We start from the raw sequence: 57,197 nt of genomic DNA, 5'->3' as shown, positions 1-57,197 counted from the left end.
CCATCGAAGATTCGGTTCGGTGGCTGTTTTAAGAATAATTTGCGTGGACTTCCCTATGGCAAGGATGGAACAATTTGATGTCAGAAGTGGACCAAAAACATGGCAAGAGTGGAACAATCGCATGGCTGTAGTCACCTTAAGTGGTACTTCTTACGTAAGTAAAATCCATCGTACAATCAATCTCCAAATGAATTAGTAAATACTTGTATACTTTTTGAAGAAAAGCTCTATATGAGGAGTAAGTGATAGTAAGCAATGCGAATCAACACAGGATGCTGTGAAACGAATAGATCAATGCTACATTTTATTCGAACCTGGATTCTAAAAAGTTATAAAGAAGCGTTTATGAACATACAATGTATAAAGTATTTGCATAGCACTTTGTTGAAATTCTCTCTATTCCAATAACTAACTTGATTGTACAATCTGTCCTGATATAATTAATTTCTATTCAGAAATTTAGAAGTAGAACAATAATTACGATAGTACAAAAGTAGAGGTGCAAAAAATGTATCTAATCGAAAATCTAAAATACATCAAAAGACTAGGCGGTCTCACCAACCTAAACTTCCTCGTCGAACACAAAGGACAAAAATACGTCCTACGATTCCCAGCACACGAGTTTGAAGACATAATCAACCGCCAGCATGAAAAAGAAAACCAGCGAATTGCAGCTGAAATTGGGGTAACGGTCGATAATGTGGTATTTACCGATGAAGGGATTAAAATGACGCCGTATTACGACGCGACGGCTAATTTAACACGAGAGTTGATTGTCACGGACGAGTATTTGAAGAAGATCGCAGACGTGTTATCTACGCTTCATTCTTCGAAAAATGAATTTATCAATCGTTTTGATTATTGGGGAGAAGTTGAGAAATATAAAGCTGCGTTAACTGAACTCCCATCACTTTATGTGTTGTTGGAGGAGCGGATGAGGAATTTGATGCAAGGGGAGCGGCAGGAGTATGTGGCGTGTCATATGGATTCGGTGACGGGTAATTTTATTCAGAATGACGCGGGGCAGGTGCTGTTGATCGACTGGGAGTACAGTGCGAATTATTTGCCGGAGTGGGATTTGGCGGCGTTTATTTTGGAACGTGAGTTAAGCGAACAGCAAGAGCAAATGTTGCTCGATCATTACGGTTTGCCAGCTTCTTCGAAAGAGTCGCTTGATCTACAGAAATTGAAATCAGACTTTCTGTGGTCGTTATGGTCGCTCGTTAAAGAAATCGAAGATCCTTCGTTTGAGGAATATACAGCGAAGCGGACAGAGCGCCTGATCGAGGGGTTAGAGCAGTTTTATCGTTTATATCGGAATGAGTAACGCTAGTACTATCTATGTGGCGAACTCATTTGAATAGTGGTGTAAACTCTCCTAATTGGGGTATAAGACGTAGGGTATACATAAGCTTGGCATGACAATACGTAATTAGGAGAGTGGCCTAGATGAAACCATTAATCGGTGTGACATCAGATATAGATCAGAACGGAGATACACTAGTTCAGACTCGATACATACAAGCAGTTCGACGGGCAGGTGGCGTGCCTGTCATATTGCCGGTAGGACTCGAAGCGATTGAAGAAGTTTGCGATCGGTTAGACGGTGTATTGCTAATCGGTGGGGAAGATGTGGATCCTTATTTGTATGGCGAGGAACCGCATCGGCAACTTGGGAAAGTATTGCCTGAGCGTGATGAGTCGGAGCTTGCGCTAATTAAATATATGGCGGATCAGGATAAGCCGATGTTTGGAATTTGTCGAGGGTATCAGTTGATGAATGTGGCGTTTGGTGGAACGATTTATCAGGATGTATATGCTCAGCTATCTGAAGATTTATTGCAGCACCATCAGATTACGGACTTAGACTTTGCTTTTCATTCAATAGATATCGTAGGTGATAGTAAGTTGGCTGAATGGGCAGGGACTTCTGAAGTTCGCGTGAATTCATTGCATCATCAAGCGGTGAAGGAAGTGAAAGCTCCGCTTGTCGTAACAGCGGTTGCGAAGGATGGTGTCATTGAAGCGCTCGAAAGTACTGCGCATCGATTTTTGGTAGGTGTTCAGTGGCATCCTGAAGCAATGGTGAAGCGGAATGATGCTTTGTCGTTGATGTTGTTTGAGAAGTTTATTGAGGCAGCGAGTGAGAAAAGGTAATAGAGTTTTATAGGTGTAGATAGAACAAACCCTCCAATGAAATGTATTGGAGGGTTTTCTTGTGGTTGATATAAAATTAATTGCTTTTTACTGTCTTGCGTTCCAAGCTGAACTCTGACCACGAATGAATTTCATACGTAGGCTGTATTCCCGAGTTATTTTCGTTGTAGTCAGGATTGAACCAGCACGTGTCAATACCCGCGTTAATTCCACCTTGTATATCCGATGTCAGCGAGTCGCCAATCATCAGTACACGGGAAGGGTCCGTGACACCTAGTTTCTTAAATGCATATTCAAAAATCTCAGGCTGGGGCTTCTTATAGCCAGTTTCCTCGGAAGCAATGATCGCCTCGAACGTATTACGTAATGGAGAACCCGCTATACGTGCGTGTTGAGCGAGTGTGAAGCCGTTTGTTAAGATAGCTAATCGGTAATCAGACAGCTGTGAAATCATCTTTTCGACACCGTCGATCAAATGTGATTCATAGCCTAGATTTTCGATGTATAACTCACCGAAACGAGTAGCGTTTAGTTGTAGTTCATGATGTGCAAATAACCGACGGAAACGCTCCACTTTTAATTCCTCAAGTGAGATGCGTCCTTGTTCGAGATCGTCCCAGATGACTGAGCTGATCGCGCGGTAAGTATCACGGTACGCTTCTAATCCATTGGGTAGGCCGAATGTAGCAAATGTATTGCCGAGTGCGTGCTTTTCCGTTTCGGCAAAGTCGAATAATGTATCGTCTAAATCGAATAATAGTAAATCGTATGACATGTAGAAGGACTCCTTTTTGTGCAATTACTGATAGTATAACACGGGAAATCAGGTGAAGGGGGGATATATTACTAATAACGACTGAATATAAAGACTTACTAATTTATTAGTTGGAAACTGCGGAACGAAGCTGGAATACTAGAGAATGTGACGGATGATATATGAATTCTTGATTTATATATAAGTGTTATTCGTATCTATGATGAAGTATTTCACAGTAGATAAATTGTTTCCCCATTATTTTCCCAACTTATTTTATCATTATCATTTTACGTAAGTATTTTAGAATTGAAAGTTGCTATCATTCTTTGAAGATGATCTCGAAAGAAAACCCTTAAATAAAAATGTTATTTTATTCATTATATGTGATACTATTAGATTACTAAATAGGACATGCCATTTTAGCTATTGAACTATTAATTGGGGTATTAAAATTATTTAACATTGACCTATATATTTTGGGGTTGTCTAAAAAATCATTTGGTGGAGCTGAATATATTGATTATAAATCATAATTTATCTGCAATTAATACATACAGAAACCAACAGCAAAACAATATAGGAGTAGCTAATTCTATCAATAAATTATCTTCAGGACTAAGGATCAATCAAGCGGGGGACGATTCTGCAGGGTTAGCTATTTCTGAAAAGATGAGGGGACAAATTAGAGGACTGGAGCAAGCTAAACAAAATATCGAAAACGGAATTTCATTAGTTCAGGTTGCAGAGTCAGGTTTAGGAGAAATAGCTAACCCAAATCTAATTCGTTTACGAGAATTAACCATTCAAGCAGCAAATGATACTTTGACATATGATGATAGAGTTCTTATACAAAATGAAATGAATGAGGTTGTAAAGGGAATTGATCAGATAGCAAACAATACAGAGTTTAATACTATTCCCTTGTTGAATGGCGCTAGTTTTAGTTCTACTAATATTACACCAAGTACGCCAAGTTATAACTTTGAAAATGTCTTAAAGGAAAACGCAATCAGTGCCAATGGTTCATTTATGTTTGGAACCCAAAATGGCTATCCCACTACAGCTGCAGATAATAATCAGACTTTAGTATTCGGAAATGGTGGGACTTCTAAACCGTCAGTCCGAATTGGTAATGCTAGTTTTCCTTTAATAGCCTCATCCACAAATACAACTCAAACTACTATAATTGATGGGTATCTAACTACAAAATACGTTATCAATAATGATGTGGAAGTAACGCAATCTGTAAAAGTTGTTAAAGATAAATATGAAATAAAATACGAAATAAAAAATTTAGGTGGTGATAATAAGGATGTAGGTTTTCAGTTTCATCTTGATACAATGTTAGGAGAAGATGATCGTGCTCCGTTTATTGTAAATAAAGTGAAAGTGGAAACTAAAACAGTTTATGAAGGTACTGATATTCCTAATGAGTTCATTGTCTATAATCAATCTACCGGAAGTCATGTAAACGCTGAATTTCAAGCTGGCGGAAAAGTTAAGGGAGAAGGGATTTTGCTTGAACCAGATAAAATGGCCATTGGAAATTACATCAGTGTGAATTCATGGGATGTTAAAACAGATAAAGAAGATGTAGGAGATAGTGGGTATAGTCTAATATGGAATACTAGAGAATTGACAGCGGGCGCATCTTTTGTTGTCAATACATTTTACGGTCAATCTATTCCACCTACAATCGATAATCCGGTTGATACTTTTGGTAAACAAGCTTCAGATCTTTTAATTCAGGTAGGACCTAATACAGGACAAAACTTGAAGTTACAATTATCTGATGTTAGAACTAACAAATTAGGAATAGCTAATCTAAATGTACTATCACATGAAAATGCCAATGCTTCATTAGCTAAGATTGATAAAGCAATGGAAACTGTAACTTCTGAGAGAACTAAATTTGGAGCATATCAAAATGCTTTAGAGCATATTGGAAAGAATGTATCCAACTATCAAGAAAACTTAACTGCCTCTGAATCAAGAATCAGAGACCTAGATATGGCAAGTGAAATAACCAAGTTATCTAACAATCAAATCATCTTACAAGCCTCACAAGCAATGATGTCGCAAGCAAATCAAGTTACGCAAGGCGTCTTGCAATTATTAAAGTGAGTCCATTTAAACGTACCATTCATAAGAAGCGGTACCATCTAGGCAACAATTCACTTCAATGCTATACTCAACCATACAAGTTTTTATACAAACTATAACAATTGAAGTGAATTATCCACTAGAAAGGAGCCCACATGAGCACAAACAACAAAACAGTAGTCCGTTCCCTAGACATACTCAACCTATTCGTCGATCACCCAGCCCTCACATTCCAAGAAATCATCGACCTATCGGGCATTCCGAAATCCTCCGTTTACCGCATGCTGTCTTCACTCGAAGAAATGAGATTCTTAGAGAAAGGCGCAGATTCACAATATCGTCTCGGGTTGTTGCTACTCAAATACGGTAGCCTCGTTTCGAAGCGGTTGGATATCCGGAAGATTGCGTATCCGATTATGGAAGAGCTTCACAATGACGTGAAGGAAGCGATCAACTTGATTGTGAGGCAAGGGGATCAGGCGATTTACGTGGAGAAGATTGATACATATCAGAAGGTTCGTTTATATACTGCGGTTGGCAGAAGCAGTCCGCTTTACGCGGGAGCATGTTCGCGGATTATTTTATCGAATCTTTCGGATAGCTATATTGCGGAGTATTTGGATAAGACGGAGTTGCAGCAGTTTGCGAATGGTACGTTTACGGATCGGGAATCATTGCTTGTGTCTATCGAAGAGACTCGCCGCAATGGCTATACGCTCAGTAATTCGGAGCTTGAGAATTTCACTTCGGCTGTGGCGGCACCGATCTATGATTTTAGTGGTGAAGTGATCGCGGGGATCAGTATCGCGGGGATTGAAGCGAATTATCAAGAAGAGAATTTGAAGACGTTGGTTCCTAAAGTGAAAGAAGCCGCCTCAGAAATATCTAGGCAGCTTGGGTATATTGGATAAAGTAGACCTTTGTGTTTCAGTGATGCTGAAGCACAAAGGTTTTTTAGTAGTGTAGTTTATGCTGAATGCCGATTTTGATTTGATTGATCAATTCTTCTTTCGCGATCAGTTCGCACTCGGCTTCTGCATGTGTAATGAGTTTGAAATAAAGTTTCGCATTCGGTTTCACTTGCGACAAGCTGCCTAAGTCAGCAGTGATCACTTGGCCAATTTTCGGATAGCCGCCAGCGGTTTGTCTGTCCGCCATTAAAATAATCGGCTTGCCGTTAGGAGGGAGTTGAATCGTTCCGAACGTTACACCTTCCGATAGCATTTCAATTTTCTCTCTTAACGAAAGAGCCTGACCTTCAAGTCGTAATCCCATTCGGTTGGATTGCGGCGTCACGACATACGGTTCATGTACAAGTAGTTGTTTACTCGCTTCATCGAAGTGCTTATACTCCGTCCCTTCAATGATCCGAACGGTTTGCGTAGATTCTAGGCTAATTAACGGATGATGCGGTACAGCCCAGTCTGGCGTACCTTCACGTTCAATCAACTTAAAAACTTTCTCATTCGATTCCGTCATCTTGCCGAATGAAAGCTGATCATTTTGTTGCAACGCACGCCCTTTAAAACCGCCAATGCCCGCCACCATATACGTACTTTTGCTATCCATCACGACCGGTATATCAAGCCCTCCCGCAATCGCCAAATACGCGCGGCATCCTTCAATCGCAAAGCCAAATTTAAGCACAGCCCCTTTTTTGACTAGAACCGGCCGCCAATTCGCAACCGGTATACCGTCAATTGTCGTTTGAAGATCGCCGCCCGTAATCGCAATTAACGTATCTTCCTCAAACTGCAGCTTCGTTCCGAACAACGTAATCTCCAAAACACCTTCACGTTCCGCATTCCCTACAAGCAAGTTTGCAATCCGCATTGAATAGCTATCCATGGCACCGCTTACAAGAACGCCAAACTTTTGTGAGCCGGTGCGGCCGATATCTTGTACGGTAGTTAAAAGTCCTGCATTCAATACGTTTACTGACATGTCTTCACCTTCTTTTGTTCATCATATTCTTCTTGCGTCATCGGACAAAACTTGATTTTATCGCCCGACTGCAACAAGGAAGGAGGAGACATATCCGGCATGAATAGATCAGTTGGAGTACGCCCGATAATTTGCCAGCCGCCCGGCGTTTCGAGTGGATAGACCCCTGTTTGTTTACCCGCAATGCCGACAGAGCCAGGAGGAATCGATGTCCGTGGTGTTAATTTTCTTGGTGTCGCAATGCGTTCATCAAGCCCACCGAGAAATGGAAATCCAGGTGCAAAACCGATCATATAAACGAGATATTCAGGTGTCGTATGAATTTCAATGACTTCTTCAATAGTCATGCCGTGAGTTTCTGCGACAATATGCAAATCAGGGCCAAATTCGCCACCGTAAAGCACAGGAATCTCGACTAATCTCCCTTCCGTAACAGGAAGTTCGGATATTTGGGCAGCTAGTGTCTGTATATAATCGGTTACTTTTTCAAGAGGAGTCCCGTCTAGTTGAAATCCGTTCTTTGATTGATGGACAAGATACGGAGAGTAGTACACCGCCAAACTATTATAGGCAGGAACCGACTCGATGAAGCCGTCAAACGGATATTCTTCTAAAAGATACGAGAGATTTTTCACTTGCTGGTGGATGGAAGGATGGATGCCTTCACCCAGTTGTATAATGATGGCGGAATCGCCGAGTACTTTTATATCGAGAGATTTTGGAACAGTCATCGTAACATCTCCTTCAAATTCCGAAATTCGAAACTGTCATTCTGAAAAATGAATCGTAGTTCTATTATAGATTCCTAAAGAGAAAATACAAGCCTATATTTCATTTAATAAAAATACTCACCATATTTCGACAATGGTCTATTCAACACAATAATTTTATGATAGACTAAGTTTCAAGTTCAAAACCGAAGTTTCGGATTTCGGAACTGAATAGTTTGCAAACGCTTACTTATCGTAGGTAACTTGAGTGTGCTTTCTGTTTTTAAAAACAAAGGAGGTCATGAACATGGCGAAAGTAGATTTGAATAGTGATCTAGGAGAAAGTTTCGGTCGCTATACATTAGGAGAACAAAAGGAAATATTGAAATATGTAACATCCGCGAACGTAGCGTGTGGATTCCACGCAGGAGATCCTTCCGTGATGCGTGAAACTGTACAACTCGCGATCGATAATGGCGTACGAATCGGGGCACATCCTGGATTGCCGGATTTAGTCGGATTCGGACGTAGAGATATGGATATCACGCCGCAAGAAGCGTATGACATGGTCGTCTATCAAATTGGTGCACTGCAAGCGTTTCTCGCTGTACATAACGAACCGATGCAGCATGTGAAACCGCATGGCGCGCTGTATCAAATGGCGTCAAGAGATCAGGGGATTGCACAAGCTATCGCGCAGGCAGTGTACGATGTGTCACCGTCCCTTGTGTTATTTGCGCTTGCCGATAGTGAGTTATCCAAAGCAGGGGAAGCGATTGGACTCGTAACCGCACATGAAGTGTTTGCTGATCGTACGTATCAATCAAACGGTATGTTGACGTCGCGTTCACAGGGCGATGCGATGATTACCGATCAAGAGAAGTCTGCGGAGCAAGTGATCCGAATGGTGAAAGAAGGCAAAGTCCGTTCGCAGCAACAGACCGATGTCGCTTTACGTGCGGATACGATCTGCATTCATGGAGATGGTGAGCACGCAGTGGAGTTTGCGAAGTATATTACAGACCGGCTGAACGATGAAGAAATTACGGTGACGGCTATTTCCACTAAGGAGGACTCTCTATGAATAAGGAGAAGCTAGGACTTACTCATGAGCAGGAGCAGAAAAAAGTAACCCGTGGCGTCTTACTTGGTGCAGCTTTCTTAATGGCTACGTCATCTGTCGGACCGGGATTCTTAACGCAAACAACTGTATTTACTGAGCAACTCGCAGCAAGTTTTGGTTTCGTTATTTTAATTTCATTAATATTAGACGTCTTCGCTCAAATGAATATTTGGCGTGTCATTGCAGTTTCGGGTCTACGTGGACAAGAAATTGCCAATAAAGTGTTACCAGGTTTAGGTTTCGTACTAGCCTTCCTCATCGTAGCAGGCGGTCTTGCGTTTAATATCGGGAACGTCGCAGGTGCAGGACTCGGACTGAACGCGATGATTGGAATCGATCCGATCATGGGCGCGATCATCAGTGCGGTCTTTGCGATTTTGATATTCATGGTAAAAGAAGCAGGTAAAGTGATGGACAAAGTTGTTGCTGTTGCCGGTGTGTTGATGATTATTTTAGTTGTATTTGTCGCGTTTAAAACATCTCCACCAGTTGGAGAGGCAATCATCAGAACGTTTAATCCTTCTGAAATTAGCTTCTTCGCAATCGTTACATTAGTCGGCGGTACAGTGGGCGGATACATCACATTTGCAGGTGGACACCGTTTGCTAGATGCCGGAGTTAAAGGAATTGAATCGGTTCCATACGTCACAAAGAGTTCCGTTACAGGAATTGTCGTCACGGGCATTATCCGCGTCGCATTATTCCTAGCCGTGCTTGGTGTCGTTTCACAAGGATTGCAAATCGATCCAGACAATCCACCAGCTTCTGTGTTCCAGCTCGGAGCAGGGGAACTTGGGTTGAGATTATTCGGTGTCATCATGTGGGTAGCTGCGATTACATCTGTCGTAGGGGCGGCGTATACATCGGTTTCGTTTATTCGTTCATTCCACCCATTCATCGAAAAGTATCATAACTGGATTATCATTTTATTCATCATCGTATCGACTTCGACTTTCGCATTCGTAGGAAAGCCCGTCACGATTCTTTTATTAGTAGGGGCATTGAATGCATTGATCTTGCCACTAGCACTAGGTACTTTACTCGTTGCGGCTTATAAGAAGACGATTGTCGGAGAGTACAAGCATCCGTTGTGGCTCACAATTGGCGGCGCAATCGTCGTTGTCGTGATGGGTGTATTAGGTGTTATGACGTTAATCGAGCAGATTCCATTGCTGTTTGACTAATTCTTGAGGAGGTCATGTATTGAAAAATTATAGCACTATGAGGCCACAAGAAATTCGGACACTCATTCGCGAGCAACAAATCACAGGTCAGACTTCAGGTATGGCAAAAGGATTCACACAGGCTAATCTAGTCATATTGAAACAAGAACACGCTCTCGATTTCCTGTTGTTCTGTCAGCGAAATCCGAAGTCTTGTCCGCTACTGGATGTGACAGGACCAGGTTCCTATCGTCCGGCTAAAATGGCAGAAGGCGCAGACCTTCGCAGTGAAGTACCGAGCTATCGCATCTACAAAGATGGCGTGTTGACTGAAGAAGTACACGATATTACAGATTACTGGGAAGACGACATGGTCGGCTTTTTAATCGGATGCAGCTTCACATTCGAAGCCCCGCTACTCGCTGGCGGCATTCCGATTCGACATATCGAAGAAAATCGCAACGTGCCGATGTACAAGACCAATATTCCTTGTACACCGGCCGGCATTTTCGAAGGACCTACTGTCGTCAGCATGCGACCGATGAAAGCCGCAGACGCCATTCGCGCCATTCAAATCACTACTCGTTATCCTGATGTACACGGTGCACCGATTCATTTAGGTGATCCGAGCTTGATTGGAATTAAGGATATTTCCGCACCTGATTTCGGCGATAGCGTGACAATCAACGAAGATGAAATCCCCGTATTCTGGGCGTGTGGGGTTACACCTCAAGCCGTAGCAATGGAAAGTAAACCGTCTATCATGATTACGCACTCTCCAGGTTGTATGTTTATTAGTGATATGAAAGATTCAGAGTTAAGTGTTATGTAATATCGTTTGAAGACAATAAAAAGTTCTCAACTCGACAAGTAGTCGGTTTGAGAACTTTTTTTAATTTAGTAATTGAACTAAAGTAGTGAAGGGATACTCAGTTGATTGTAGTGGAAGCCGTGCCCGCGGAACGCGTCCGTCTGGAACGGAAATCAACGGTTTTTAGGTTACTGAACCGTATACCCACCATCCAGCACAACAGCCTGCCCAGTAATCCCTTTCGCACTCTCACCCGAAAGATACAACGCTAAATCCGCCACTTCCTTCACATCCAATAAACGCTTCTGCGGCACCAAAGGATAAATAACATCCTCCAAAACAGACTCCAACGGCACACCACGAACTTCAGCTAAGTCCTCAAACTGATTGCGCACAAGCGGAGTGTCCACATACCCAGGACAGATCGCGTTCACTGTAATGCCGTCAGCTGCCGTCTCCAGCGCAGCGACTTTCGTCAAACCAATCACACCATGCTTCGAAGAATTGTACGCCGCTTTACCCGCAAACCCAACCAATCCGTTGATCGATGCCATATTCAAAATACGGCCGAATTGCTGTTTCTTCATATGCGGCAATACGAGCTTCGTTGCGATGAACGGAGCCGTTAGCATCACTTTCACCATCAACTCGAACTTTGCCGTTGGGAAATCTTCTAGATTCGAGACATGCTGCAGTCCTGCGTTGTTAATGAGAATATCAATTCTGCCAAATTGAGAAATCGCTTCATCAATGACTGCTTGAATATCTTCTTCTTTCGTAACGTCACATTTTAAGCCGATCGCGCTGCCACCTAACGTGACAGCCGCTTCTTTTACTTTTTCTTCATTCAAATCCGTCAACACGACGATTGCGCCCGCATCTGAGAAGGCTTTGGATACTTCGAAACCTATACCTTGCGCTGCGCCTGTGATGAGCAATACTTTATCTTTTACCATACTACTTTCCTCCTTGAACGATTAAATACCGAAACCTAGTGAGAATAGGACGATCGCGATGACGACACCTATGGTCGGCACAATGACGGTGACTGCTGCCATGGCGCCATATGCTGCACGATGCGTTTCGCCTGCAATAGACTGGATCGTCGTGACGACATAGCCATTATGTGGCAATGAATCGAGAGCACCGGATGAAATCGCCACCACGCGGTGAAGGGCTTCCGGATCGACACCCATATCCATATAATGAGGTGCGAGTAGCGGGAGAGCGATAGCCTGACCGCCTGAAGCGGAACCTGTCATACCTGCGATCACGGATACCGCAATGGCTGCACCGATTAATGGTGATCCTGGGATATTCGTCATGATAGCTACTGCGTCCTGGAATGCGGGGACTGCTTTCGCTACGCCACCGAATCCAACTACTGCTGCCGTGTTTCCGATTGCGACCATTGCGCCAAGTGTACCCGCTGAAATGGCTGCTCCGTAGTTCTGTGAATATTTTCTACCTACGAAGTACGTAGAGATGATTCCGCCGAGTAACGCTAGGATTAAAGCGGATTGTGCTAGTTTATCATGGAATAGGAATGAAATGATTAATACAATAGCCAATGGAATCATAGAAAGGAATGGATTTGGCAATGAACGTGTCGTATCAAATGTAGGATCGGATGAACGATCCACGAAACGTTCGCCTTTATTGACTGCCTTCGTAATGATTCGTTTCAGCCACCAGTAACCGAACAGTGCCATGAACAATGCCACCACGAGACTGACTTCCCATCCAGCGTATGCATTCGTTCCTAAGAACTCAATCGGAATCCAGTTCTGAATTTCAGGGGATCCCGCGGATGTCATCGTAAACGTCACCGATCCAAGTCCGAGTGTCGCTGGAATGAAACGTCTCGGTAGATCTGCTTGCTTGAATAATGAAATAGCCATCGGATACACGGAAAATGCTACTACGAACAAGCTCACTCCGCCATACGTTAGAATCGCACACGCCATAACAATCGCAAGGACCGCGAATTTCATGCCGAGCTTTTCAACGAACCATTTCGCCACAGCATCTGCTGCTCCGCTGTCTTCCATTACTTTACCGAAGATCGCACCGAGTAGGAACATCAAGTACCAAGACATGATGAAACTCGTGAATCCAGTCATATAACTCGTGACGAAGTTGTCTTCGCCTTCACCTGCTAATTGAGGAAATAACGTCATGCCGCTCATTAATGCTACAAATAATGCCGAAATCGGTCCAGCGATTAATATGTTGACTCCTCTCATCGTCAACACAATGAGTAAAGCCAAACCTCCAATAAGCCCAATCATCCCTAATATACCCATCCGTCTACCTCCATATAATAGAATATTTTTGTAACGTACTAGTAAAGATTTGTCTAAAATGTTACAAGTGAAGCGCTTTCATTTATTAAAGCAGAAAATAAAAGAACATGCAAACCGCTTAAGTACAGGGTTTGCATGTTCTTTACACATAAAATTTCCGAGAAAGCGGAATATTTCTAATAGAATGATAGGTTTTAAGTTCGAAATTCAGGAATTCTTTCCGGAAAACCGGAAAATAGTTCAAATATCATATTTTTTTAATTTCTCGTAAAACGTGGATTTGCTAATTCCAAGTATAAGTGCGGCTTCTTTTTTATTTGGAAATTGAGCTAATGTATCGAGTAAAATGGTTCGCTCGACTTCTTCGAGTGATTCAGCAAGCGTCCGGGAACTAGGGGCGTACTGAACCTTTCGCTGTTTGACTTGTGGTGGCAAGGCATCGGGTGTGATCACGTCTCCGCTCGTTAAATAAACCGCAGCTTGAATCACGTTTTGCAATTCTCGTATATTGCCTGGCCAGTGGTACGTGTTCAAATACGTAAAGGTCTCTTTCGAAAACTCCATACTTCTTTTGCCGGTTTGACCGATCGTCTTATGGAATATGAAGCTAATGATTTCCGCAAAGTCTTCCATGCGCTCTCGTAGTGGCGGTACGTTCAATGTAATGGCTTGTATGCGATAGTACAGATCGGTGCGGAATTGATTGGCTTCGATAAGTTCCGTTAATGGTTGGCTACTTGAAGCAATCACTCGTACATTGACCGATTCCACTTGATGAGAGTTCGGTGATTCTACGACCCCGTCATTCAATAATCGAAGTAACTTCACTTGAACAGGTAAGGGGAGGCTGCCGATATCATCTAAAAACAATGTACCTTTATCCGCTAGCTGAATACGTCCTTTTCGTCCGCTACGATCTCCTTTTCCGAACAGTTCGGTTTCCAATAAATTGGGCGGGATGGCTGCACAGTTGACCGTAATCAACGGATGATCTGACCGGTTGGATAATTGATGGATGCTGTGCGCGAATAATGTTTTGCCTGTACCGCTTTCCCCTTGAATTAAAACGGGCAAGTCACTCGGAGCAATCATATGAATCGTATCTTTAATGGACAGAATAGCAGCAGAAGACCCTTTGATATCGGTCATTTGATACGTGCTTTCTTCCATAGCAGGAGCACCCATATTGATTTTCTCCAACGTTTGTTTAACATGTGAACTTAGATGATGCCAGTCATGAAGGTCACGGAATACGACGCTTCCGAATGCGCCGACCACTTTATTGTCTACTCGAATGGGAATACGATTTGCCAGCATATACGTTCCTTTAATGTAATGAGGGGACGCAATATGTTCTTCTCCAGTCTTCACCACTTCGTGCATACGCGTATTTTCGATCACTTCATTAACAGGGCGACCGATCGTATCTTTCTGTTCGATATGAAGAAACTTGCAATAATCTTGGTTCATATACAGAATCCGTGCGTCCTGGTCCACCACGACGAACCATTGAAACGCATTTTCTAATATTTGATTCAATACATATTCCGGAAGATTCGTTATTAAGCGATCCATTGTGATTCACCTTCTTGTCCGTAAGTTTTATTTAAATATAGGTTAGGTTAATAAACTCCTAAATAAATACATAAAATCAATATGTTCTACAATGTTTCCTAATTATCTACAATAAAATCAGAATAATGGAAAACGACAGTAGACGGAAACATCATAGTACTATATACTAGTCGTTAAGACAGGTACTTTGTGTTCAATTCATTATGTAAACGCTTACTCTCATGAAAAAATGAATGATTGCAGGTCAATAACTGAAGCACTATTTATTGGCCTGTTTTTTGTGCGTGTTCGTATTTGTCTGAAAGGAGGTGAAAAGCATTGTGTCACCTAGTGGAAACAGAAAACCCCCGAGTGCTTATGTCATGCGAGACACACTCGAGGATCAACAGCTGGTGTATACCAACCTAGTGTTAGTATACCCCTTAATTCCACTTATCGAAAGGTATTTATATAAAAAAGGGGGATAATGGGAAATGAATGAGGAAACGAAGTCAATAATTACACCCGGTACAAGTCTGGTTTATCCGTATTATAATGATGAGGGAAAGTTATGTGCTGTGTTGCTGAAAGATAGTGATTTTGTTTTAGTAGACACTAGTCCAACTGCGGTAGTGGACTTAAGTATGCAATATTTTGGTACGAGTTTGCGTGGTGGCATTGAAGGTGGCAAAGCATTGATGGGTAGAATCCATATGACGCCTGTGATGGTCAGTGAGAGTTTGGATATGTATTGGTTTCCGAGTCATTCCCCGTCAAGTAATGATTGTGTGTGGTTTTCGCTAGCGCATGTCTTGACGTTCTTGCCAATCGACAAAAACCACACGAAAGTGATATTCCGCGATGGCAATGTGTTTACGGTGAACTGTAGTTATTCATCGTTTCAGAGCAGGTACCAGCGGACGTGTATGTTGAAAAATGGTTTGGTAGCTAGATTCACGCAGATGGCGCTCGGTGTGAAGAAAGGGCATAAGACGTTCTTGATTCGTAAGAAACATCAGCGCGGGAATTATGAGATTACGGATGAGTAAATAGGTTGATACATAGCGTTCCTCTTCGGGGGAGCGCTTTTTCTGTATGCTCATTTATTGAAATGTTTACTGTTTTTCTTGGAGGGGTGGTATACTCAAGGTAATTATGAATGGTTTCGTGAGGTCGTTTGTTTATGAGTGGTCAGGAGGGGAACGATATGTTGTTTGATTTTTTGAAGCCGAAGTGTGAATATTGCAAGAAGCGGACTTCTGTTTATCAGGGGTATTATTTGCCGAATGATAAGAAGATTAAGGTGTGTTCGTCTTGTGCGCGTTTTGCACAGCGTCGTGGGTTTAAGAAGTGGAAAGGGTAAGGTGGTAAGGCAACGTTGATCGACGTTCCAGGTGGACGCTTTCCCGAGGGCGTGGCTTGAGCCTCCTCGTACGCTGCGCTCCCTGCGGGGTCTCAAGGCGCACGCTGATCCTCCGGGAGTCGCCACCTTCCACTTACGATCAACTGGTGTTGTCTTTCAACTTTTATTGTGTAGGGATTTTTAAGACCTAAGATCAAAAGCTGGAAATATAAAAGCAAGAGCTATCCTGTTGGGACTGCTCTTGCTTATTTTTATTTAAGTTAAAAGTTAGTTCTCGAATCAACGGTTTAAATGGGCTCTCATCTTATATTTAACTACTCGTTAGTTTTCCTTTTAGTCGTTTCAGTATACGCTCTCTTCGTTTTTTGATGCCTGGGACGGTGAGGCCGAAGTGGGTAGCGCATTCGGCTTGGGTTTTGTTTTCTACGTATAGTTTGATGAGCAGCTCACGTTCTTCTTTTCTAAGAGCGGTGATGGCTTCGTGTAGTTGGCTGTTTGGATCTTCGGCAAAGTCGCATTGTGCTAGGTGTTCGAGTGTTTCGGTTTCTACCGATGTGTTGACTTCGCTGAATCGGTTTTCCTTTTTTAAGTCGTCTAACATCGCACCGTAGATGGAGCGGTAGGCGAAGGGGGTGAAGTTTCCTTTGGTTGCGTCAAAGCGTGACCATGCCTGGTACAGAGCGAAGCGTCCGGTTTGGCGGAAGCTGTCATAGTCACGATAGATATTTAGTTTTCGTATAATGGCTGAAATCATTGGTTCGTACTGTTGCATCACTTCTTCAAAATTTTCATTCCTCTGGTTCTCCATAAAGCGACCTCTTCAGGTCGTGCACGACACTTTGTATTCCCTGGGTATCTACATAATAGAAAGTCTGGCAAAGGAATACGAATCGGTATTTCATCGTTTTGCCTAGGGGAAAGACATGCTTTTGCGCTAAGGAAAGTAAGTAGTTTGCTTAGATAGTTTTGGTGGAAGGAATGTATTTTAAAAAGTGAAGTGACAGTGAAAGGTTGTGATGTCTATAGAGCCGTTGATTTCCGATCCAGGCGGACGCTTTCCTGCGGGCATGGCTTGAGCCTCCTCGTCACTGCGTTCCTGTGGGGTCTCAAGGCTCATGCTTTTCCCGCGGGAGTCGCCGCCTTCCTCTCCAATCAACTAAGTGTTTCTTCGAAAACGTATGATTGACTTATAAAAGAGGGAAAGTAGAAGTAGATTTATTACTTTGACTAGACTTTTAAAGAAATCCCTAACTAATACCACAACACTCAGTTGATTTTCGTTTTAGGCGGCGACTCCCCGATGGATCAGCCCGATCAGGTGAGACAACCAAAAGAGAGCGCAGCGAACTGGTTGGCTCACCGCGGGCCCATGGGAAAGCGTCCGCCTAAAACGGAAATCAACGTTCCAAAGCGTCACCCTTGCCTTAATAATGTCTTATCACCCCAAAAAAGAAGGACCCGTCTAGTGACGGATCCTCCTTACGGTTACACCTTAAACTGCTCAATAACCTCTGATAACTTCTCGCTCAGCTCAGTCAACGTTTCCGCAGCCTCTGTCACCGACTGAATCGCACGTAACTGCTCTTCCGAAGACGCGCTAACTTCCTCACATGCTGCTGCCGTCTCTTGCGACGTAGCCGACATCGTTTGGATCGTCATCGCGACCTCATCTTTATGCGTCGCGACCAATCGAATTTCATTGGACACGGTATGGATCGACTCTTGCATTGTGTCCATGAGAGAAGATAACTCTCCGAACGTATTCTCCGTATCACCCACAACGACGCCTTGATCGCGGAATGTGCTGATCGTTTCCTGCATCTGTTGCGACACGATCTGTGATTCTTTTTGTAACTCTTCTATCGTTACTTTGACATCGTCTGTTGCACGTGCCGATTGTTCTGCGAGTGTGCGAACTTCTTCAGCTACGACGGCGAATCCTTTGCCGTGTTCTCCTGCTCTAGCCGCCTCAATGCTTGCGTTTAGCGCTAAAAGATTCGTTTGCTTGGAAATGTTCATGATCGTTTCCATGACACTACCGATCGCTTGTACTTTTCCGCCAAGTGAATGAATGTCGCTTGACATCTCTTCTAGTTTTTCGCTCGTTGTCGTAAACGAAGACTTCAGTGCGCCCATTTGTTGTTGGCCGTTATCGTTTTGGATGCCGGTTTGCGTGGCAATGTCCAGCATTGCTTCTGCTTTTTCGCGAATTTCATTGATTTCTTGACCGAGAAGCTCCGTACGCTCTGTCGCAGTCTCGGAATCTTCCGCTGATTGTGCAGCACCTTGCGCAATTTCACCGACCGCCGTGGCGACTTCGTTACTTGCGGCACTTGTTTCTTCGGACACCGCACTCAAACTTTCTGAGTTCGATCGGACGTGATCGGCTGATGTTTGGACGACGCTGATAATGTCGTTCATGTTTTGCACCATATGATTGAAATCACGGCTCAGTTCACCGATTTCATCTGTGCTTTGATTATCTGACCGGACTGTTAGATCTCCACCTGATACTTGCGCCATCAAATCTTTGACAGTATCGAGAGGCTTCAGTAAACGGCTAATCGTAATGAATAGACCGACGAATGTGAGAAGCAATGTAACCAACGCAATGATTAGCATGGAGTTGCGCAATGAATGTGCCATCGCATTTAGCTTAGGTTCTTCGTAGACTGCACCGACCTTCCAATTAAACTCGGGAATCGTTGTATAAATATTGCGCTTGTCGATACCTTGATCATCGGTGTATTCGATGACGCCACTGTCCGCATCATACATTTTTTTGAAATGTGCTTCGTTTGTTACATCCGTTCCTGATTTGGACGGGTGAACGATAGCTAGTCCTTGATCATCGAGCAATACGGGATAGCCGTTAAATCCGATATCGCGGCTCGCTATTTCGTCTGTTAATGCGCTCAGTTCAATATCCATTCCAAGAGCCCCGACAAACGTACCGTTGATCAGAATGGCTTTGGAAGCAGTAATGACAAACTGATTGGTTGTATCATCCAAATACGGCTCTGTCCATTGCACTTCGTCTGGATGTTCTTGCGCTAATTGATACCAGTTTCGCGTCGTCGGATCATAATCCGTTAAATCATCATCCGGCTTAATGACCGTATATTTGGAAGTCAATGAATAATAAACGGCATCTGCACTTGAGTACATAGACAAGAAAGTTTGTAAACGATCCTCTATTTCTTTGACAGTTACCTCTTTTCCATTTTCTCCAGTAAACTCTGTTATGGTGTCAGTCGTTGCCAACAACGCTAGTCCTTGTTCATACTTGTCCATAAAGTGATATACTCCGAAACCCATTTCACTAATGATGGCATTACTTGAATCAATGGCATTGGCCATGGACTGTTTCTTCGCTTGATCATTGGTCATCCAAGTCATTAAGGCGATACCTAAAATGAATAAAATGATAGCGGTTAAGATAATCTTCGTTTTTATTGACCGTAACAAATGGTGTTCAGCTCCTTCTTAGATGTGTGATGCTATATTGTACCTAACTTGTTATCGGCTAAATTTCCTATGTATTGATGGTTTTATAAAGAAAAATGAAGAAACCTGTCGAAAAATCGACAGGTTTCTTTTTAAAGGCTTATAGGCAAGCGGCGCCTACAATAATGAGTAAGATAAATAATACGACAATCAATGCGAATCCGCTACCGCATGAGCCGTAAGATCCACCAGACCCACCCGTTTCACAACCAGATCCACCGTAACCGCCACCACCGTGTCCATATCCACCGAATCCAAACATGTCTCCACCTCCATTTTTTAAGTAATTAACAGCCGTAACCCATAAATCCTGCACCGACAATGATCAATAAGATAAACAGAACAACGATCATTGAAAAGCCGAAGCCACCATCATAACCGCCACCGTACCCAGATCCTTTAACTGATTCTCCCATATTGATTTCACCTCCAAATGTGGAACTACCCTTATTCTATGCAGAGATTCTCAGAGTGCCTTGGCTTTTATAAAAAAATCCGCCAATCCTTTAAAAAGGAGAGGCGGATGTTGTTAGATTTTGAAGCGTTCCACTGCATCACTAAGGTCTTCGCTCAATTGCGTCAAGGCTTCAGCCGCTTCTGCAACGGAGCCGATCGCGTAGAGTTGTTCATCTGAAGAAGCACTTACTTCTTCACAAGCCGCTGCAGATTGTTCTGTAGTCGACAATAACACTTGAATTTGCTCAGAGACATCGTTTTTATGAACGTCCATTTCTTGAAGAGCGGTAGTAACTTGATTAATTCGAGATTGCATATCACCGATAAAGCTAGAAATTCTTTCGAAAATTCCTTCTGTATCTGTTACGACCGTACTTTGACGCTCGAATGTATCGCGTGTGCTGTTCATTTGTTCGATCACATGTTGCGTCCCGTTTTGCAGTTCATGAATTGTCGAACGCACTTGTTCAGCCGATCTTGCAGATTGTTCCGCGAGTTGACGCACTTCGTCTGCGACCACTGCGAAGCCTTTGCCATGTTCACCGGCTCTGGCTGCTTCAATACTTGCATTTAACGCGAGTAAATTGGTCTGAGAAGAGATCGCGGTAATCGCGTCGATGACGGAACTGATCGCCTTCACTTTATCTTCCAAAGAGCCAATCATGCCGCCCATTTGCTGTAAGTCTTGATTCCAGTTATTGAATGAAGAGCTTAAAATACTCATTTGCGCTCGACCGTCCGTATTGAAAGATACAGCTTCCGTTGCCAGGCCTGCCATTTCACTAGCGGTTGTATTGGCAAAATGAATTTGTTGATTCAATAAATCCGCGCGTGTCGTGACCGTTTCCGCGTTTTCCGCGGACTTCACAACCCCTCGAGTAATTTCCGCCAAAGCACTAGCAATTTCTTCGCTTGTCGCATTCGTTTCTTCTGATACTGCACTTAAATTTTGTGAACTCGCAAGCACATTGGAAGCGGAATGCGTCACGGTTGTAATCAGGCCGTTCATTTGGTCAAGCATCTTATCGAAGCCTTTGCCAAGTTCTCCAATTTCATCGTTCGAATGAATGTTGGCACGAACCGTTAGATCACCATCGGCTACTTGTTGCACCGTATCTTGCAGTCGGAAAATAGGTTTCAATACGCGGCTGATGAAAATGAAAAGAATGATTGCGAGTATAGCGAGTGTGACGATGGCCGCAACGATCATCACATTTCGTAAGCCAGCTGCAAGGGATTGCATGTTTTTCTGGTCGTAGATCACACCAAGCTTCCAGTCGAAATTCGGAATCGTCGTGAACATATCGACTTTTTTAACTCCGTCTTGCTCGAATGTGTGATGTCCTGCTGCTTCTTTATACATTTTGGCCACGTACGCGCGATCCATGACATTTTCCCCAATGAGCGACGGGTGGGCGATAGCTGTCCCTTCAGAATCGAGAATGAATGCATAACCGCCATGGGGAATATTCGTTGCGGAAATATCTTTAGACATCGTCGACAGTTGAATATCGATTCCAGCTACACCGACGAATTCATTTCCATTCATGACGGCTTTTGCAGCACTTATTACGAAATTGCCCGTTGCTTCATCAATGTAAGGCTTGGTCCAATGTACTACTTTCGTGTCCGCTACTGCTTTTTGATACCATTCTCGTGGAGTGGGATCGAAGCCCGTCAAATCCACGTAAGGACGAATTATCGTTTCTTTTGTCGCGAATGACAGATAAGTACTTGAAACATCTGGATAAGTATCCAACGTGTTACTGAGTGCTTTGATAACTTCGGCTTTACCGGTAGTGGCGGATGCGTTCGTGTAGTCCGATGAATCCGTCAGCAACTCCAGTCCTTTGCTGTATTGACGCAAATCCGCTTCAATGGATTCGCTCATTTCGGAAAGTAACGTACTGCTTGATTCGATGATGTTTTTCTCTGTCCGTTCCTTAACTAACCAGCTACTGATTCCAGTCATTGTCAGGATGCCTCCAGCAACTAGGACGAGGACAAGAAGGATCATTTTCGTTTTGATGGAATGAATCATGGATGTATGCTCCTTTACTCTTATAGATTGTTCTTATCATACATTACTTTTGACTGTTCTAATAGTCTGAATTTCATAACTTTGAAAATTTTATTGAGTAGTAGACAGATAAAGTGAAAAAAGTGGCGAGAACGTAAAGAAGAATATGCCATGCTGTACTTAACATCCGCTAATTGAATCCGATACTATAAGTAACGATTGTTCGATTAAAGACGGGGGGTACGAGTATGGTCAGCCGAATTGGCGACGGCCCCGCAACGCAACCAGTGAAATCATCTTATGAGAGTGGGTCCGTTGAAAACAAAATAGTAGTGGCAAACATTCAACCCATGGGTCAGCCAGCAGAACAGGCGACACCAGAACAGAAAGCGGAGTTGTCCAAGAGTGAAGCGAAAAAATTAACGGAAGGCATGAACAAATTCCTCGACAGTGTCAATGTTCAGTTACGCTTCAAATTTCATGAGAAACTAAATGAATATTACGTTACGATCATCGACCCTGAAACAGAAGAGGTAATTCGTGAAATACCTCCGAAGAAATTGCTCGACATACATGCAGCCATGAAAGACTTCATTGGATTGCTAATCGATAAAAAAATATAACAAAAAAGGTGTGAGGCACGATGAGAATCGGTGGATTGGCATCGGGAATCGATACAGAATCAATCATTAGAGACATGATGAAAGCACATCGAATCCCACTTGATAAAATTACGCAAAAGAAACAATACACACAGTGGCAGCTAGACGACTATCGTTCCACGAACCGCGACTTGAGAAAATCAAGTGACAAACTGTTTGATACGGTTATGAAGCAGAGTACCTATATGCAGAAAAATGTCAGTGTTTCGGATGAGAAGGCGGTTAGTATAACGGCAAAAGCTTCTACTTCTGACTTTTCGGGGACTATTGAAGTAAAAAGATTAGCTAAACAAGCGACTCTTCAAGGTGGCGTACTTAAGCTTGGTGCAGACGGGGCAAAGCTGACAGACGAGGAAGTAAAGACAAAAACGCTTACAGAATTAGGAATTGCTGGTGACCAAAAACTAACAATAACGGACCCGTCAGGTAAAGCAACTACAATAGATATAAAGGACACTGAAACTTTGGATTCTGTATTGAAACGGATAAATGAGAAAACCGGTGTCAGTGCTTTTTATGATTCCTCATCTGGTAAAATAGCGATGAGTGCTAAGAATAGTGGAGCAGGAGAAATATTGATTACCAGTTCAACTTCAGGTGAAGATTCCTTTGTAAATAAATTAAGGTTAAATGCTCCACCAGCACCGCCTTGGGATGCGCCCGTTCCTCCACCGAACGACGAACCTAGGTCTGCAGCAGGTGTAGATGCGAAGTTTACCTTTAATGGTCTAGAAACAACACGGGCATCTAACACTTTTACAATTAATGGTTTTGAAGTATCTCTCAAACAAAAAACTGATTCTCCAGTTTCCTTCAGTTCTTCTACTAATACCGAAAAGGTTTTTGACTCGGTAGTGGAGTTCGTCAACGACTACAACGAAATGATTGAAAAGCTAAATAGCAAGATTAAAGAAAAAGAATTTAAATCATTCCATCCTCTTTCTGCCGAAGAAAAATCGGATATGAAAGAAAAGGAAATTGAGCTTTGGGAAGAAAAAGCGAAGAGCGGAACAATGAAGGGCGATCCCGCAATTTCCTCCATGTTAAATAATTTACGTTCAATAATGACTACAACGGTAAATACTACTGATAAAGATGGTAAGAGTGTTGGTGATGATGGAAAACCAATCACAATCAGCCTGAAAGATCTAGGTATCGAGACTACCAAAAACTATTTGGATAATGGTAAATTAACGATAAATGAAGATAAACTACGTGAAAAAATTTCAGAAAATCCAAATGCAGTTTATGATTTAATCGGTAAAAGCAATACTGATCCTAAACAGGGAGGAATTGCACAACAATACCGTACTGAATTACAAGACGCACAAAAGAAAATCACAGTAAAAGCAGGTAGTTCTACTGCTGTCAACGATACATTTGCTCTCGGTCGTTCTTTGAAAAACATGGACAAACAAATCGAGCGCTTTGAAACGAAGCTACAGATGATGGAAAGTCGTTACTACAAGCAGTTTAACGCGATGGAGCAAGCGATCCAGCGAGCGAATTCCCAGTCTGCGGCGTTGATGAGTTCACTTGGCGGCGGCATGTAACGCAACTTTGCTAGAAAAAGGAGATTGACATAAATGGCTACTAACAACCCTTATGCAGCATATCAGACGAATACGGTGACGACTTCTACGCCTGGCGAGTTGACGTTAATGCTTTATAACGGATGTCTAAAATTTATTCAGCAAGGCAAGATGGAGCTGGCTAAAGGCAATCTGGAACAAAAGAATATTGCGATTCAAAAAGCACAGGCGATCGTAACTGAATTAATGCTGACATTGGATACGTCTTATGAAGTATCCAAAAACATGCTCGTTTTGTATGAGTTCGTCAACAGCCGCCTAATCGACGGAAATATCCAAAATGATCCGGCTCTGTTTGAAGAAGCTGCGGGCATCATAACTGAATTCCGCGACACGTGGAAGCAGGTCATTCAAATTAATCGTTCGAAGCAATATTCGAACGTGAGTGAAATATGATCCGACCTGCAATGACGATGTGGCATGAGCGTTCTCTTCTATTGATATCGCTAGTGAAAGAAACCGATGAAGAAAAGCGTGATGAAGTTATTGAGAAAATCGAGAAAGTTCTCGATGAACGTGATTTGCTGCAGTCACAAATTACTCAACCTTTTACAGCGGAAGAAGACGAATTTGGGGCAGAATTAATTCGCCTAGAAAAAGAAGTACAAACTAGTCTAGATCACTTCACCAATGAAATTCGTACAAATATTTCACAATCACAAGCCAAAAAAGAAAACATGAATAACTATGTGAATCCATATGGTAAAATGTCTCAAGATGGTGCGTATTTCGATTCGAAGCACTAATAACCGGAAGAGAGCAATCTCTTTCGGCTTTTTACATAGTGAAATTTAAATGAAGGGAAACGTCCTATGCGCTATAATCGCCACGACTACTTTCGGTATCCATTCGATCCATACATACCCGCAACATTCCGTATACAATTAAATAATGAACAAAAAAGCTTATCTAACGAAGGGCAATGCGAAATTGTAGACATCAGTACAGGTGGCGTGAAATTTGTCACTAATTTGGATTTACCTGTGCGATCGGAAATTTTAGCCCTGCAATTGGAGTTCACAATTTTTAAGCACCCGTTTGAAATTTTAGGAAACGTAGCTTGGAAAACACAAACCGAATACGGATTTGAATACGGTTTCGAGTTTGGTGAAGATCAAAAAGTCGATACATTAATCACCGAAGAATTAAAACATCATGCTCGAAAAGTGAAAGAAACCGAGTGAAACCAACCTAAATCAGAAGTTTCTTTACAATTCTGCATTATTCTTAAGTTTTGAGAAGGTATTTAAGGGTACTATGAAGAAGTAAGGTAGTGATGGTTTAAATAAAGGAGGAGTTCATATGTTAGACTTCAATATTCGCGGTGAAAACGTCGAGGTAACTCCGGCGATCAGAGAGTACGTTGAAAAGAAAGTTGAAAAACTAGAGCGTTATTTTTCAGAAGGTGTAAACGCTACAGCAAATGTTAACTTGAAAGTTTATAGTGATAAACAAACAAAAGTGGAAATTACAATTCCGATGAAGAATTTGACACTTCGCGCAGAGGAGCGTCACAACGATATGTATGCAGCTGTTGATTTAATCGTCGACAAGCTAGAGCGTCAAATTCGTAAATATAAAACACGTGTTAATCGTAAGTCACGTGAGCGCGAAGGCGTAGCCGCTTTCTTCCAGTCAACTGATAACAATAGTGCTGCAGTAGAGCTAGAGGACGATAATGAGTTCGACGTAGTGCGCACAAAGCAGTTTGATTTGAAGCCAATGGATCAAGAGGAAGCGATTCTTCAAATGAACATGCTGGGCCACAATTTCTTCATCTTCACGGATGCAGAATCTGATGGCACACACATTGTGTATAAGCGTAAAGATGGCAAATACGGCCTAATCGAAACAAACTAATAAGCAACCTAAAAAGTCCAGCCTCGGCTGGGCTTTTTTGTTTTTGAACTTGTTTACGTTTGATATGGTCTTTAAGTTCAAGGGCAAGTGCTTGGGAATTGTGAGTGAATTTGTGTAGGGGGAGGGGATTGAAGCTCCAGCGTCCAGCTTTCGCTCATTGAATCCGTTTAAGCGCTCATAGAACTCATTTTGCGCTCTATAGCACGCACTATCCGCTCTATCAGACGCCACGAGTGCTCATAGATTCATCTAAGTGATCATAGAACCTGGATAACCGCTCATAGCCTCGAAAGCTCAACATTATTTACAATCCTAAGTTTAATGCACAAAAAAAGTATCACCCACTCGCATTGCAAGGGATTGAAGCTCCAGCGTCCAGCTTTCGCTCATAGAATCCATTTAAGCGCTCATAGAACTCATTTTGCGCTCTATCACACGCACAATCCGCTCTATCAGACGCCACGAGTGCTCATAGATTCATCTAAGTGATCATAGAACCTTGATAACCGCTCATAGCCTCGAAATCTCAACATTATTTACAATCCTAAGTTTAATGCACAAAAAAAGTATCATCCACTCGCAAATCCCCACCCAAACACTAAGTACACCCATCCCCGAACAAACTTAGGAAAAATGATACAGCGCACTATTTGCACCTAGCTTTTTACAATGCTAAAATGGAGTGTGACTCAAAAATCTTGAACGAAAACTATGGACCAGACGAAGAACTTACAACTGGCAGGCACGTCCTGCTAATTGATGAAGCTATGAGGATGTGACAATAAATGCTTGGCGTATTGAATAAAATGTTCGACCCAAACAAACGTGACCTAAAACGACTCGAGAAAATTGCCGACCAAGTAGAACTATTGGCTGACGATATGGAAAAACTGTCCGACGAACAACTGACAGCGAAAACAGACGAATTTAAAGAACGCTACCAACAAGGCGAGACGGTCGAAGACTTGCAGCCTGAAGCGTTTGCTGTCGTGCGTGAGGCTTCCCGCCGCGTACTAGGACTCTACCCATTCCGCGTGCAAATCATGGGTGCAGCGGCCCTTAACGAAGGCAATATCGCAGAGATGAAGACCGGTGAAGGTAAGACATTGACTTCAGTACTTGCGGTGTATTTAAATGCCCTGACGTCTAAAGGCGTTCACGTCGTCACTGTCAACGAATACTTGGCAAGTCGTGACGCAGAAGAAATGGGACAATTGTATTCATTCCTCGGCATGAACGTAGGTTTGAACTTGAACAGTATGAGTAAAGAAGAAAAGCGTGAAGCGTATGAAGCCGATGTAACATACAGCACGAACAACGAACTCGGTTTCGACTACTTGCGTGACAATATGGTGCTTTACAATGAACATAAAGTGCAACGCCCGCTTCATTTCGCCGTAATTGACGAAGTCGACTCCATTTTAGTCGATGAAGCACGTACGCCGTTGATCATTTCCGGTCAAGCAGCGAAAGCGCAGGAGCTGTATCGCTTGGCGAACCGCTTTGTGATTACGTTGAAAAAAGAAGAAGACTATTCATTCGATGAGTCGACAAAAGGCGTTGTATTGACGGAGCAAGGTATTGAAGCGGCTGAGAAAGCGTTCAGTATCGACAACTTGTTCGATCTGCAACACGTGACGCTAAACCACGCGATCAACCAGTCATTGAAAGCGCATGTTAGTATGCACAATGACGTAGACTATGTCGTAGAAGAAGGCGAAGTAGTCATCGTTGACTCCTTCACTGGACGTTTGATGAAAGGCCGTCGTTATAGTGACGGGTTACACCAAGCGATTGAAGCGAAAGAAGGACTTGAAGTTCAGAACGAGTCGATGACACTTGCGACGATTACGTTCCAGAACTATTTCCGTATGTATGAAAAGCTGTCCGGGATGACGGGTACAGCGAAGACAGAGGAAGAAGAGTTCCGCAACATCTATAATATGAACGTTATTGCGATCCCGACAAATCGTCCGATTGCTCGTGATGACCGTCCAGACTTAATCTTTGCATCGATGGATGGAAAGTATAAAGCTGTAGCGGAAGATATTAGAGATCGACACGAAAAAGGTCAGCCGGTGCTCGTCGGTACAGTAGCGATTGAAACGTCTGAAATCATTTCAGCTTTCTTGAAAAAATACGGCATTCCACATAATGTCTTGAACGCGAAGAATCACGAGCGTGAAGCCGAAATTATTCAAGACGCTGGTAAAAGAGGCGCTGTTACGATTGCGACGAACATGGCCGGTCGTGGTACCGACATTAAATTGGGTGACCATATCCAAGACGTTGGCGGTTTAGCGGTAATCGGTACAGAACGACATGAGTCTAGACGTATCGATAATCAGCTCCGTGGACGTTCAGGACGTCAAGGTGATCCAGGTGTTACGCAATTTTATCTTTCATTAGAAGATGAATTAATGCGTCGTTTCGGTTCTGAGCAAATGAAATCGATGATGACGAAACTCGGTATGGATGATGAGACTCCGATCCAGTCGAAAATGGTTTCTCGTTCTGTTGAATCTGCCCAGAAACGAGTAGAGGGGAATAACTTTGATTCACGGAAACGTTTATTGCAGTATGACGATGTACTTCGTCAACAGCGTGAAGTAATTTACAAAGAGCGTAATGAAGTTCTTGGTTCAGAAAATATTCGTCCAGTGCTTGAAGGTATGTTGGAGTCGGTTATTGAACGCGTTGTGGCGGTCCACACTGCAGACAATACGGTCTATTCAAAAGGCTTGAAAGACTATCTGGAAGCGAACTTACTGGCTGAAGATACCGTGACGATTGAAGACTTGGAAGGGAAAACACCGGAAGAGTTGCAAACATTTATTCACGAATTGGTCATTGCACGCTATAATGAAAAAGAACAAGAAATGTCCGAAGAGCGTATGCGTGAATTTGAGAAAGTTGTCCTGTTGCGTGCGATTGATACCAAGTGGATGGATCATATCGATGCGATGGATCAACTTCGTAACGGAATTCATTTACGTGCGTATGGACAGAATGATCCGCTTCGTGAATACCAGGCAGAAGGATTTGGAATGTTTGAAGAGATGCTTGTATCGATCGAAAACGATGCGACGAAGTATGTCATGAAGGCTGAAATCCGCAATAACTTGGAGCGCGAAGAAGTAGCAAAAGGTCAAGCGAATAATCCGAAAGAAGACGGCGCACCGGTTGCTAAAAAGCCAATCCGACGCACTGTCAATATCGGCCGCAACGACCCTTGTCCATGTGGCAGCGGTAAGAAGTATAAGAACTGTCACGGCAAAGCATAACGAGAAACAACCACTCAGGAGGAAACAATTATGATGGAATTATCCGATGTTCGCAACGAGTTAGAAAAAACCGCTAAGAAATTAGTGGACTTCAGGGGGTCTCTTTGACTTAGAAAACAAAGAGACTAGCATGCAGGAATTAGATGAAATGATGATGGAGCCGGGCTTCTGGGATGACCAAGACGCTGCTCAGAAAGTCATTTCACAATCGAATGCATTAAAAGATGTAGTAGGCGAATATCACGAGTTAAGCGAGACGCAAGAAAATCTAGAGATGACGCTTGAACTTCTACGTGAAGAAGCTGACGAAGAGTTACAAGAAGACCTTATATCCGAATTAAAAGAGTTCAAAAAGAAGATGGATCAATTCGATCTTCAAATGTTATTAAGCGATGAGTTTGATAAAAATAGTGCAGTAGTTGAAATACACTCAGGCGCAGGCGGCACCGAGTCTCAAGACTGGGCGTCGATGTTGCTTCGCATGTACACGCGCTGGGCAGAGCACCATGGCTTTAAAGTCGAAACACTCGACTATCAAGCAGGGGACGAAGCGGGCGTGAAGTCTGTCACACTCGGAATTAAAGGGCATAATGCGTATGGCTACTTGAAAGCGGAGAAAGGTGTACATCGACTCGTTCGGATCTCACCATTTGACTCTTCAGGCAGACGCCATACATCCTTCTCTTCTATTGAAGTGATGCCGGAGTTTGAAGGCGACATCGAATTGGATCTGAAGTCGGAAGATATTAAGATTGATACGTATCGTTCAAGCGGCGCCGGCGGACAGCACGTTAACACGACGGATTCAGCTGTGCGTATGACTCACCTTCCAACGGGTGCAGTGGTTACGTGTCAGACGGAACGTTCACAGATCAAGAACCGTGAGCGTGCGATGAATCTTTTGAAAGCGAAGATCTACCAGATTCGCGTCGAGGAAGAGGAAGCGCGTTTGGCGGATATCCGTGGCGAGCAGAAGGAAATTGGATGGGGTAGTCAGATCCGTTCTTATGTGTTCCATCCGTATTCTATGGTGAAGGATCACCGTACGAATGAGGAGACGGGTAATGTGAGTTCTGTTATGGATGGCGAGATTGACCAGTTCATCAATGCGTACTTGCGTTCAAGAATTTCGTAATTGTTTAAAGACAGCCCAGCAGGTCAGTTTATCTGACTTGTTGTGGCTGTTTTTCGTTTAAAGGCTGGCAGAGTGTTGGGGTGGGGATTGGCGCTTCGGAGGGGACGCTTTCCTGAGGGTTCGCGGCGAGCCAACCAGTCGCAAGCTCCCTTGGTTGTCTCGCCTGTCGAACTGATCCTCTAGGAGTCGCCCCTCCTACGCGCCAATCCCTTGCATAGTGAGTGGGTGCCACTTTTTGTAGTGTTTTAAAATTTCTAGGCTTTAAAAAATAAAAAAAATGATTTTTCGTATGAAGTAAAGGATTTAGCGCAGGCTACGACTTGGACTTAATCAAAAAAACGAACTAAATGCAATTGATTTTGAAATATTTCAAAGATGTTACAATGTTACAGATTATTACAATGTACGACTTACATCCATCCACTTTATACGTAGGATTGGAACGGAAGCTGGGGGCGACTCCTGGGGAATCAGAGTGATCTTGAGACCCTGGACTGAGCGTAGCGAGGGAAGCGGCTCAAGATTGCTCCCCCGGAAAGCGTCCCCCAGCTGCAGTGGAAATCCCAAACTACTCTCCATTCCCGCCTCTTTATTACAAACATTTCTAATAATAAATGTTTAAGAACCGGATTTTTGGTCAATACTATATTATGTACTCACTACCAAACCGTCCTTTTAGGCTAAATTTAGGCAAATAGCATAATTATCCATGATAATTAGAAACTTTGTCATATCTGGTGCCCATTCACGGTCGTTTTTTGGTATACTACTTGTGTTACAAAAATACAAAGCAAAAGGGAGGATATTACATGAAGAACAAACTACTAGCTACACTTTTCGGAGCAGCACTAGTTCTTGGCGCTTGTGGTGGAGGCGACGATAACGCTTCAGAGCCAAAAGACGACGCTGCAAACGACAACGGCGCAGCTACTACTGAAGTAGATGCAGAAGCAGTTGTACAACAAAGCTGTGCGTCATGTCACGGAGGAAACTTAGAAGGTGGAGCAGGTCCAGCACTTGAGGACGTTGGTGCAAGACTTTCTGAAGAAGAAATCCACGACGTGATCGTTAACGGTAAAGGCGCTATGCCTCCTGGTATTATCCAAGGCGAAGAAGCAGACGCAGTTGCTGCTTGGTTAGCTGAAAAGAAATAATTGATATTACGATCGTTTCCAAGATAACATTGGGAACGATCTTTTTTTGTACATAATTCCGGAAGAAAATCCAAACTTCTACCATTTCGCTAGCTTGATCAATTGATACATAACTGTAATACATGATAGAGTAAAGCCCATGCTATAATAAAAATGGCGAATATGAGAGAAAAACAAAATTCAGGTGGTTATCATGTATGATTGTAATGAAAAATGTATACAAAAAGTACCCGAATGGTGTTATAGCCTCTAACGGAATTCATGTCGAAATCGAAAAAGGGGAATTTGTATATGTCGTTGGTCCAAGTGGTGCAGGTAAATCCACGTTCATCAAAATGATGTACCGTGAAGAAATCCCAACTAGTGGATTGATTTACTTTAACAATACCGAACTAACGAAAATGCAAAGAAAAGATGTCCCTTATTTGAGAAGACAAATTGGCGTGGTGTTTCAGGATTTTAAGCTATTGCCGAAACTGACTGTCTACGAAAATATTGCGTACGCGCTGGAAGTGATCGAAGAATCGCCGAGCGTTATCCGTAAAAAAGTGACAGAAGTGCTGAAATTAGTTGGGCTCACCAAAAAGATGAGAATGTTTCCAAATGAACTGTCAGGTGGAGAACAGCAACGGGTGTCGATTGCACGATCCATCGTCAATCAGCCCACATTAGTCATCGCAGACGAACCGACAGGGAATTTGGATCCGGAGACTTCATGGGAGATCATGAAGATTTTTGAACGTATAAATGCACAAGGTACGACGATTATTATGGCTACACACAATAAAGACATTGTAGATAATCAAAAACATCGGGTGATTCAGATCGAAGGCGGGCTCATCACACGAGATGAGTACGAAGGAGATTACTCAAATGAAATCTAGAACATTACGACGTCATATTCGGGAAAGTTTCAAAAGTCTAAGTCGGAATGGTTGGATGACCTTTGCATCCGTAAGTGCTGTTACCGTGACCTTATTGTTGATCGGTGTGTTCATCGTCATCATGATGAACTTGAATCAACTAGCGGATAACATCGAGAATGATGTGGAAATCAAAGTAGTCGCAGAGCAAAATGCAACTACATCACAAGTTGAGGAACTAATGAAGAAAGTCAAAGAGACCCCAGGCGTTGCCGAGGTCAAGTACTCCTCACGTGAACAGGAATTAAATCAAATGATTCAATCATTTGGTGAAGAGTTTGCGCTATATAAGCAGGACAACCCTCTCGGTGATGCATTATATGTAAAGGCAGATGATCCGAAAAATACGGCATCAGTCGCACTAGAACTCAGCACGTACGATTATACATTTGATGTGGAGTACGGAGAAGGTAAAGTAGAAAAGTTGTTCAATGTACTGAAAATTGGACGAAATGTTGGACTAGGATTGATTTTGGCATTGTTGTTTACGGCAATGTTCCTCATATCGAATACAATTCGACTCACGATCGTGGCACGACGTACCGAAATCGACATTATGAAACTGGTCGGTGCAACGGATAGTTTCGTGCGGATTCCTTTCATGCTCGAAGGAGTGTGGCTTGGGATTTTCGGCGCGATTATACCGATGGTTTTAATGACGACATTTTATTCGCAACTGTATAGTTTCTGGGAAGGTCGTTTGCAAAATGAGTTATTCCATTTGCTTGACCCAAGCCCGTTCTTATTACAATTAAACTTCTTACTGTTATTCGTCGCTGTTTTTATTGGCGTATGGGGCAGTTTCATGTCAGTCCGGAAGTTTTTGAGAGTGTAAGTGTTCGTATCGAAGGGAGAACTAGAATTTGAGAAAGAGAAATCGAATCATTTCAAGTGTCCTTGCGGTTTGCTTGCTGACCACAACGGTCGGCAGTGCAGACGTATTCGCAGACTCTCTGAAAGATCTGCAGAATGAAAAAAAGGCAGCAGAAACTAAAAAGAAAAATTTGGATTCTACTATCCAGAAAAAAGAAACGCAAATACAGGAAAAGCAATCGAAAGTAGATGTGCTGATCAACCAAATTAAGAAACTGAACGACAAGATAGAAGAGACCAATCAAAATATGGACAGAATCATTGCAGAAATGAATAAGACCAAATTAGAGATTGAAGAACTTCAAGCGTCTATTAAAGAATTAGAGATTCGTATCGAGCAGCGGGACGAAGTATTGCGTGAGCGCGTTCGTGTCATGCAAGTCAAAGGCAATAAAGTCAGTTATCTCGACGTGCTTCTCGGTGCCAACAGTTTCGCGGATTTCATTGACCGTTTCTCCGCAGTGACGACACTGATGGACGCGGATCGTAAAATCATTGAACAGCAAGAACAAGATATGGCGCAGTTGGAAGAAGAAAAGAAACTGGTGGAGCAGAAATTAGCTGAACAAGAAGAGCGCCGACAGAAGATCCAGGCGATGAAAGATGAATTGCAGCAAAAGAAACTAGAAAAAAGAGATGTTGTCAATGAACTTGAAAGAAGTCAGGAAAAACTTTCGAGTGAAAAAGGACAATTAGAAGAAGAATACAGCGATACGGTTGAATTCAGCAAAACGTTGGAAAAGAAAATCGTCGCTGAACAAGAGCGTTTGGCTGAAATCGTGAGAAAAGAACAAGCGAGAAAGCTGAAACTTCAACAACAGAAAGAAGCGGCAGCAGCAGCTGCTGTTTCAGCGCAAGGCGGTTCGGCTGATTATTCAGGTCCACTCCCTTCTGTTTCGAGCGGCTTTTGGACAAAACCAACTAGCGGGACCCTCAGTTCAGGATTTGGCTGGCGCATCCATCCAATCACTAAAGTGAAAAAGCAACACCGCGGTATGGATTTAAGTGCACCCTTGGGAACTCCAGTTGTAGCAGCCGGAGATGGTGTTGTATCGTATGCAGGTAGCATGGAAGGCTTTGGGAATGTCATTATGATTACACACTCTGTGAACAATCAGATTTTGACGACGGTTTATGGACATCTTTCTTCGATCGGCACAAGCTCAGGCAAGTCGGTAGGAAAAGGTGAGTTAATAGGAGCGGTTGGTTCGACAGGTTTCTCTACGGGCAATCATTTGCATTTTGAAGTGCACGTTGGCAACTTCTCTGCCACTGGTCCAAGTGCAGTCAACCCATTGCATTACGTTTCTTTTTAATATAGCATGAAATGAAAACCTGCCTGAAAGGGTGGGTTTTCATTTGTTCATAGGGAGAAAAGGGGGATGAGGGATGCCAGTTACGCAGTATTATCCAATCGGCTCGATTACGTTGCCGTCTTCATGGATTGCGCTCATTGCGGGCTTCATAGTTACCTATCTTTTCATTCGATTGTACGTTGGTAAAGTGCATGGCGAACGAGTTAGCAATATATTTTTCAATGTCATCATCATTTGGAAGTTGTCCGTAGTGTTGACGGATTTTTCTATGGTTATTAAAAACCCGTTATCTATTCTATACTTTCACGGCGGCACGTTTGGCTGGATCCTCGGACTGATCGTCGCAGGGTTATTGATAATTCGGCAAGTATATAAAGAGAAGTGGGAACGTAAAGATCAGTGGGCGCTATTACTTGCATTCATTTGCTGGCAAGGGGTCTATCAAATCGCTATGGCGTTTCTGAATGAAGGCAGTCACCTAGCGAAAAGTGGAACCGTACTATTGTTTATCGCTATTTTTCTATTGGCATGTTGGAGCGAACGAAAGAAAGTGAATACGGTCAGCGAGCTTGCAAGTGTATTCGTAGCGGTTCATTTTCTCGTCTCGGCACTGCAAGGAAATGTATTGAATACAGCATGGATCACGACCATTTTCATCGGATTGCTTATGTGGGCAGTAGAGAGAGTGTCTTCGCAACCAATCAGCAGAAGGGAAGAGATAGAGTGAGCAAGAAAACGATTGGATATATTATCACGGCATTAATTATCGGTACGCTGATTTTCATTATGGTGCAAAATAATGCTGGAAAGAAAGAATCGGCTGAAGCACCGGCTTCACAAGTAAATCAACAAGAAGCGTTGCTTGCGGAGGAGGAAGGTTTGGAGCAATATTCACCGGCACCGGACTTTACGCTTGAAACATTGGCGGGCGATACGGTGACACTTTCTGAGTTAAAAGGTAAGAAAGTTATTCTGAATTTCTGGGCGACTTGGTGTCCACCGTGTAAAGCAGAAATGCCGCATATGGAAAGTTTTTATTCGAAATTAACGGATGAAGATCAAGTGGAATTAATCGCTGTGAACGTTACAGAATCAGAGAAGATTGGTATTAGTGAAGTGGAAAAGTTTATCGATTCATATGGATTGAGCTTCCCGATTCCACTGGATAAAAAGGCGGAAGTGACGCAGAAATATGGCGTGTTCTCGATGCCGACAACTTATATGATTGACACAAAAGGTCTCATAGCGCAAAAGATCATTGGACCATTGGATGAAAAAAAGTTGAATGAATTAGTCGATTCTATGGACTGAAAAAAGAGTCTGTTCTCGTGTCGTAACTTCTTGTCTACCTTCATATAGTGGAGGGAGGAGGAGGTTATGAATGCGTAAGAGCAGGCTTTTTTTAGTAGGTGTATTATTGCTGATCGGCGTTATTTGGCTGAATGGCTGCGGTAAGCAGAAAGCTGCACAAAATGAAACGATCAGTCAGCTGCCTGTAGTAGACGAAGTGTTTGAAAAGATTCAGGAGAGAGCCGTATATCCGGTCAAGAAGGACGAGCTGATTGAAGGAGCATTGCGTGGTATGACCGATACGATTGGCGATCCGTATTCTACGTATTTGACTGAGCAAGAAGCTGTGTCTCATCGCGAATCGCTGGCTGCTTCACGTGTCGGAATCGGAGCGGAAGTAACGCGTACAAATGGCAAGTATATTATTGTTGCGCCTATTAAAGGAGGACCAGCAGAAAAAGCCGGATTGCAGCCATATGATGAAATTGTGCGTGTCAACGGCGAACGATTAGGGAATGAAACATTGCGTGACGTAGTGAATAGTATTCGGGGCAAGAAAGGGACGGAAGTGAAGTTGACGATTTTCCGGCCTGAAGCGGATAAGCATATGGAATATACGATTACCCGCGATAACATGCCTGTGCAGTCTGTATCGCATCAACTACTTGAAGAACGGGATGCTAAGCTTGGGTACATAGCGCTAAGCATGTTTGGTGAAGAGACGGCACAAGAGTGGCAAAAAGCTACGTCTGACGTCATTAAAAAAGGCGCTCAAGCGCTCATCATTGATGTGCGCGGTAATCCAGGAGGTTATTTGAAGGCTGTTTCCGAAATTTCCAGCAGTCTATTGGACGAAGATCGAACATTTGTCGTAATGCAAGATGCAAAAGGGAATTTAACCCCTGTTTCAACAGAAAAGAACGAGAACCTTTCATTCAATGAACGGTTGAAAATGATTCCAATTGTTGTCGTTCAAGATGTCGGCAGTGCGTCAGCGAGTGAAGTATTGAGTGCGGCAATCAAAGATTTAAAACGCGGATCAATCATCGGTACTACAAGCTTCGGAAAAGGGACCGTGCAAGAAACGATGGAATTATCGAATGGCGGAGAATTGAAGCTATCGACGAATAAATGGCTAACGCCTAAAGAGAAGTGGATTCACGGTAAAGGGGTCACTGCGGATATTGAAGTGAAGCAAAATAAGTTATTTACAGAGCATTTACAGATGGTGACGGACACAATGAAGGAAGGCCATTTCAATGATGAAATCGCTTATGCGCAACGCATGCTCAAAGCATTTGGTCATCGTCCAGGTAGAACAGATGGCTATTTCGACCAAGAAACGGCAGAGGCTGTACAGGCGTTCCGCACAAAGCATGAAATCAAAGAAGGCTATGATATGGATCGAGAATTCTTTACTACATTGAAAATAGCTGCAGAAGAATATCGAGCGGAGCCAAAGAACGACAAACAATTGCGTATGGCGATTGATTTCCTCATCAATGAACTAGCAAAATAATAGCGGAGGCGGTCTGGCAAGGTCTTGGTGACAAGACTTTAAACGGGCAGCCTCTTTTTTTGTTGTGCAATTTAGCTTAAATTGGAACTTCCTATAAGAACTCTCTCGCTATTTTCCTTCTTTTTTTGTACAATGAAGAAAAGAGCTGTAAAGACAAGCGAGAAAGGTGACAGAAGATGTCTAGCGAACTATTACTTAATTTGAAAGATGCATTACTTTACTTTTTTCTGAATCCAGTCTGGCTAATCGCTCTCGTCGCTGCCTATATGCTTGGCAGTAAACGGGTAAGCCGTGAGCGAGCAGATTTCAATGTGGGCATAAACAAAGGCTCCACTGAAATGAAACACATGATTTCAGTCGGTTGGTTGCACGGTCTCGTCCTGTCGATTGTCATTGCAGGCGTTGGATTGATCGTCGACTTTAACTGGATTGTCATTTTATCTATCGTCATGTTGCTCGTCATTGTATCGTTCTCCTTTAAGTTAGCTTCACCGATCTACTATGCAACGATCGCGTTCTTTGCGTTATGGGCACTCGATCGATATGCAGGAGACTTTTCAATCGGCACATGGTTCGTTCAGGAAGATCTGAACTTCTTCGGTACATTAGCTATTACGGTACCGATTATTGCAGGATTGTTGTTAATTTCGGAAGGCTTATTGGTTCGTCGTCATGCGGCGCGTCATACGTCTCCCACATTCGTTCCGACGCAGCGTGGAATGCGTGGGGCAATCTACCAATCTAAATTACTATGGCTCGTACCTGTTGTGTTTTTAGTACCAGGACATATGGTAGCGGAATTCGCACCGTACTGGCCACAATTCACATTAGGTTCAGAGCAGTTTTCATTCATTCCGGTGCCTCTAGTCATTGGATTCTCGCAACTAGTAAGATCGACGTTCCCTGATGTGCTGTTCCCTAAAATGGGTAAAGCCATTGCTTGGCTCGGTATTGCTGTTGTTGCTGTAGGTATTGGCGCTATTTGGATGCCGGTGCTTGGTTGGGCTGCGTTGCTTGCGGGTGTACTATGCCGTCTCTTGTTGAGCGCTATGATTTCGATTTCAGAACGCAATAAACAAGTACTATTGGTACCTCAATCCGAAGGGGTGTATGTTGTAGCGGTTCTTGGAGATTCTCCAGCAGAGAAGATGGGTATTGTCCCAGGAGATTTGATCAAGTCGGTGAATGGGATCTCAATTCACAATGAAGATGAATTGTATGATGCGATCCAAGTCAATGCGGCACATTGTCGTTTACAAGTAATCGGTCGCGATGGTGAAGTTCGTTTGAAACAGCAAGTGCTGTTCCGTCATGACCACTTCCGTCTAGGCATTGTGGTTGTGCGATAAAAGGAGAGAACAAACAATATGCATGATTTCGAAACGAAGTTGATGCTTGCGATGTTTTTGCCGGGAATTTTAGTTGTGTTTTTTACGCGCGTGACATTTCATCACGTCGTGGGACTCATATTGACAGTGGCGCTCATTGCGGCTTCCGTTTATGCAGGATATACGCATAACTGGATGTTGTACGTAGCAGATGCAGTGTCACTGACAGTCGGTTTTTGGCTTGCGTCACGCATGGTGAAAAATGCGCGACTTAATCAAGCCGAGGAATGACAAAAGCGGTTTTCAAAGAGCAAATATGCTTTGAAAACCGCTTTTTGTTTTGTAAAATAAAAGTAACTGTTTTAACGGTCACAGCTCTGGGGAATAGTGAGAGTAAGAGTTAAAATAAACTATAGACAGCGAGCACGGCAATCGTGCCGATCACGACGAACATCACGTCTAGGCCAAAGAATGCAAGCGCAAAGGCAGTAATAGCTCCAATGATACCGAATAAAATATCATCTTGGATATGTAAAATAGCAGGAAATATAAGTGCACCGAGTACAGCATACGGAATATTGCGCAACACACCACTGACGATCGGTGGCAATTCTTTACCGTCGAGAAGGGTTAAGGGAATCATGCGCGGCAGATAGGTGGCAACTGTCATTCCGAGTAACATCCACCAATAAGAAGCACCCATCAGTTTTCCTCCTTTTGCTCAGTAAAGCGTTCAACATTTTTATTACTCTTCGTATAAAGGATTTCGACGAAGATGGCGGAAGCGAGTGTCGCAACCAAAATCGACCAGCCTGTAGACAATAAATTGGAATAATACAGTGCGCAGTGAATCGCAGCTGCAATTGCGGCAAGTAACACGACTTTACGGTTGCCTTTCATGGAAGGGACGAGTAGTCCGATGAACATTGCGTACAACGCAACAGACATAGCCTTTTGCAGAAACTGCGGTAAGTTGGCTCCGATGACGTGACCCACTGCCGTAAAGATCACCCAACTACTGTACGCGATCAACGCTACACCAAATGCGAAGGCCGTTGTGATCTGACGGTTCTTCTGCGTCGCAAGGACCGAAAATGTTTCATCGGTAATGCCGAATGCATAAATGGCTTTCTTCCATTTCGGTGCCGGCTCTACTTTTTCACTTAAGGCAGCTGTCATCAGGAAGTGCCGGATGTTGACGATAAATGTATTGGTGACAATGAGCCACGGTGCAACGCCTGTCGCAAGTAGGCTGAGCGCCATATATTGTGCGGCTCCAGCATAAACGAACAAGCTCATTGCAGTGGCTTCCAAAATCGAGAGGCCGGTCGTTTTAGCAAGCAGTCCGAATGTCAGCGCGACAGGGAAATAGCCAATCGCGATGCTCATGCCTGCTTTCAGCCCATGGAAAAAGGTTGTATTCACTAAGCAGCCCATCTTTCTTTTACTAATCTGACAGCTAGTATACTATAACTAGACAAATTCCACAGCAGTATGACTAAAAATTTTGATAATCGGTGAGGGTGTTGGCGATGAATGAATGGCTATCGATAGATAAAGTGGAGGAATTGGCGGCGCAGTACGAGGCGCTAGGTTTTTTAATGGGATTAATTCCACCGTTCGTGGAGGCTTTCCTGCCATTTTTGCCGCTCGTCGTATTTGTTATCGCTAATGCGATCGCCTTTGGATTTTGGCTAGGCTTTGTGCTTTCTTGGGTAGGTACCGTGGCAGGATCGTATGCGGTGTTCTTGCTTGTACGTAGGTTCGGTGGAAATAGGTTTTTCTCATTCCTCACGCGTCCCGTGAAAGTGCAACAGTTGATTCAATGGGTGGAGCGTAATGGCTTCGGTCCGTTATTTGTTTTGATATGTTTCCCGTTTACACCATCTGCTTTGGTGAATTTGGTGGCGGGTTTGTCGAATATGAATAAGAAGAATTATTTGTTTGTGTTGATGCTTGGTAAGCTGGTGATGATTATGATGATTTCGTTTATTGGGTATGATGTGCGGGCGTTGGTTACGCAGCCGGTCCGGACGTTGTTGATGTTTGTGGTGATTTTCTTGTTGTGGTTGGTGGGTAAGTGGTTTGAGCGTAGGTTGACGCGCAAGGTGGAGGATGATTTTAAGAGTTTTTCTAGTGTGCATGGTGGCGGCAAAAAAGAATAAAGGTTAACGGTTCCTGTCTCTCTTTTCTTTCGGTACAATGGAAGGAAGAGGGATGGGGATTTTTTGGTTGAAGTAGAGTGGAAGTGAAGGTGAGTGGAATAGCACCGTTGATCGACGTTCCAGGCGGACGCTTTCCCGAGGGCGTGGCTTGAGCCAAGCGAACAGCGGAGGGTTCGCTTTGCCGTATTTCTGTGTACTTTACAGAAATTAAGGCATCTGTCCGGGGTCTCAAGGCGCACGCTGATCCTCCGGGAGTCGCCGCCTTCCACTTACGATCAACTATTTTGTGGTTCTGATTGGTGTGACGGATTACTTTCAAGAGTTTTAGTGATAAATAATAATGTGTTGGGTCGTGGCTCGACTGGTTGTTGGTGACTGATGATAGTGAGTGTCTGCTTTCTGGATCCGCGCAGGCACGTGGGGGATTGCCTCCAGCCATGAGCCAACTAGCGGTGAGGCTGCTAGCTGTCTCATGGCCACGGCCGACCCCGCAGTTGTGCCTGCGCTACTAAGTACTTATCAAGTTTGTTTGTGGTTTATAGTAGATCAAACCAGTGACTGGAAAGTACTAGTTTCTATTCTTGCAAAACAAGTATCTGAACTGTCCTACACAAAATCTAACGTAAGCGGCTGCCAGTGGTAGGCGTAGTAATGAGACAGTCAGGTGCACTTCCTGACTGGCTCATTGCGTTAGCCATCCACCACCGCCGAAGTGGGTCCAATGACCACCCACTTACTATTCATATACACCAGCGTCAAAAGAAAGGGGAGACCACTATGTCATTGCGCTTCGTTACCGGACGTTCCGGAACAGGAAAAACCACCTTCATTGAAAAAGAAATCGCACAAGAACTGAAAGAACGCCCAATGGGAGCCCCCATCATCGTCATCGTGCCCGACCAACTATCCTACTCGATGGAATACAGCCTATCCGTCAAGTCAGGATTAACCGGCATGATCCGTGCACAAGTCCTCACATTCAAACGTCTCGCGTGGCGGGTGCTGCAAGAAGTAGGCGGCATCACACGTGAAGAAGTGGACAGCTTCGGTTACCGCATGCTTGTGCGTAGCGTGCTAGAAGAGAATAAAGAATCGTTTAAGCTATTTAAACAAGCCGCTTCCAAGCACGGGTTCGCTGAACAAATCAGCGACATCATGAAAGAGTTCAGCAAATATTGTATCGATCAGCAAGCGTTTACGGAATTAAAAACTTCGCTAGCAGAAAAGCAAGCGCCTCGGATTTTGCAGGATAAGGCGCATGATTTGCAGCTGTTGCTTGAGAAGATTGAAGAACGTCTAGGGACGACGTATATGGACAGTGAAGGACAATTGAATGCACTCGCTGATCAGTTGGCGCATTCCGAGTGGTTGCAAGATGCGTCGATCTACATAGACGGCTTCGGTGATTTCACGACACAGGAATACAATATAATTACGCAACTAATGAAATATACGAAACGTGTGACAGTCGTATTGCCAATGGAAGAAAAAGTGCATACTAGTGAGCATGAGTTATTCCATACGGCTCAGCAACAATATGAAACACTTCAACAACTTGCATACAGTGAGTCGGTAGATCGTGAAGAACGCGTGCATTTAACGGAGTCGCAGCGCTTTTTAAATCGTGAATTGGCTCATCTAGAAGAGCAGTTTGATCACTACCCTCCTAAAGCATTTGAATCCGAAGGGGCAATTCAGATCATTGAAGCGTCCAATCGACGTGCAGAGATTCATGCGGTAGCGCGCTCGATACGTAAAATGATGCGAGAAGGTAAACGATATCGGGGCATGACGGTTTTAAATCGTCAACCAGATGTCTATAACGAATTAATTCAAAACATCTTCACGCAATATGATATACCGGTTTTCATTAGCCAGAAAAAGCCGATGCTTCATCATCCATTGATTGAATTTGCGCGATCATTGCTTGAAGCCGTGCGCACGGATTGGTCGTATGAAGCAGTGTTTCGGGCTGTGAAGACGGACCTGTTTTTCCCTGTCAATGAAAGTAAGCAAGTATGGCGAGAGCGTGCAGATCGTCTGGAGAATTTCGTGCTCGCAAAAGGAATTCATGGTAAATCCCGCTGGCAAGACGAAGAACGCTGGAAAGTGAGTCGCTATAGAGGGCTCGAGAAGATTAAAACCATTCAGACGGATGAAGAACTGGCAACGCAGGCGGAGTTTGCCGAGACGCGCGATCTGATTCGGGAGCCGATTGAACAGTTACAGCAGAAATTAAAAGCAGCTGTGACAGGAAGAGACGTAGCGGAAGCTTTGTTTTATACGCTGGAGTCACTGAATGTCTACGATAAAATAATAGAGTTACAGCAAACCGAACAGACGAATAATCACCTACAAGCAGCGGCTGAACATGAACAAGCGTGGACGAGTTGGATTAATGTGCTCGATCAGTTCGTGTTGATGTTCGGGGAGAAAGAATTGCCGATTGCAGAAGCGATGAAAATATTAGACGAAGGATTCGATACGCTGGAATTCAAATTAATTCCGCCTTCGCTCGATCAAGTCACTGTGACGACTGTGGAATTATTTAATTCGATGGATGTGGAAGCGGTGTTCGTACTCGGTGCGAATGAAGGAATATTGCCACTGCGAAATGATCACGAAGGATTGCTTTCGGATAGCGACCGCGAGTTGTTTAGTGAAATTGGAATTACGTTGGCACCTACGACGAAACTTCAGCTTATGCGCGAGTCGTATATGGCGTATCGGGCGTTTACAGGAGCCAGTGCGCGTTTGACTGTCAGTTATCCAATTGCGGATGAAGAAGGAAAAGCGTTGATTCCGTCGCTTTATATTCCAAGATTGCAGCAAATCGTATCGAATATCCCTACAGAGATTGCCGTTATTGAGCCGACAGAGTTGTCCGAAGTAAAAGACAAGCTGGTCTATATCGAACATCCTGACGTTGCCCTGTCTTACGCAATTCGAATGATGCGCCAAGCATCGACTCAAGAAGAAATTGCGCCTGAATGGCAAGCGGTTCTCGCCTATTATAAAGAAGATCCCCTTTGGTCTTTAGTTATAGAGTCGATCATTCAACCCGCATTGAAGCGACAGAAAACGGAGCTTCTTGATTCGGAATTGACGACTGGTTTATACGGGTCATCCTTTACGACGAGTGTATCGAGAATTGAATCGTATTATAGCTGTCCGTTCCAACATTTCACGACGTATGGTTTGAATTTACAAGAGCGTTTTGAGTTCCAGCTAGAAGCACCGGATATCGGGGATTTATTCCATGCGGCATTGAAATGGGTTTCGGATGAAGTGATGCGCCAAGGCTTATCTTGGGCAGCATTGACGAAAGAGCAGTGCTGGCAGTTAGGCCGGGAAGCGATTGATGCACTGGCGCCGAAGTTTTTCCATAGAATTTTATTATCAAGTCAGCGCTATGCATATATTCAGCGGAAATTAATGCAAATCATTCAACGGACGATTCGCGCATTGCAGTCACAGGCTCGCAATTCAAGCTTCACGCCGATTGCGATTGAAGCAGGATTTGGTCCGAATGAAGAAATTGCACCGCTTGAAATCAACCTTAAAAATGGTCAACAGATGCATATTCGCGGACGCATCGACCGGATCGACACGATGAAGAAAGACGATCAAACTTTCTTGCGCGTGGTGGATTATAAATCATCAGCCCGTGCGCTTGATTTAACGGAAGTGTATTACGGCTTATCGCTACAAATGTTAACGTATCTCGATGTGGCGCTTGAGCACGCAGAAGACTGGTTAGGCGTCTATGCAAATCCTGCGGGTGTGCTGTATATGTACGTTCACAATCCGATGTTGCGATTGACGAAAGAGTTGAATGAAGACGCTATCGAAAAAGAATTAATGAAATCATATAAAATGCAAGGCTATATAGTGGAAGACGCAGATGTGGCGCTCGCAATGGATGACCAACTGGAAAGTGAGTCACTCATTATTCCGGCGCGTTTGAAGAAAGACGGCTCGTTTTATTCGACTTCAAAAGTCGTGCCGCCTGAAGATATCAATATTTTGCGTTCGTATGTCCGCAAGAAACATCAGCAAGCAGGGGACGGTATGTTGTCCGGCGATACACGCGTCTATCCGTACCGCTTGAAGGAACATATGCCGTGTACATTCTGTTCGTATCAATCGATTTGTCAGTTTGATAGTACGGATCCGACACAGCCTACACGGAATTACACAGCCTACAAGTCAGAAGAGTCATTAGAAAAGATGCGGAAGGAGATAGATCCAGATGCGAATTCCAGATAAGCCGCCACACGAGACGTTTACCGACGAGCAGTGGAAAGCAATTCACGCGTCCGGTAAAGACATCCTCGTATCGGCTGCGGCAGGTTCAGGAAAGACGAAAGTTCTCATTACACGGATGATTGAAAAAGTATTAAATACAGAACACCCGATAGATGTCGATCAGTTATTAGTTGTGACGTTTACGAATGCGGCTGCCGCTGAAATGCGTCATCGAATGGCCAGTGCGCTTGAAGAAGCGATTGCTGAAAATCCTTCTTCTATCCATTTGCGCAGACAGCTGAATCTGCTCAATAAAGCACAAATCTCTTCCTTGCATTCATTCTGTCTGCAAGTCGTTCGCCAGTATTCATATGTACTGGATATAGATCCAGGATTCCGTATTGCGGATACAACGGAAGCAGCCATTTTACGCGATGACACAGTGGCAACGGTTTTGGAGGAGGCGTATAGTCAGCCCGATCCGGAAGCGATGTATCGTCTAAGTGATAGCTTTACAGCCGACCGTAATGATCAAGCGATCGAGACATTGATTGATAAACTGTATGACTATTCACGGGTCCATCCGAATCCATCACACTGGTTGGAGTTGATCCCAAAGCAGTATGAAATTGGTGACGAGGCGACGATTGACGACTTGTCGTTCATTGATTCGCTGAAAGTATCGATCCAACATACGCTTGAAGAAGCAAAAACGGTGACGCGCGATTTACAGCGAGTAGCGGAAATGAATGATGGACCGTTGCCGTTACTAGAAACCGCAAAAGCCGACGAAGCATGGATTGACGGCGCGCTCGAATATATGCTTCACGGTAAGTGGGAAGATGCGTTTGCCTACTTCCAGACGTTGAAGTGGGTGAAGGCGGGCACGATTCGTAAAGATTCGTGTGACGAAGACTTAGCCGCGCGAGGTAAGTCGATGCGCGATCAAGTAAAGAAAATCGTTACCGCGTTAAAAGACACGTACTTTACTCGGACACCTGCCAGATTATTGGAGGAAATTCGTTTGATGGCGCCGCTCATGCACACGCTTGTCGGATTGGTAGAGGACTTTACGGCACGTTATCAAGCGTTGAAAGAAGAGCGCGGCTTAGTGGATTTCTCGGATCTTGAGCACTATGCGTTACAGATTTTATCCGAAGAAGTAGATGGGGTACTCGTTCCTTCCGATATTGCGAACGATTACCGCAATCGATTTGCGGAAGTATTAGTGGATGAATATCAAGATACGAACTTCTTGCAAGAGGCTATTTTACAATTAGTCAAGCAAGGTGGAGAAACGGACGGCAATTTATTCATGGTAGGGGACGTTAAACAGTCGATCTATCGTTTCCGTTTAGCTGAACCGGGATTGTTTTTAGGGAAGTATGATCGCTTTACAACAGACGTAGACGATCAAGGCTTGAAAATCGATTTGAATGCCAATTTCCGAAGCCGTAAAGAAGTACTGGACGCGACGAACTTTATTTTCAAGCAGATTATGGGGACGCGTGTCGGGGAAATTGAGTATGACGAAGCGGCTGCGTTGAAGTACGGTGCACAGTATCCTGAAAAAGACGTGTCAGCTGGACTGACGATTTTGTATGAGAATGAAGAAGATGAATTGTCTGAGGAGCAAGAAGCCCAGCAAGAGTTGAAGAAATCTCAGGCAGAAGCGCGTTTCATTGCGCAGAAAATCAAGACATGGAAAGACGAGAAAGCACAAGTGGCGGATGCATTCAACGGTAAGCAACGTCCACTCGAATACAGTGATATCGTCATCCTTATGCGCTCGATGACTTGGTCGAGCGAAATTGCGGATGAATTAAAAGCCGCTGGGATACCTGTCTATGTATCATTGTCTTCAGGCTATTTTGATGCGATTGAAGTCATGATCATGCTCAATACATTGCGTGTCGTGGACAATCCATATCAGGATATTCCACTCGTCTCAGTGTTGCGTGCTCCTTTTGTCGGCATGACGGAAAATGAGCTGGCACAAATTCGTCTTGTTAATCGCAATGTGACGTTTTATGAAGCGCTACAAACCTTTATGCAAACAGGTGGTGCCGGAGTCAATCCAGCGACACAGGAAAAACTTCAACGCTTTTTCTTGTTGCTGGAAGACTGGCGGAATAGGGCGCGTCATGGTTCGTTGTCAGAATTGATTTGGCAAGTCTACCAAGATACGCATTATTACGAAATGGTCGGAATTTTACCGAACGGAAAACAGCGCCAAGCCAATCTACGTGCTCTCCATGATCGGGCGATGGCTTATGAAAAAACATCATTCCGTGGACTGTTCCGTTTCCTTCGATTTATCGATCGCATGCGTAAACGTGGCGATGATCTTGGGGAAGCGCGGTTCATGAGCGAAAAGGAAAACGTCGTGCGTATCATGACGATCCATTCATCAAAAGGCTTGGAGTTCCCGTATGTATTTTTAGCGGGGATGGGGCGTCCGTTCAATAAAATGGACTTTAATCAATCGTATTTATTCGATCAGCATTTCGGGCTCGCTGTTAAAGCGATTGATCCCGAGAAACGTATTATGTTCACGTCACTACCGTTTCTAGCGATCAAAGAGAAGAAGGAGCTAGAGATGCGGGCAGAGGAAATGCGGGTGCTCTACGTGGCTATGACGCGTGCTAAGGAGCATTTGGAGCTGATTGCCTCGGTTAAAGACATTGAAAAGACGATGAACAAGTGGCAAGAAGCACAGCTACTGGATGAAGATGCGCCTCTACCGGAATACAAACGTTCACGGGCGACGGGTTATCTAGATTGGATTGGACCGGCTGTCGCGCGTCATATAGACTTTGGAAAATTCGGTAAGACAGCTGGCGGTGAATTAATGGACGACGCGTCTTCGTGGGAAGTCAATGCGTATCCATTTTCTGCTTTCCATAGTACCGATGAGATGGAGATTGAAGATTGGATTCCTATTGACCAAGAGGCGGCAGTGGCGGATCCGAAGTTAGTTACAGAAGTGCGCAATCGTTTTGATGCACAGTATCCGTATGAATTTGCGGTCGGTTTGTCTTCCAAGCAATCGGTCAGTGAGTTAAAGCGGATTGCATTGCTTGAACTAGAGCGGGGAGATGCGGATCCGTTTGAAGAGTTGGAGCCAGACGTCACGAAACGAATTTCCAATCTTCATGCACGTCCATCATTTTTGCAGAAACGTTCCTTAACAAAAGCAGAAATTGGTACGGCGATGCATACTGTCATGCAGCATCTTCAGTTGAAAGCAGAACTGGATCAAGCCAGTGCCAAGGAATTCGTCGAACAGCTTGCGAAGCGTGAGTTGCTGACAAAAGAAGAGGCGGCTGCGATTGACGTTCAGGCGATTATCGCATTTTTCCATACGACACTTGGCCAACGAATGGCTCAAGCCGATCAAGTGTTGCGTGAAATGCCATTTACCTATGCGTTGCCCGCTATAGAAGGCGAGTATCAGTTACTGCAAGGTATCGCGGATTGTCTGTTCCATGAAGACGGCGAGTGGGTGCTCGTTGATTATAAAACGGATGATGTCAGTAAGTTTCATTCGGATCAAGCGATTGCGAAAGAAATGCAAGTCCGTTATGGCACTCAGTTGAGTTTGTATAAAAAAGTATTGGAATCCATTCTCTCGATTGAAATTAAAGAAATGGTGCTCTACTTATTTAGCGGAGCAAAAATCATTAGCTTACAGGAGGAATTTGTTTGAAGTTGACACCTACATCCCTTACGGAGCGAGTGGAAGCACTCGATTTCTTAAGGGGTATTGCGTTACTTGGAATTTTGATAGCGAATATGATTCATTTTCATTCGCCATATGCGTATATGGATCCGTATTCCTGGTACACCATTCCGCATGAGCAATCGATGTTCCATTTTATTGATGTATTTATTGAAGCCAGTTTCTACCCACTATTCGCCATGCTGTTTGGCTATGGCTTGAATATGCAGTATGAAAAGTCATTGAAAAATGACACGTTGTTTGCGCCGTTCATGGCACGACGTATGGGAGTTCTACTAGTTATCGGTGTGTTGCATGCGGTACTCATTTGGTCTGGCGATATTTTGTTTACGTATGCGCTCATGGGATTCATCATGATTGCGGTGATCCGGATTCCAAAGAAGTGGTTACTGGCGCTGTCGTTAGTTATTTATTTTGTGCCGACATTATTGTTGTACAGTATTTTGGCGCTTACTCGTAGTGCGACTTCATCGAATATGTTGGATGGATTTGAAGATGTTCAGCAAATTGAACGAGCGATTGCCGCCTATGCAAACGGCACGTTCGGCGATATTTTCGCTTTTCGTTTGAATGAATTCTTCACTTTTCAAATCATTGGCTCGATTACAGCGGTCTTTATCATTTTGCCGTTGATCATGTTCGGAGCAGCATTATCGAAATTCAAAGTCGTCGAGCGTATGTATGCGCTGAAAGGGAAGTTGCTGGTAGCCATGCTAGTATTTATTCCGATTGGCGTTGTTTTGAAAAACATTCCGAGTTGGGATGGGCCAAAGTTTGAAAATATTTTACTCGTTCAATCGATATTCGGTGGACCCATTCTGACACTTGGATACGGAGCGATGTTCTTATTACTGTTCCAAATCCCATTTTTAAAGCGTATTACGCAACCTTTTGCAAAAGTTGGCAGGATGGCATTCACGACGTATATTATGCAGTCGGTTATCGCAACGTTGATATTTTATTCATATGGAGCAGGTCTGTATGGTAAAGTAGATATAGTGACCGGCACGTGGTTGGCAATCGGAATTTTCGTAGTCCAGCTCATTATTGCGCAGGTTTGGTTAGCGAAATTCCGGATGGGACCACTCGAAGCCATTTGGCGGAAGTTGTCGTATGGAAAGAATTTCACCGTTAAAGAGGAAAAAAAGTAGATTTTGTCGTAACATAGGAGTATGTGAATTCACATGGAAAGGGTTGGGTATTCAAATGAAATTATTGTCATTCCGTTACGAAGGACAGACTTTATTCGGACCAAAAGTTAAACGTGAGGAAGCTGTGTGGGATCTAATCGCAATGGCTGAGGCATTGGAACAAACTGATTTCCCTAAAACGATGATCGAAGGCGTTTCCCACGGCATGGATTTCGTGGAGGAAGTTCGTAAATTGGTAGAGAAAACTGAAGCTGAAGGAAACGTAGAGCAGTTCAAGCATGCGTTCACTGACATCGAATGGTTATCTCCAATTCCACGCACACCGAAAAATGTGTTATGCGTAGGGAAGAACTATCTTGATCATGCAGAGGAACTTGGATCGAAAGCACCTGAGAAATTGATGATATTCACAAAATCCCCTACTTCAATTGCGGGAGACGAGCAAACGTTACCGATCCACAGTGAAGTGACTGATTCATTAGATTACGAAGGTGAACTGGCGGTTGTGATCAGTAAGACGGGCAAAAACATTCCAAAACAACTGGCATATGATTACGTGTTCGGCTATACAATCGGTAATGATATTACAGCACGCAATATCCAATCGGAACACAAGCAGTTCTTCTTAGGAAAAAGTTTAGATGGTTCTTGTCCGATGGGTCCTTATGTGGTGACGAAAGACGAAATTCCAAACCCACAAAATCTATCCATTGTAACGAAAGTGAATGATGGTGTGCGCCAAAACGGTAATACATCTAATATGATCTTTAAAATTGACGACTTGATTGCTGAAATCTCCAAGTACGTCACGTTGGAGCCAGGCGATGTAATCTTGACAGGCACGCCAGCTGGTGTTGGTAAAGGTATGACACCTCCAACGTACTTGAAAAAAGGCGATACAGTTAAAGTATCGATCGAAGGTATCGGTACACTAGTTAACCGTTTCGAATAATACGCAAGTCTATGAGGTAAACAATAGAATAGTCGTAGCTTGAAAGATATGGTAGAATATCAATCGACTATACTAATAATGAGGTGGAAGTAATGGGATTTTTAACTGATACAACCCATATGCATATTTTTACATGGGTAGTAGGTGTTGTACTATTTTTAGTAGCAGCAAGTATGGCAAATGGAACAAAAGGAAAAAAGATTACACATATGATTTTGCGTCTGTTCTATGTATTGATCGTCATCACAGGAGCTGCGTTATTCTTTAAGCATATGAGTATTGATTCCATGCTATATGGCATCAAATTTGTACTGGGTATTTTGACAATCGGATTTATGGAAATGGTTCTCGTTCGCGGAAGTAAAGGGAAGAACACGGGTCTTATGTGGATTCTCTTCGTCGTCGCGCTACTTGCAACGATGTTCGTAGGTTTCAAATTACCAATGGGCTTCAACTTTTTCGCATAATGACTACTGATCGATAAGGAGATGGAAGAATGGCAACACAAACAGGCTGGATATTTTTGATAGTGATCCTGTTACTGATGGCGTTGTTTGCCGTCTCCGTTATCGTCAGTGCGCGAAGGCAGCGGGATCCGGACTTCTTTACTGAAGACGATAACTCATAACCATGCGCGAGCAGTGGGGGATTTTTCCTCTCCTGCTTTTTTTATTTGGTTATTCGACATTCTTTCACAAGATTGCCGTATTTATAGAACGTGTCAATGGTTTTCATAAGAAAGAATGGCGTGGTCATCAGCTGTTTGATAAACTAAAAGAAGAGTGTGTATGAGGAGGATTTACTAAAGTGAAACGAATATTCGGACTACTGGCAACAGGTTTACTTGCCCTATCGATAGCACAACCCGCTTTTGCAGATACCGACAGAACGTTCAACGACGAAAGTATCTATGATTTACTTGTCGACCGCTTCAATAACGGACTTGGAACGAATGACACGGAAGTCAACGCACAAGACCCGAGTAAATTTAACGGGGGAGACTTTGTTGGAATTAGCAATCGATTGGAACATTTGATCGATATGCATTTTACGATGATTTCGGTCGGACCGGTTTTCAAAACGGCTTCTTATGATGGCAATGAAGTCCTTGACTATAACGAGATTGAGCCGCACTTCGGTACTACGGAAGAGTTTATTGCATTGATTGATGAGATGCATGCGAATGATTTAAAAATCATGGCGGACTTCCCGCTAGTAGGTGAAGTAAATGATCCCGCTGTCCAGGATGAACTACTGAAATCGGCTGTACAATTTGTTTCTGATTATGAGTTGGACGGGCTTCGTCTGACGAAAATTGCTAACGCAAACACTGAGTTCCTGAACAATATGATTGAAGCCGTGAAAGAAGCGAACGAAGGACTATACGTGATCACCAATGAACAAAGTGATGCAGCATTTGACAGTGTACCTGCTGAAAAACAAAGTGCAGCTATCCAAGAATCATTCGTGCAAGTAGATCCGGATACCTCTTCATTGGATCAATTCAGTAATGATGACGCTGGAAAGTTACTACAGTTTGATGATTTAACTGGAACCCGTTTTACATATAAAATGGTGGAACTACGTCAATTCCCACCAACACGTTGGAAAGTGGCGACAGTGGCACAGTTCATGCTTCCTGGTGTTCCGTTAGTACCGTATGCGACAGAAATTGCTGTTAATGGTAAAGAGGCACCTGAATCCCACCCGTTCTTCAACTTCAAGACAGATATGGAGTTACAAGAGTGGATTGGTGATCTGAATACGCTTCGTAATGATTCAGATGCACTTCGCACTGGTGATTTTAAGTTCTTGCATAATGAAGATGGATTTGTTGTGTTTGAACGTTCCAATGAGGATGAGAAGTGGATTATTGCGTTGAATAATACATCTGAAGTGCAAAGTTTGGAAGTGAACCCGAGTGAGCTTGGGGAGAAGAAGAAGCTTCGCGGTGTGCTTGGTCAAGATTTGATCAAGGAGACGAAAGATAATCAGTATCATGTGGTACTAGATCGTGAGACTGCGGAGATTTATCTTGTAGAGGATGATAAAGGATTCAATACGCCTTATTTGATTGCTTCTATTTTGGTTGTGGTGTTGTTTATTGGATTCCTATTCCTTGTTATTCGTAAGGGGAAGCAGAGTCGGGTTGAGAATGCTGTTAATCAAGAGAAGTAAGAATACTGTTGATTAACGTTCCAGTCGAACGTTTTCACATGGGCTAATGCATTAAACTTTAAGAGTTAATTTAAAAGAAAAAACTCAAGATGAGTTCCCGATACTGGAATTCAACTTGAGTCTCAGACAGTCTGCTTTTCGTGCAGGCTGTTTTTTTATTCGTTTTTTGTGTTGTTTAGGAAGAATAGGGCGATGGTTCCGGGGCCGGCGTGTGAGCCGATGACGGACCCTATTTGATGAATTTCGATTGCTTTTGGTTGAATGACTTCTTGTATCATTTCTTGGAATTCTTTAGCTGTAGCTAGGTCGTCACCATGGCTGATCGCGATGGTTTGTTCTTGTAGGTTGCTGCCGCGTTCTTCCATCATTTCGATCATGCGACGAAGGACTTTTTTGCGTCCGCGGTGTTTTTCAATTGGGACGAGTTTACCGTCTTCTACATGCAACAACGGTTTGATGTTGAGTAATCCGCCGAAAAACGCGCTGGCCTTGGATACGCGTCCGCCTTTTGCCAAGTAGTCTAGATCTTCTACAGTGAAGAGGTGTTCCATATGTGTTGCCATTGTGCGGATTTCTTGTTCGATTTCTCGCATGCCGACGCCTTCATTGCGCAGTCGCACGGCTTCTTTAACGAGTAGACCGTATCCGAGTGAGGCGCAATGCGTGTCGATAACTGCCAAGTCCATGGACGGGTTTTCTTCTTTCACTTGGTCGCTCGTCATGACGGCAGTTTGGTATGTGCCTGACAGTTGGGAGGAGAATGCGATGTAGATGCCGTCTTCACCGGACGTTGCAAGGTCTTTCCAAGTCGTCATCATTTTATCAGGTGAAGCTTGGGAGGTCTTTGGCTGTTGTCCTTGACGAATAGCATCAAAAACTTCCTTCGAATTAATCTCCACGATATCTTCGTATTCTTTTCCATCTAGAAGAACGCTTAACGGAAATAGTTCTACTTCATTTTCTTCAAAGAAGTCTAGAGGTAAATCACAAGCACTATCCGCAAAAATTCTCATTTCTCTTCCCCCTTATACAAAGATGTTTTTCTGTAATGATAGTCGCTCTTCTAATATACGTGAAATGCCGTCTTCATTATTTGTGTCGGTGATTTCATCTGCAATGGATTTCAACTGATCAATGGCATTCCCCATCGCAACGCCTGTCCCTGCGTAGTCAATCATTTCCAGGTCATTGTCTTCGTCGCCAAATGCGATAATGCGATCTTTCGGTATATTCATCCATTTAGAAACAGCATCAATTCCGACGGCTTTATTGAGGCCGTGGCGTACAATTTCCACAATGTTAAACGGGGCCCCCCAGCGTCTATGATCGATGACTTCCGCATGCAACTCTTCAAGATGCTGACGAATCGGATCGACTGTCAGTTGGTCGGCTTGAATCAGTAGACTCGTTGGATCGGTTTTCAATGATTTCCGGATGTCACCAGTCGTAATAAGCGGACTTCCAAAGTTTAAAATATCCAAAAAGCGCTCATCATGATAATGGGTATAGACGTCATCCATCACTTCCGCCACAATATTTTCGATTGGAAAATCTTGCATTGCTTCCACTACTTCGTTGACGATAGGTAATGCAATCGTTTCGTGGATTGTTTTCCATGAACGGTCGGTAGGGTGATGAACAAAGGCTCCGTTAAAGTTGACGATGGGTGTCGTCAATCCAAGTTGTCGGTAATAAATTTCACTCGCACGGTAGGGACGTCCTGTCGCAATCATGACATGATGCCCTTGCGAAACGGCTCTACGAAGTGTTTCTTCCGTTTTGGATGATATATCTTTCTGATCTGTTAGTAATGTTCCATCTAAGTCTAAAACTATTAAATGTGGTTTCAAGAAATCCTCTCCTACTTATGCTTATAGTATCAGATTGTTATGTCTTTATAGTTTATCGTTAAACGTGTAAGTAAGTCAAAAGAATGGATGATAAGGCGAAGGTTTTGTCTTATTCGGTAAATGTTGTTATCCTAAAATAACAGTAACTGATCGTAAGAAAAGAGGAATCGTCATGATTATTCGAGCAGAAAAGTGGCAAGAGATCCCAGTGCTTCATATCGTAGAGGAGTCAAAAGAAACCGAACACATTCCTGTTGTCCTATTTTTTCATGGATTCACTAGCGCGAAGGAACATAATTTACATTACGCATATAACTTAGCTAAACAAGGAGTTCGTGTAATTTTACCGGAAGCCAAATTGCATGGGGAACGTTCAGAATCTCTGAATGAATTTCAACTAGCATTGAACTTTTGGGATATCGTATTGACTTCCATTAAAGAAGCAGATGTTTTGCATGATGAGCTGTTTAGAAAAGAATTAATTGATGAAGAAACACGTATTGGCATGGGTGGCACTTCAATGGGTGGCATTACAACATTCGGCTGCTTGTCGAGTTACGATTGGATAGACGCAGCATCCGTCATGATGGGATCACCAGCAATTACACGCCTGGCAAAAGGTCAAATTTCGCATGCAGAACGTGACGGTAGAGAATTACCGGTGAGCCAAAAAGAACGCGAACAACTTTTTGCGGCACTAGATCAAATAGACTTATCACAAAATCCACGCAGATTGCATCAGCGCCCACTCTTCATGTGGCATGGTGAACAAGATACTATGGTGCCATTTGAGCTCACAAAAGAATTTCACGAAGAAATTCAAGAGGATTACGAAGACCATCCAGAGCTACTGAAATGGATGCCTGACGAACATGCAGGCCACTCCGTTTCGCGTCCAGGAATGCTAGCCGCAGTCAATTGGCTTGCAGAGCATTTGCACGCAAGGTAGTATGTTGGTAAGATAAGATTACTACACAGCAGAGAGGAGCATTCCTAATGAACACAGAAGAAGAAATCAAGCAGTATTTATTTGGTGCATTAGAAAACGTCATCGACCCTGAATTGGGTATTGATATCGTCAACCTTGGATTGGTTTACAATGCAGAGTTGCTTGACGAAGGAGTCGCGAAAATAACAATGACGTTGACGTCTATGGGTTGCCCGATGGGTCCACAGATTGTAGCGAATATTGAGCAGGAGCTAATGGAGCTTCCTGAAGTGAAGGATACAGTGGTAGATATTATTTGGAATCCACCATGGTCCCGCGATAACATGTCTCGTTATGCCAAGATTGCACTCGGCGTACGTTAATAGAATACACCAACCACACCTTTTTATAGGGTGTGGTTTTTTTCGGTCTATGAGTCAGAATGAAAAGGAATGAAGTAGGCGGCAGGGGCTTGGCGTGGGGATTGGCGCTTCGGAGGGGACGCTTTCTGGAGGGCGGGCGGTGAACCACACCCCTGCGCTGCGCTTCGGCGGGTGTTTCACCTGTCCCGCTGATCCTCCCAGAGTCGCCCCTCCTACGCACCAATCCCTTGCAATGTAAGTACACGACACTTTTTGTTGTACATTGAAGTTATGCTTGTGATTAATGTTGAGCTTTCGAGGCTATGAGCGGTTATTAAGGTTCTATGATCACATAGATGAATCTATGAGCACTCGTGGCGTCTAATAGAGCGGATAGTGCGTGCTATAGAGCGCAAAAAGTGTTCTAAGAGCGCTTAAACGGATTCTATGAGCGGAAGTTGGAAGCTGGAGCACCAAATCCACTCGTCCTCACCTTGCTAAGTACACTTGTACTTGTACTTTTTAAAACAAAGCAACAATTAACAAACAACCTACAATCAGTGATTTAAGTACCCCTACTATCAACGTAGGATGGAAGCGGAAGTTGGGGGCGACTCCCTCTTGAAAAGGTGATGATGACAAGGCTTGTCGCATTATTCTATTGACCCAAAAAGAATTTATATGACTAGTAAAGAGAATCGTCTACCTGAA

General features: G+C 43.5%; 52 protein-coding genes. 37 read left to right on the top strand and 15 right to left on the bottom strand.

What is annotated here, in order from left to right; translation table 11 throughout:
- Window positions 1–55: 55 nt before the first annotated feature.
- The 3 genes from CSV69_RS17185 to CSV69_RS12835 all read left to right on the top strand — a co-directional run bounded on the left by CSV69_RS17185 (window position 56) and on the right by CSV69_RS12835 (window position 2,157).
- Entirely contained in the window at window positions 56–196 is a 141-nt protein-coding gene (locus tag CSV69_RS17185) for a hypothetical protein (protein WP_233192394.1), read from the top strand.
- Window positions 197–508: 312 nt separating this feature from the next.
- The gene (locus CSV69_RS12840; protein ID WP_099693620.1) at window positions 509–1,327 is read left to right on the top strand and encodes a choline kinase family protein; all 819 of its coding nucleotides are present in this window, start codon (window positions 509–511) and stop codon (window positions 1,325–1,327) included.
- A 122-nt stretch (window positions 1,328–1,449) separates the two neighbouring features.
- Window positions 1,450–2,157, top strand: a complete 708-nt coding sequence (locus tag CSV69_RS12835; protein ID WP_099693619.1) for a gamma-glutamyl-gamma-aminobutyrate hydrolase family protein — start codon at window positions 1,450–1,452, stop codon at window positions 2,155–2,157.
- A 76-nt stretch (window positions 2,158–2,233) separates the two neighbouring features.
- Here the strand turns inward: CSV69_RS12835 and CSV69_RS12830 are convergent, their stop codons facing one another.
- Window positions 2,234–2,932, bottom strand: coding sequence for a YjjG family noncanonical pyrimidine nucleotidase (locus CSV69_RS12830; protein WP_099693618.1), 699 nt, complete (start codon window positions 2,930–2,932; stop codon window positions 2,234–2,236).
- A 498-nt stretch (window positions 2,933–3,430) separates the two neighbouring features.
- On the opposite strand from CSV69_RS12830, the gene CSV69_RS12825 reads away from it, so the two are divergent.
- Together CSV69_RS12825 and CSV69_RS12820 are read left to right on the top strand one after the other, a co-directional pair.
- Window positions 3,431–5,038 (top strand): flagellin N-terminal helical domain-containing protein, encoded by a 1,608-nt coding sequence (locus CSV69_RS12825; RefSeq protein ID WP_158232672.1) that lies wholly within the window; start codon window positions 3,431–3,433, stop codon window positions 5,036–5,038.
- Between the two features lie 134 nt (window positions 5,039–5,172).
- Window positions 5,173–5,928, top strand: coding sequence for an IclR family transcriptional regulator (locus CSV69_RS12820; RefSeq protein ID WP_099693616.1), 756 nt, complete (start codon window positions 5,173–5,175; stop codon window positions 5,926–5,928).
- Between the two features lie 43 nt (window positions 5,929–5,971).
- Here CSV69_RS12820 and CSV69_RS12815 read toward each other — a convergent pair whose 3' ends face one another.
- Together CSV69_RS12815 and pxpB are read right to left on the bottom strand one after the other, a co-directional pair.
- Complete coding sequence (locus tag CSV69_RS12815; RefSeq protein ID WP_099693615.1) at window positions 5,972–6,961, bottom strand: 5-oxoprolinase subunit C family protein; 990 nt, start codon at window positions 6,959–6,961, stop codon at window positions 5,972–5,974.
- On the bottom strand, window positions 6,952–7,692 hold the full coding sequence (gene pxpB, locus CSV69_RS12810) for a 5-oxoprolinase subunit PxpB (protein ID WP_099693614.1): 741 nt from the start codon (window positions 7,690–7,692) through the stop codon (window positions 6,952–6,954). Before pxpB ends, CSV69_RS12815 begins: the two co-directional genes overlap by 10 nt.
- Window positions 7,693–7,978: 286 nt before the next feature.
- Here pxpB and CSV69_RS12805 point away from each other — a divergent pair, with 286 nt between their 5' ends.
- From CSV69_RS12805 to CSV69_RS12795, 3 genes are read left to right on the top strand one after another with little or no spacing between them, the layout of a single operon-like run.
- The gene (locus tag CSV69_RS12805; RefSeq protein WP_099693613.1) at window positions 7,979–8,755 is read left to right on the top strand and encodes a LamB/YcsF family protein; all 777 of its coding nucleotides are present in this window, start codon (window positions 7,979–7,981) and stop codon (window positions 8,753–8,755) included.
- Window positions 8,752–9,978 carry an NRAMP family divalent metal transporter gene (locus CSV69_RS12800; RefSeq protein WP_085428417.1) on the top strand — a complete coding sequence of 409 codons (1,227 nt, stop codon included), beginning with the start codon at window positions 8,752–8,754 and terminating at the stop codon, window positions 9,976–9,978. The genes CSV69_RS12805 and CSV69_RS12800 overlap by 4 nt, the downstream gene beginning before the upstream one ends.
- A gap of 19 nt (window positions 9,979–9,997) precedes the next feature.
- A complete protein-coding gene (locus CSV69_RS12795; RefSeq protein ID WP_099693612.1) occupies window positions 9,998–10,789 on the top strand; it encodes a putative hydro-lyase in 792 nt (263 codons plus the stop codon).
- A gap of 167 nt (window positions 10,790–10,956) precedes the next feature.
- On the opposite strand, the gene CSV69_RS12790 is transcribed toward CSV69_RS12795, so the two are convergent.
- The 3 genes from CSV69_RS12790 to CSV69_RS12780 all read right to left on the bottom strand — a co-directional run bounded on the left by CSV69_RS12790 (window position 10,957) and on the right by CSV69_RS12780 (window position 14,649).
- The gene (locus CSV69_RS12790; RefSeq protein WP_099693611.1) at window positions 10,957–11,724 is read right to left on the bottom strand and encodes a 3-hydroxybutyrate dehydrogenase; all 768 of its coding nucleotides are present in this window, start codon (window positions 11,722–11,724) and stop codon (window positions 10,957–10,959) included.
- A gap of 21 nt (window positions 11,725–11,745) precedes the next feature.
- Window positions 11,746–13,068 carry a GntP family permease gene (locus CSV69_RS12785; protein WP_198166284.1) on the bottom strand — a complete coding sequence of 441 codons (1,323 nt, stop codon included), beginning with the start codon at window positions 13,066–13,068 and terminating at the stop codon, window positions 11,746–11,748.
- Window positions 13,069–13,314: 246 nt separating this feature from the next.
- Window positions 13,315–14,649, bottom strand: a complete 1,335-nt coding sequence (locus CSV69_RS12780; protein ID WP_099693610.1) for a sigma-54 interaction domain-containing protein — start codon at window positions 14,647–14,649, stop codon at window positions 13,315–13,317.
- 473 nt (window positions 14,650–15,122) lie between these two features.
- On the opposite strand from CSV69_RS12780, the gene CSV69_RS12775 reads away from it, so the two are divergent.
- The gene (locus CSV69_RS12775) at window positions 15,123–15,677 is read left to right on the top strand and encodes a competence protein ComK (protein ID WP_099693609.1); all 555 of its coding nucleotides are present in this window, start codon (window positions 15,123–15,125) and stop codon (window positions 15,675–15,677) included.
- A gap of 624 nt (window positions 15,678–16,301) precedes the next feature.
- Here CSV69_RS12775 and CSV69_RS12770 read toward each other — a convergent pair.
- The 5 genes from CSV69_RS12770 to CSV69_RS12750 all read right to left on the bottom strand — a co-directional run bounded on the left by CSV69_RS12770 (window position 16,302) and on the right by CSV69_RS12750 (window position 21,995).
- Window positions 16,302–16,799, bottom strand: coding sequence for a sigma-70 family RNA polymerase sigma factor (locus CSV69_RS12770; RefSeq protein ID WP_099693608.1), 498 nt, complete (start codon window positions 16,797–16,799; stop codon window positions 16,302–16,304).
- A 677-nt stretch (window positions 16,800–17,476) separates the two neighbouring features.
- A complete protein-coding gene (locus tag CSV69_RS12765; protein WP_099693607.1) occupies window positions 17,477–19,459 on the bottom strand; it encodes a methyl-accepting chemotaxis protein in 1,983 nt (660 codons plus the stop codon).
- Between the two features lie 139 nt (window positions 19,460–19,598).
- Window positions 19,599–19,760: a YjcZ family sporulation protein gene (locus CSV69_RS12760; protein ID WP_085428425.1), complete on the bottom strand. Its 162-nt coding sequence runs from the start codon at window positions 19,758–19,760 to the stop codon at window positions 19,599–19,601.
- Between the two features lie 25 nt (window positions 19,761–19,785).
- Window positions 19,786–19,914 carry a YjcZ family sporulation protein gene (locus tag CSV69_RS12755; RefSeq protein WP_083035222.1) on the bottom strand — a complete coding sequence of 43 codons (129 nt, stop codon included), beginning with the start codon at window positions 19,912–19,914 and terminating at the stop codon, window positions 19,786–19,788.
- A gap of 113 nt (window positions 19,915–20,027) precedes the next feature.
- Window positions 20,028–21,995, bottom strand: a complete 1,968-nt coding sequence (locus CSV69_RS12750) for a methyl-accepting chemotaxis protein (protein WP_085428426.1) — start codon at window positions 21,993–21,995, stop codon at window positions 20,028–20,030.
- A gap of 227 nt (window positions 21,996–22,222) precedes the next feature.
- On the opposite strand from CSV69_RS12750, the gene flaG reads away from it, so the two are divergent.
- The 17 genes from flaG to CSV69_RS12660 all read left to right on the top strand — a co-directional run bounded on the left by flaG (window position 22,223) and on the right by CSV69_RS12660 (window position 39,201).
- Window positions 22,223–22,597, top strand: coding sequence for a flagellar protein FlaG (gene flaG / locus CSV69_RS12745; RefSeq protein ID WP_099625803.1), 375 nt, complete (start codon window positions 22,223–22,225; stop codon window positions 22,595–22,597).
- Window positions 22,598–22,617: 20 nt separating this feature from the next.
- Window positions 22,618–24,189, top strand: coding sequence for a flagellar hook-associated protein 2 (locus CSV69_RS12740; RefSeq protein WP_099693606.1), 1,572 nt, complete (start codon window positions 22,618–22,620; stop codon window positions 24,187–24,189).
- A gap of 33 nt (window positions 24,190–24,222) precedes the next feature.
- Entirely contained in the window at window positions 24,223–24,624 is a 402-nt protein-coding gene (fliS, locus tag CSV69_RS12735; protein WP_099625805.1) for a flagellar export chaperone FliS, read from the top strand.
- Complete coding sequence (fliT, locus tag CSV69_RS12730; RefSeq protein WP_085428430.1) at window positions 24,621–24,974, top strand: flagellar protein FliT; 354 nt, start codon at window positions 24,621–24,623, stop codon at window positions 24,972–24,974. Before fliS ends, fliT begins: the two co-directional genes overlap by 4 nt.
- A 66-nt stretch (window positions 24,975–25,040) precedes the next feature.
- Window positions 25,041–25,412, top strand: coding sequence for a PilZ domain-containing protein (locus CSV69_RS12725; RefSeq protein ID WP_085428431.1), 372 nt, complete (start codon window positions 25,041–25,043; stop codon window positions 25,410–25,412).
- A gap of 118 nt (window positions 25,413–25,530) precedes the next feature.
- Window positions 25,531–26,088 (top strand): ribosome hibernation-promoting factor, HPF/YfiA family, encoded by a 558-nt coding sequence (hpf, locus tag CSV69_RS12720; protein WP_085428432.1) that lies wholly within the window; start codon window positions 25,531–25,533, stop codon window positions 26,086–26,088.
- 785 nt (window positions 26,089–26,873) lie between these two features.
- The gene (gene secA / locus CSV69_RS12715) at window positions 26,874–29,372 is read left to right on the top strand and encodes a preprotein translocase subunit SecA (protein WP_099693605.1); all 2,499 of its coding nucleotides are present in this window, start codon (window positions 26,874–26,876) and stop codon (window positions 29,370–29,372) included.
- 33 nt (window positions 29,373–29,405) lie between these two features.
- Window positions 29,406–30,507, top strand: a protein-coding gene (prfB, locus tag CSV69_RS12710) for a peptide chain release factor 2 (RefSeq protein ID WP_099626113.1) whose coding sequence is annotated in 2 segments (ribosomal slippage) — window positions 29,406–29,477 and window positions 29,479–30,507 — 1,101 coding nt in all. Because the reading frame shifts where the segments join, the coding sequence is not laid out codon by codon here.
- Window positions 30,508–31,316: 809 nt separating this feature from the next.
- The gene (gene cccB / locus CSV69_RS12700; protein WP_085428435.1) at window positions 31,317–31,661 is read left to right on the top strand and encodes a cytochrome c551; all 345 of its coding nucleotides are present in this window, start codon (window positions 31,317–31,319) and stop codon (window positions 31,659–31,661) included.
- Between the two features lie 197 nt (window positions 31,662–31,858).
- Entirely contained in the window at window positions 31,859–32,545 is a 687-nt protein-coding gene (gene ftsE, locus CSV69_RS12695; protein WP_085428436.1) for a cell division ATP-binding protein FtsE, read from the top strand.
- Window positions 32,535–33,419, top strand: coding sequence for a permease-like cell division protein FtsX (gene ftsX / locus CSV69_RS12690; protein WP_085428437.1), 885 nt, complete (start codon window positions 32,535–32,537; stop codon window positions 33,417–33,419). Before ftsE ends, ftsX begins: the two co-directional genes overlap by 11 nt.
- Window positions 33,420–33,447: 28 nt before the next feature.
- Entirely contained in the window at window positions 33,448–34,773 is a 1,326-nt protein-coding gene (locus CSV69_RS12685) for a murein hydrolase activator EnvC family protein (protein ID WP_232319542.1), read from the top strand.
- Between the two features lie 73 nt (window positions 34,774–34,846).
- Entirely contained in the window at window positions 34,847–35,500 is a 654-nt protein-coding gene (locus tag CSV69_RS12680; protein WP_099693603.1) for a hypothetical protein, read from the top strand.
- On the top strand, window positions 35,497–36,084 hold the full coding sequence (locus CSV69_RS12675) for a redoxin domain-containing protein (RefSeq protein ID WP_085428439.1): 588 nt from the start codon (window positions 35,497–35,499) through the stop codon (window positions 36,082–36,084). The genes CSV69_RS12680 and CSV69_RS12675 overlap by 4 nt, the downstream gene beginning before the upstream one ends.
- 70 nt (window positions 36,085–36,154) lie before the next feature.
- Window positions 36,155–37,582 (top strand): S41 family peptidase, encoded by a 1,428-nt coding sequence (locus tag CSV69_RS12670; protein ID WP_099693602.1) that lies wholly within the window; start codon window positions 36,155–36,157, stop codon window positions 37,580–37,582.
- 176 nt (window positions 37,583–37,758) lie between these two features.
- Window positions 37,759–38,931, top strand: a complete 1,173-nt coding sequence (locus CSV69_RS12665; protein ID WP_099626107.1) for a PDZ domain-containing protein — start codon at window positions 37,759–37,761, stop codon at window positions 38,929–38,931.
- Between the two features lie 18 nt (window positions 38,932–38,949).
- Window positions 38,950–39,201, top strand: a complete 252-nt coding sequence (locus tag CSV69_RS12660) for a CsbA family protein (protein WP_085428442.1) — start codon at window positions 38,950–38,952, stop codon at window positions 39,199–39,201.
- 109 nt (window positions 39,202–39,310) lie between these two features.
- On the opposite strand, the gene CSV69_RS12655 is transcribed toward CSV69_RS12660, so the two are convergent.
- Window positions 39,311–39,613 carry an AzlD domain-containing protein gene (locus CSV69_RS12655; protein ID WP_099693601.1) on the bottom strand — a complete coding sequence of 101 codons (303 nt, stop codon included), beginning with the start codon at window positions 39,611–39,613 and terminating at the stop codon, window positions 39,311–39,313.
- Window positions 39,613–40,299 carry an AzlC family ABC transporter permease gene (locus CSV69_RS12650; RefSeq protein ID WP_232319651.1) on the bottom strand — a complete coding sequence of 229 codons (687 nt, stop codon included), beginning with the start codon at window positions 40,297–40,299 and terminating at the stop codon, window positions 39,613–39,615. The genes CSV69_RS12655 and CSV69_RS12650 overlap by 1 nt, the downstream gene beginning before the upstream one ends.
- A 143-nt stretch (window positions 40,300–40,442) precedes the next feature.
- Between CSV69_RS12650 and CSV69_RS12645 the strand changes: the two genes are divergently transcribed.
- From CSV69_RS12645 to CSV69_RS12615, 9 genes are all read left to right on the top strand, one after another.
- A complete protein-coding gene (locus CSV69_RS12645; RefSeq protein WP_099626106.1) occupies window positions 40,443–41,075 on the top strand; it encodes a TVP38/TMEM64 family protein in 633 nt (210 codons plus the stop codon).
- 388 nt (window positions 41,076–41,463) lie between these two features.
- Entirely contained in the window at window positions 41,464–41,718 is a 255-nt protein-coding gene (locus tag CSV69_RS16700) for a hypothetical protein (RefSeq protein ID WP_143560833.1), read from the top strand.
- A complete protein-coding gene (gene addB, locus CSV69_RS12640) occupies window positions 41,712–45,344 on the top strand; it encodes a helicase-exonuclease AddAB subunit AddB (RefSeq protein WP_369823960.1) in 3,633 nt (1,210 codons plus the stop codon). The genes CSV69_RS16700 and addB overlap by 7 nt, the downstream gene beginning before the upstream one ends.
- Window positions 45,328–49,032, top strand: coding sequence for a helicase-exonuclease AddAB subunit AddA (addA, locus tag CSV69_RS12635; RefSeq protein WP_099693598.1), 3,705 nt, complete (start codon window positions 45,328–45,330; stop codon window positions 49,030–49,032). Before addB ends, addA begins: the two co-directional genes overlap by 17 nt.
- A complete protein-coding gene (locus CSV69_RS12630) occupies window positions 49,029–50,216 on the top strand; it encodes a DUF418 domain-containing protein (protein WP_099693597.1) in 1,188 nt (395 codons plus the stop codon). Before addA ends, CSV69_RS12630 begins: the two co-directional genes overlap by 4 nt.
- 55 nt (window positions 50,217–50,271) lie before the next feature.
- Window positions 50,272–51,168 carry a fumarylacetoacetate hydrolase family protein gene (locus CSV69_RS12625; protein WP_085429095.1) on the top strand — a complete coding sequence of 299 codons (897 nt, stop codon included), beginning with the start codon at window positions 50,272–50,274 and terminating at the stop codon, window positions 51,166–51,168.
- Window positions 51,169–51,260: 92 nt separating this feature from the next.
- Window positions 51,261–51,635 (top strand): YisL family protein, encoded by a 375-nt coding sequence (locus CSV69_RS12620; protein ID WP_099626103.1) that lies wholly within the window; start codon window positions 51,261–51,263, stop codon window positions 51,633–51,635.
- 29 nt (window positions 51,636–51,664) lie between these two features.
- Entirely contained in the window at window positions 51,665–51,796 is a 132-nt protein-coding gene (locus CSV69_RS17180; RefSeq protein ID WP_233192393.1) for a resistance to Congo red protein, read from the top strand.
- A 179-nt stretch (window positions 51,797–51,975) separates the two neighbouring features.
- A complete protein-coding gene (locus CSV69_RS12615) occupies window positions 51,976–53,346 on the top strand; it encodes an alpha-amylase family glycosyl hydrolase (protein ID WP_099693596.1) in 1,371 nt (456 codons plus the stop codon).
- A gap of 155 nt (window positions 53,347–53,501) precedes the next feature.
- Here CSV69_RS12615 and CSV69_RS12610 read toward each other — a convergent pair whose 3' ends face one another.
- Window positions 53,502–54,359, bottom strand: coding sequence for a DegV family protein (locus CSV69_RS12610; RefSeq protein ID WP_085428451.1), 858 nt, complete (start codon window positions 54,357–54,359; stop codon window positions 53,502–53,504).
- Window positions 54,360–54,371: 12 nt separating this feature from the next.
- Window positions 54,372–55,196 carry a Cof-type HAD-IIB family hydrolase gene (locus CSV69_RS12605; protein WP_085428452.1) on the bottom strand — a complete coding sequence of 275 codons (825 nt, stop codon included), beginning with the start codon at window positions 55,194–55,196 and terminating at the stop codon, window positions 54,372–54,374.
- Window positions 55,197–55,368: 172 nt separating this feature from the next.
- Between CSV69_RS12605 and CSV69_RS12600 the strand changes: the two genes are divergently transcribed.
- Both CSV69_RS12600 and CSV69_RS12595 read left to right on the top strand, forming a co-directional pair.
- Window positions 55,369–56,145, top strand: coding sequence for a prolyl oligopeptidase family serine peptidase (locus CSV69_RS12600; protein ID WP_099693595.1), 777 nt, complete (start codon window positions 55,369–55,371; stop codon window positions 56,143–56,145).
- Between the two features lie 47 nt (window positions 56,146–56,192).
- Complete coding sequence (locus CSV69_RS12595) at window positions 56,193–56,507, top strand: metal-sulfur cluster assembly factor (protein WP_085428454.1); 315 nt, start codon at window positions 56,193–56,195, stop codon at window positions 56,505–56,507.
- The last annotated feature ends 690 nt before the right edge of the window (window positions 56,508–57,197 follow it).

This window comes from Sporosarcina sp. P26b, assembly GCF_002743245.1.
GTDB lineage: Bacteria > Bacillota > Bacilli > Bacillales_A > Planococcaceae > Sporosarcina > Sporosarcina ureae_C.
The sequence above is the reverse complement of the archived record's forward strand: the minus strand, read 5'-3'. Positions and strand labels throughout refer to the sequence as shown.

Excerpts from the sequence above, each read along its gene's own strand:
- CSV69_RS12800 (WP_085428417.1), top strand. The coding sequence starts at position 8,752 with ATGAATAAGGAGAAGCTAGGACTTACTCATGAGCAGGAGCAGAAAAAA.
- CSV69_RS12680 (WP_099693603.1), top strand. The coding sequence starts at position 34,847 with ATGCCAGTTACGCAGTATTATCCAATCGGCTCGATTACGTTGCCGTCT.
- CSV69_RS12750 (WP_085428426.1), bottom strand. The coding sequence starts at position 21,995 with ATGATTCATTCCATCAAAACGAAAATGATCCTTCTTGTCCTCGTCCTA.
- CSV69_RS12755 (WP_083035222.1), bottom strand. The coding sequence starts at position 19,914 with ATGGGAGAATCAGTTAAAGGATCTGGGTACGGTGGCGGTTATGATGGT.
- CSV69_RS12645 (WP_099626106.1), top strand. The coding sequence starts at position 40,443 with ATGAATGAATGGCTATCGATAGATAAAGTGGAGGAATTGGCGGCGCAG.
- CSV69_RS12610 (WP_085428451.1), bottom strand. The coding sequence starts at position 54,359 with ATGAGAATTTTTGCGGATAGTGCTTGTGATTTACCTCTAGACTTCTTT.
- CSV69_RS12600 (WP_099693595.1), top strand. The coding sequence starts at position 55,369 with ATGATTATTCGAGCAGAAAAGTGGCAAGAGATCCCAGTGCTTCATATC.
- CSV69_RS17180 (WP_233192393.1), top strand. The coding sequence starts at position 51,665 with ATGGCAACACAAACAGGCTGGATATTTTTGATAGTGATCCTGTTACTG.
- cccB (WP_085428435.1), top strand. The coding sequence starts at position 31,317 with ATGAAGAACAAACTACTAGCTACACTTTTCGGAGCAGCACTAGTTCTT.
- secA (WP_099693605.1), top strand. The coding sequence starts at position 26,874 with ATGCTTGGCGTATTGAATAAAATGTTCGACCCAAACAAACGTGACCTA.
- fliS (WP_099625805.1), top strand. The coding sequence starts at position 24,223 with ATGGCTACTAACAACCCTTATGCAGCATATCAGACGAATACGGTGACG.
- CSV69_RS12725 (WP_085428431.1), top strand. The coding sequence starts at position 25,041 with ATGCGCTATAATCGCCACGACTACTTTCGGTATCCATTCGATCCATAC.
- CSV69_RS12775 (WP_099693609.1), top strand. The coding sequence starts at position 15,123 with ATGAATGAGGAAACGAAGTCAATAATTACACCCGGTACAAGTCTGGTT.
- addA (WP_099693598.1), top strand. The coding sequence starts at position 45,328 with ATGCGAATTCCAGATAAGCCGCCACACGAGACGTTTACCGACGAGCAG.
- CSV69_RS12655 (WP_099693601.1), bottom strand. The coding sequence starts at position 39,613 with ATGGGTGCTTCTTATTGGTGGATGTTACTCGGAATGACAGTTGCCACC.
- CSV69_RS12830 (WP_099693618.1), bottom strand. The coding sequence starts at position 2,932 with ATGTCATACGATTTACTATTATTCGATTTAGACGATACATTATTCGAC.
- flaG (WP_099625803.1), top strand. The coding sequence starts at position 22,223 with ATGGTCAGCCGAATTGGCGACGGCCCCGCAACGCAACCAGTGAAATCA.
- CSV69_RS12835 (WP_099693619.1), top strand. The coding sequence starts at position 1,450 with ATGAAACCATTAATCGGTGTGACATCAGATATAGATCAGAACGGAGAT.
- CSV69_RS17185 (WP_233192394.1), top strand. The coding sequence starts at position 56 with ATGGCAAGGATGGAACAATTTGATGTCAGAAGTGGACCAAAAACATGG.
- CSV69_RS12660 (WP_085428442.1), top strand. The coding sequence starts at position 38,950 with ATGCATGATTTCGAAACGAAGTTGATGCTTGCGATGTTTTTGCCGGGA.
- hpf (WP_085428432.1), top strand. The coding sequence starts at position 25,531 with ATGTTAGACTTCAATATTCGCGGTGAAAACGTCGAGGTAACTCCGGCG.
- CSV69_RS12595 (WP_085428454.1), top strand. The coding sequence starts at position 56,193 with ATGAACACAGAAGAAGAAATCAAGCAGTATTTATTTGGTGCATTAGAA.
- CSV69_RS12760 (WP_085428425.1), bottom strand. The coding sequence starts at position 19,760 with ATGTTTGGATTCGGTGGATATGGACACGGTGGTGGCGGTTACGGTGGA.
- CSV69_RS12665 (WP_099626107.1), top strand. The coding sequence starts at position 37,759 with ATGTCTAGCGAACTATTACTTAATTTGAAAGATGCATTACTTTACTTT.
- CSV69_RS12650 (WP_232319651.1), bottom strand. The coding sequence starts at position 40,299 with ATGAGCATCGCGATTGGCTATTTCCCTGTCGCGCTGACATTCGGACTG.
- pxpB (WP_099693614.1), bottom strand. The coding sequence starts at position 7,692 with ATGACTGTTCCAAAATCTCTCGATATAAAAGTACTCGGCGATTCCGCC.
- CSV69_RS12815 (WP_099693615.1), bottom strand. The coding sequence starts at position 6,961 with ATGTCAGTAAACGTATTGAATGCAGGACTTTTAACTACCGTACAAGAT.
- CSV69_RS12620 (WP_099626103.1), top strand. The coding sequence starts at position 51,261 with ATGGGATTTTTAACTGATACAACCCATATGCATATTTTTACATGGGTA.
- fliT (WP_085428430.1), top strand. The coding sequence starts at position 24,621 with ATGATCCGACCTGCAATGACGATGTGGCATGAGCGTTCTCTTCTATTG.
- CSV69_RS12740 (WP_099693606.1), top strand. The coding sequence starts at position 22,618 with ATGAGAATCGGTGGATTGGCATCGGGAATCGATACAGAATCAATCATT.
- CSV69_RS12820 (WP_099693616.1), top strand. The coding sequence starts at position 5,173 with ATGAGCACAAACAACAAAACAGTAGTCCGTTCCCTAGACATACTCAAC.
- CSV69_RS12805 (WP_099693613.1), top strand. The coding sequence starts at position 7,979 with ATGGCGAAAGTAGATTTGAATAGTGATCTAGGAGAAAGTTTCGGTCGC.
- CSV69_RS12770 (WP_099693608.1), bottom strand. The coding sequence starts at position 16,799 with ATGGAGAACCAGAGGAATGAAAATTTTGAAGAAGTGATGCAACAGTAC.
- CSV69_RS12625 (WP_085429095.1), top strand. The coding sequence starts at position 50,272 with ATGAAATTATTGTCATTCCGTTACGAAGGACAGACTTTATTCGGACCA.
- CSV69_RS12780 (WP_099693610.1), bottom strand. The coding sequence starts at position 14,649 with ATGGATCGCTTAATAACGAATCTTCCGGAATATGTATTGAATCAAATA.
- CSV69_RS12840 (WP_099693620.1), top strand. The coding sequence starts at position 509 with ATGTATCTAATCGAAAATCTAAAATACATCAAAAGACTAGGCGGTCTC.
- ftsX (WP_085428437.1), top strand. The coding sequence starts at position 32,535 with ATGAAATCTAGAACATTACGACGTCATATTCGGGAAAGTTTCAAAAGT.
- CSV69_RS12670 (WP_099693602.1), top strand. The coding sequence starts at position 36,155 with ATGCGTAAGAGCAGGCTTTTTTTAGTAGGTGTATTATTGCTGATCGGC.
- ftsE (WP_085428436.1), top strand. The coding sequence starts at position 31,859 with ATGATTGTAATGAAAAATGTATACAAAAAGTACCCGAATGGTGTTATA.
- CSV69_RS12790 (WP_099693611.1), bottom strand. The coding sequence starts at position 11,724 with ATGGTAAAAGATAAAGTATTGCTCATCACAGGCGCAGCGCAAGGTATA.